Raw genomic sequence first — 57,671 nt, forward strand, 5'->3', positions numbered from 1 at the left:
GTCGAAGTAGCCAATTCAAAATGTTATGAAATTTCGTACAATGGTAAAGCTGCAGGGCACTTTTGTGTAAATTCACGTAAAATATTAGTACAGTTTTATGTTTCTAAAGAATACTACATGAATGTAGAAGAAATTTTTAAATATATTATTAAAAGTGAGATAGTAGAAAAAGCGGGGGTTTCTACAAAAGAACCAGAATTTATGGCGTTATGTCTTGACTATCAAAAAAATATAACTGTAGATTCATATCTTTTTACAGATAATGAAAAAGTACGATATGAATTAAATAGTTTTTCAAAGCTATCTTTTAGATTAGCTCAAAGGCAAGATATAGATGAAATAAAAAATAAATGTGATCCGGCGTTTGAGGGATATTATGAGGAGTTAATAGATAATGATCAGTTATTTGTATTATATGATAATGACAACTTACTTGGAATTGGAGAATTTAGAATAATTAAGACACATGGAGAAAAATATGGTGATATAGGTATGCATGTGGTTGAAAAATATCGTAGAAATGGAATAGGAACTTATATTATTGTTAAGTTAAAAGAACATTGCTATAGCAAAAATTTAATTCCAATGGTTTGTTGTGATGTAAAAAACATTATATCTAAAAAAACTTTAGAAAAATCAGGCTTTATAGCTGATCATAGAATTATATTTTGTGAATTCTAATTATTAAGAGTTAATAGGATTAGTATAAATACTGAAAATTTAACAAATGGTATAAAAATTAATTTATAAAATGAAAAAACTATAACAAGTGGAGAGATGATTAAGATTATTTTGATTTTACAGGAGAATTAAGCAATAGACTTATTAATATTTCAAATGGAGAAAACCAAGCGGAATTATGCTCAATTTTTATAAGCTTTTGTTCTTGCATCTCATCCAAATTGTTTTATGAAAATGAATTTTAAAAATAATATAAATTTTAGAATATTTGGTAATATGTATGAGCAAAAGCATTTGTGAAATTAAAATCTAAAAATGTTAAATTATATCTCGTATTATTTTGATTTAGCTACCAAAACTATTAAAGAAGTATTTAAAATTTTTTAAATTAATTAATTTTATACTTAAAAAGCTAAAATAGGAGGTAGTATAATGGCAAAAGCAGGTATGAGAAGACCAAGTCCACATGACAATAAAAATCATGGTACAGAAAATAATCAGTCTATGTATCATAAAAAAAATGCACAAACTCCAGTTCTAGAAATACAAGGCGCTGCGAAAACTGGTAATGCTAAGGCTGGTCCAGTAAATGCACCTAATTGGGCAAGGGATGATTATAAGACTGGAAAAAAATAGGTGTTCACAATGGTGGTAATGAAAAAAGCGAATAAGTGAAAATAAGAAAAAGGAATTTTTGCAAAACTTAAATTTTAGTTTGTATAAATTCCTTTTTTTAATGTTTTCTTTATCCATGCTACTTAATATATATAAATAAAATTTAATTCAACTATCATTTGGGATTATAACATTGAAAAAAGGAAGTAGTACAGGATACCACAAACATGATGGCGAATTCGAAGCTATGTATATATTAGAGGGTGAAGGAATACATAACGATAATGGTACAACCTATAGAGTATCAGCAGGAGATATGACGATAACAGAGGATGGAGAAAGTCATAGCCTTGAAAATGTTGGTGAAACAGATTTAAAATTCATAGCTTTGGTACTTAAGTCAAATAAGTAAATTATTCTTTAAAAGTAGCTACATTAGTGTTAAAATATATGCATTATCTAACAAAGAGAGGTATACATAATGTCAATTAAAATAGGTATTACATCACAGAATAAATATTCAGAAAACGGTCATATGTCTATGGTGCAAGGTGCGTATGTAGACGCAGTTATCAGAGCAGGGTTTATACCTGTTATAATTCCTTTAACATCAGATGAAGCTTTGATAAATAAGTACATAGAAATGGTTGATGGAGTTATATCATGCGGAGGACCTGATATTAATTCATTTTATTTTAATGAACAACCAATCAAACAACTTGGTTCTATCAGTGCAGAGAGAGATGAATTTGAGGAAAAAGTGATAAATTCTGCTATTAACAATAATAAGAAATTGCTTGGAATTTGTAGGGGTTGCCAATTTATAAATGCACTTATGGGAGGTACTTTGTATCAAGATATATATGCTCAGATTGAAAATATTTGCGGTCATAACCCTAATTATGAAGTTATTAGACGTGATTTGATATATCATTATGTTGATATAAAAGAGGGAAGTTTACTACATAATCTAACAGGTGCAAATAGACTTGGTATTAATTCATTTCACCATCAGGCAATAAAGGATGTTGCTAATGGATTTGAAGTAGTTGCAGTATCAGATGATGGTCTAATTGAAGCTATAGAATCTGAAGATAAATCTATTTTGTGTATACAATGGCATCCTGAAGAAATGACAAAAGTAAGTGACGAAGCTCTAAATATATTTAGAGGTTTTTTTGGAAAATAATTAGTAAACCATTTACAATGAATTTACAGTAAATGGTTATAACTTTAATATTAAGTAGGGTTGTTTATTCAATCTATGGAATAAAAAAACAGAAAAAATACTAGAAGCAGTGACTATTTGTTAGTAACACTGCTTTTTAGTTTAATTTGTAAAATTTAAAAATATTCTGTTAAAAATTGCATATAATATCCACATATTTATTGAATAAAACGTTTTGACTTGCATCAAAAATGCTGATATACTAATAAACAACTTTTATTATTTCTAGTTTTATGATTTTAATCTGCTAATAATTGGTTGCTCATGTTAATATCAATTAAGGAGATTATGTACAATGAATGAATTCAGTATAAATACGAAAGTATATTTTGGAAATGACTCATTACAAAAACTAAGTGAAATAAAGAATAAAAGGGTAATGATTGTATGTGATAAATTTATAGAAACTTCAGGTATGGCAGAAAAAATTGTGGGTAAACTATATAATTGTAATACTGTTATATTCAGTGATATAGTTCCTGATCCTCCTGTAGAAATAATAGCCCAAGGTATGCAAATATTAAAAAGTGTAAATGCGCAAATAATAATTGCTTTAGGCGGTGGCTCATCAATTGATGCAGCAAAAGCTATAAAAGAATATTCAAAAAAGTTAATGAATAATGAGATGCAAATTGAAGATTTTATAGCTATTCCAACTACAAGCGGAACTGGCTCTGAGGTAACAGAGTATGCCGTTATAACTAATAAGGCGGAAGGTTTAAAATATGCCTTAGCTGATAAATCCCTTTTACCAACAATAGCAATACTTGATCCATCACTTGTTACATCAGTTCCAAAAAGTATTACTGCTGATACAGGTATGGATGTACTAACACATGCATTAGAAGCTTATGTTGCAAACGGTGCAAATGATTTTACTGATGCACTTGCTGAAAAGGCTATCACACTTGTTTTCGAATATCTACCAATTTCTTATGAAAATGGGGATAACATTTTGGCTAGAGAAAAAGTACACAATGCATCTTGTATTGCTGGAATTGCTTTTAATGCAGCTGGACTAGGTATTACTCATAGTTTAGCTCATGCTATAGGTGGAAAGCTACATGTACCACATGGAAGAAGTAATGCAATTATATTACCTTTAGTTATTGAATATAACGCTGACATTAAGAAAGACACATTTAATAAGGAATACACTATAGCAGCTAAAAAATATCAAAAAATTGCAAAACTCCTTGACTTACCAGCTTCGAATGTTAATATTGGTGTTAATAGCTTGATTAAAGCTATAAGAGATTTGCAAAGAAAATTAAATATTCCTACGACCTTCAAAAGCAGCGTAGCTGAAAGGGATGTTAGTGAGAGCACAAAATCTGATATTTTAAATGCCGCTGTTAAAGATATATGTACCAAAGCAAATCCAAGAAAAACTGATATAGATGATTTATCTGCTATTTTTGATAAAGTAATAGGCTAGTATTTTCACCTAAGATTTTTAGTCCTAGGCATTTTCACATAGAAGAAAGGTTAATATGATGAAAAACAAAGAGATGTACTCAATCGGACAGGTTGAAAAAATATGCAAAGTAACTAAAAAAGCTTTGAGATATTATGACAAGATGAACATACTATCTCCAGATATGGTACGTGATGATAATGGATATAGGTATTACAGCAAGCAAAGCATGTTGTATGTTCCTATAATAAAATATTACAAGCAAACAGGATTTAAGCTTGAAGAGATGAAGGATCTTCTAGATGGAACTACTTATGATGTATGTGAAAAAACTTTTAGAAATAAGATTGATGATTTAAAAGAAATACAAAAGGAAGTTCAACTTAAGTTACAATCACTTTTAGACTGGTACCAACTTGTTATAGAAGCTCAATGTGTTTTAGAAAAAAATTATAATGAAGTATGTATGAAATATATAGAAAACGATCGTTTGTTATATCTCGACCAGGTTTTTGAATATGATTACATGGATTCAATTATAAATACAGAATTCACCAATTACGTACAGGATACAAAAAACGCAATTACAGGACCAGTTATTATCAAATATGACTCATTTGGACATAAAATAAATGGACAATGTAAAAAAGCCAGAATAATGCAAAAGAAACTATTACCTTGTGATGAAGAAAAATTAGTTGATTTCGGTGGGTGCATGATGGTTTCGTGTTATCATATAGGAGATCATGAAACAATAAATAATACGTATGATAAAATTTTGTGTTGGATAGAAAAACATGGTTATGAGTGTGATGAGTCATCTTATGAGAGGTATGTAGTCGATTATTGGACAATTAAAAATAAAGATAAGTATGTTACAGAAATATTGATAAAAATAAAAAACAGAAAATTAATTAAGTAATAATTATTTAAAAGTAAAAAAGAAAACAGAAAACATTAACCTTAGGGTAATGTTTTCTGTTTTTTTATTTAACTAAAAATTTAAAAAATCTATTTTGTTTCTGCCAAGGTAAATTTATTATATTCTTCTTATAAACAAAAAGAACACTGTATATTTAAGTAATAAAGCAAAGGTTTTCATACTTATATACGTTAATAAAAGTTATATATTGTGACATATAGTTACGCAAATATACAATATTTGCCTAAAAAATTTACAGAAAAAAACATTTGACTTTAACCATTAGGGAAAGGTTTATACTACTAATATAACATGAGCAATTTATTATTACATATTGATTTACATCTTATTGTTAAAAATGTAACTAGTCGATAATAAATTCAGCAGACAAATAATTGGCGATATTTGTCTATAGTGAAAACGATTATTCTATTTATTATGAAAGGTGGAAAACACATGAGTCAATCAACGGCGAACACAGCCGCGGTGCAAGCAAAAAACAAACTAAAATCTAACTTTGTAAGAAAGGGTGTTTTTGTAGGAATACTTTCTGGTATTCTGTATGGTTTATACTCAGCATTTTTAGCAGCGGGTATGAAAAAAGGTATATGGGCAGATTGGTATGGAGCCAACACTGCTGGTTTATCTGCATTAACAATTATCTATTTATTAAGCGCAATGGGTAGTGCTATAAATGATTTATGTAGTGCAGTATGGGCAATAGGCTTTGCTGGATTAAAAGGTAAACTTGGAGATTTAGTAAGATGTTTTAAAACAAAACCTGGACTTATAATGATTGTGGCAGCACTTATAGGAGGTCCAATAGCAAGTACTGCTTATGTAGTTGGTTTACAGATGGCTGGTCCAATAGCAATTCCGATATCTGCGTTATGTCCAGCTATAGCAGCAATATTAGGACGTATTTTATTCAAGCAAGAAATAAATAAACGTATGTGGTTAGGTATTGCAGTTTGCGTAGGAGCAAGTTTCTTAATAGGTAGTACAAGTATAACTGGAGAAGCACCTGATGGAATGATACTTGGATTAGGTATAGCATTAATAGCAGCATTAGGCTGGGGATTTGAAGGTTGCGTTGCAGGTTATGGTACTTCAATGATTGACCCGCAGATAGGTATAGCTATCCGTCAGGTAACTTCTGGTATATCAACTATAGCAATAGTTTTACCTTTAATGTCATTGATTTGCAAAAATGATTTAGGTTCTACATTTGCATTGTTCGGACAAGCTATAACAAGTGGTCCTGCAATGATTTGGTTTGCACTTAGTGGTTTATGTTCATTTGCAACATTTATGCTTTGGTATATAGGAAACAGTATGTGTGGTGCTGCTTTAGGTACAGCATGTAATGGAACATACTCATTCTTTGGACCGTTCTTCTGTTGGATTATTTTAGGAGTAATACTAGGAATACCTGGTAACACAATACCTTCAGTTGTATGGGTAGGTGCAGTATTGATGATGTTTGGTATATTAACAATTTCAATGAATCCTTTAGATTTATTAAGAAAAAGAGGAGGACAACAATAATGAGACCTTTAAACTATGCAATATTAAAACACTTTACTAAAGTTGAGGAAGCATGTGCTGAGGATGTTATAGTAGCTTTAAAAGGTGATTATGGTAATTTTAAAGCTTTAAATGTTAAGGATGTACTAGGTGCCTTAATGACAGCGGAAGCAAATGGATTATTAGAAGAAACAAAATTTGAATTAGATAGCAAAAATGTATTAAGAGTTTATTATCATGCTAATGAAGAAGGAAAAGCAACAATAAACAGATACATTAAATAAATAATAAAATCTGAATTAAGAAATTTTGGAGGTAAAGAAAATGCGTTATTATGGAGATGAAGCATTAGGGCTAATTGAAACACTTGGCTTAGTGCCTGCATTAGAAGCTGCCGATAAAATGCTAAAGGCGGCAAATGTAGAATTGATATCATATGAAAATATTGGATCAACACTTGTTACTATCATGATTAAAGGTGATGTTGCAGCAGTTAGATCTGCTGTTGAAGCTGGAAAAGAAGCTGCTGAAGCTGTAGGTACGGTTACTGCATACAATGTAATGCCAAGACCTATAAGTTCAGTAGGTGATATAGTTTCAGTACATGATATTGATTTATAGGATTTGAAAGGAGAAATAATATGGCTAGATATGAAGCGATAGGTTTAATAGAAACTTTTGGTTTAGTTTTCGCATTGGAGGCTGCAGATGTAATGTGCAAAGCTGCTGATGTTGATGTAATTGGATATGAAAATGTTGCCTCTGGATATATTTCTGTATTGGTTAGAGGTGATGTAGGAGCATGTAAAACAGCTGTTGATGCAGGCATTAATGCTGTTAATTCAATGGAAGGTGCTAATCTTTACAGTCACGTTGTTATAGCAAGACCACACGAGGATTTAGAGAAGATATTAAAAAGATATTCTTTAAAAGTACAATTAGGAGAAGAATAAAAATTTAGTAGAAGAGTTTTAGGTTTTTAAAGCTAATAAGCCTCGAAAGGAGGATCAACATGAATATTTTTGATAATGATTTGCTTTCTATTCAGGAAGCAAGAATACTTGTTGAAAATGCACATGAAGCACAGATAAGGTTATCATCATTTACGCAAGAAAAACTTGATAAAATAGTGAATGCAATGATAAATGCAGTTGAAAGTAATTTAAAAGAGCTTGCTGAAGTGTCATATCAAGAAACAGAATACGGAAAAGCTTCTGACAAAATAATTAAAGGAAAACTTATCTGTTGTCACTTAAAAGAAGAACTTAATAAGCTTAGATGTGTTGGGGTTATAAGTGAAGATAAAGTTAATAAAACAATGGACATAGGAGTACCAGTTGGTGTTATAACAGCATTTTGTCCATCAACTAGTCCTGTGACGACTACCTTGTATAAAGCAGCAATAGCAGTAAAGTCAGGAAATGCGATTATCTTTTCTCCACACATGAAAGCTAAAAAATCAATGAGCAAAACACTGGAATTAATTATAAGTGTGGCAGAAGAAGCAGGACTTCCAGAAGGAGCGATATCTTATCTTCATACTGTATCAAAAAGTGGTTCTATAGAGCTAATAAACCACAAGTATACAACAATGATAATGAATACTGGTGTTCCAGGAATGCTTGATGAGTGCTATAAATCTGGAAAGCCTGTGATTTACGGTGGAGCGGGTCATGGACCGGCATTTATTGAAAAAACAGCTGACATAAATAGAGCCGCTAAAGATATTATTGACAGTAAGTCGTTTGACTATGGAGTTATGGCAGGATCTGAACAGTGCGTTGTCGTTGACAGTAGCATAGCTAAAGAAGTGCAGTACGCGATGAAAAGCAATGGAGCTTACTTTATGAGTGAAGAAGAAAGCAATAAGTTAGGACAGCTGTTTTTCACAAAAGATGGTTCAATAGAAAGAAATCTTGTTGGTAAATCACCGCAGTTTCTAGCAAAACTTGCAGGTTTTGCTGTTGATAGCTCCGTAAAGGTGCTTGTTTCAAAACAAAAATATGTATCATACGATAATCCGTACTCAAAAGAAAAATTTTCACCTGTACTTGCATATTACATTGAAGCAGATTGGTTACATGCATGCGAAAAATGTATAGAATTGCTTCTTACAGAAAGACAAGGACATACACTTGTTATACATTCAAATGATGAACAAGTAATTAGATTGTTTGCACTTAAAAAGCCTGTTGGAAGAGTTTTAGTAAATACACCTGCTGCTTTTGGAAGCATGGGTGTTACAGCAAATCTATTTCCTGCAATGACTTTAGGTAGTGGTTCTGTTGGCAAAGGTATGACTTCTGATAATGTTTCGCCACTTAATCTGGTTTATGTTCGTAAGGTTGGTTACGGTGTAAGAGAAATAAATCTTGATTGTGGTTGCGAAAACAACTTGGAGTATCAGATTGAAAATTATGAAGCCAGTGAAAAAGGCAGCGCTTCAAGGACTAACATAGTCCAAGAAGAGCGAGAAGAGAAAACTATTGATATTGAATTTTTGAATCAAGTAGTAGAAAAATTATTAAGAGATAAATAACATTTAAGATAGCGAGGGATAAATTTGGATATTAATATTTTTATGAATAAATTTGCTGAAGCTACTAAAAACATGTCTGACGTTGAACGTAATGGACTATTAAAAATGTTTGAAAGTGTTTCAAGCCAAATTACAAAAGAAGATACAAAAGAAGAAAAAGTAGTATGTGAAAACAATTGTGAAGTTCCAAACGGAATAACAGAGCGTTTAGCAAAATTAAAAGAAACATACTTAAAGCATGTACCAACAATTACAACTTACAGAGCAAGAGCTATCACTAAAATAGCAAAAGAAAACCCAGGAATGCCTAAGATGGTATTAAGAGCAAAATGCTTCAAATACTGTTGTGAAACAGCTCCATTGGTAATCCAAGATAACGAGTTAATCGTTGGTGCTCCAAACGGTGCTCCTAGAGCAGGTGCTTTTTCTCCTGATATAGCTTGGAGATGGATGGGTGATGAAATTGATACTATCGGAACTAGAGCACAAGATCCATTTTATATTTCTGACGAAGACAAAAAAATCATGCGTGATGAATTATTCCCATTTTGGGAAGGAAAATCAGTTGATGAGTTCTGTGAAGATCAGTACAGAGAAGCTGGTGTTTGGGAATTATCAGGTGAGTCATTCGTTTCAGATTGTTCTTACCACGCAGTAAACGGTGGTGGAGATTCAAACCCTGGATATGATGTTATCCTTATGAAAAAAGGTATGCTAGACATCATAAAAGAAGCTGAAGAGAAATTAGCAGAGTTAAAATATGAAAATCCTGAAGATATAGATAAAATTTATTTCTATAAATCACTAATTGATACTGCAGAAGGCGTTATGATTTATGCTAAGCGTATGTCTGAATATGCAGCTGAATTAGCAGCAAAAGAAACAAATCCTAAGAGAAAAGCAGAGTTATTAAAAATATCAGAAGTAAATGCTAGAGTTCCAGCTCACAAGCCATCTACATTCTGGGAAGCAATACAGGCAGTATGGACAATAGAATCATTACTTGTTGTAGAAGAGAATCAGACTGGTATGTCAATAGGTCGTGTTGACCAGTATATGTATGATTTATACAAAAGTGACATAGAGAGTGGAAGAATGAACAACTTTGAAGCATTTGAGTTAGCAGGATGTATGTTAATAAAAATGTCAGAAGTTATGTGGATTACTTCAGAAGGTGGTTCAAAATTCTTCGCAGGTTACCAACCATTTGTTAACATGTGTTTAGGTGGTGTAACAAGAGAAGGAAGAGATGCTACAAATGACTTAACATATCTTTTAATGGATACAGTTAGACACGTTAAAATATATCAGCCATCATTAGCATGTCGTATTCATAAGAATTCACCAATTAAATATTTAAGAAAAATAGTTGATGTTATTAGATCAGGTATGGGATTCCCAGCTTGTCACTTTGACGATGTCCATATAAAAATGATGTTAGCTAAAGGTGTTTCTCTAGAAGATGCAAGAGATTACTGCTTAATGGGTTGTGTTGAGCCTCAGAAGGCAGGAAGACTATATCAGTGGACTTCAACTGGTTATACACAATGGCCAATTTGTATTGAATTAGCTCTTAACAATGGTGTGCCATTATGGTATGAAAAACAGGTAACTCCTGATATGGGTGATTTAAGCCAATATAAAACATATGAGCAATTTGATGCAGCAGTTAAGGAACAAATTAAGTACATCACAAAATGGACAAGTGTTGCAACTGTAATATCTCAAAGAGTTCATAAAGAACTTGCTCCAAAACCACTTATGTCAATGATGTACGAAGGTTGTATGGAAAAAGGAAAAGGAGTTGAAGCAGGTGGTGCTATGTACAACTTCGGACCAGGAGTTATATGGTCAGGTCTTGCAACATACACAGATTCAATGGCTGCAATTAAAAAATTAGTGTTTGAAGATAAGAAATATACATTAAAAGAGCTTAATGAAGCATTAAAAGCAGACTTTGTTGGTTATGAAACATTAAGAAAAGAATGTCTTGAAGCTCCTAAGTATGGAAATGATGATGATTATGCAGACTATATAGCTGCTGATCTTGTAAGCTTTACTGAGAAAGAGCACAGAAAATATAAGACACTATATTCAGTATTAAGCCATGGAACATTATCAATATCAAACAATACACCATTTGGCCAGTTAACAGGTGCAACTCCAAACGGACGTAGAGCATGGATGCCTTTATCTGACGGTATAAGCCCTACACAAGGCGCAGATTTTAAAGGCCCTACAGCTATTATCAAGTCAGTTTCTAAAATGTCATGTGAGGATATGAACATTGGTATGGTTCATAACTTCAAATTAATGGCAGGATTACTTGATACAAAAGAAGGAGAAGATGGTATCGTAACATTATTAAGAAGTGCTTGTGCTTTACAACTTGGTGAAGTTCAATTTAACTACTTAGATAATAAAACATTACTTGAAGCTCAGAAACATCCTGATCAATATCGTGACTTGATAGTACGTGTTGCCGGATACAGCGCATTCTTTGTAGAGTTATGCAAGGATGTTCAAGATGAAATCATTAGTAGAACAATGCTAACACATTTCTAAAAATGGTTTCTTAAATTAATGAGTTTTGTGCAGTCTATTAAAGTAAGTTTATCTAATAGACTGCATAGGCTCAAATTAACCGGAGTGTAATATCATGAGTAAAAATAATTTAGGAATACTAGAACGAAAAGCAAGAATATTCAATATTCAGAAATATAATATGTATGATGGTCCTGGCGTTAGAACTATTATATTCTTTCAGGGATGTCCTCTCAGATGTAAGTGGTGTGCAAATCCTGAAGGAATGATGAAAAAAAACAGAATAATGTTTAAAGCAGATGCATGTGTTAACTGTGGAGCTTGTATCAATGTTTGTCCTCAAGGGATCCATAGTATTTCCACTAAAACATTAAAGCATGAAATTGACCGTGATAAAGAGTGTTTAGGATGCCAAGAGTGTGTGAAAGCGTGTAATAAAAATGCTCTCAATATTGTTGGCGAATATAAAACAATATCTGAACTTATAAAAATAATAGAAGAAGATAGAACTTTTTATGAAATGTCAGGTGGTGGTGTAACTCTTGGTGGAGGAGAAGTGTTAATGCATCCCGAAGCAGCTACAAGTTTATTGGTGGCATGTAAGCAAGAGGGTTACAATACAGCTATTGAAACATGCGGTTATGCATCAAAAGAAGTAATTTTACAGGTCGCTGAATTTGTTGATTTATTTCTATTTGATATAAAACATATTGATTCTGAAAAGCACTTTGAATGGACAGGTGTAAGAAACGAAAGAATCATTGAGAACGTTCAAGAATTATTAAAAAGAAAATATAATGTGAAAATAAGAATGCCTTTGCTTAAGGGTGTGAATGACAGACAAGAGGACATTGAGAATGTCGCTAAGTTGCTTCTACCATATAAGGATTATAAGAATTTTAAAGGTGTTGACTTATTACCATATCACAAGATGGGCGTGAATAAATACAAGCAATTAGGTATTGAATATCCTATTAAAGGGGATCTAAGCTTAACGAGTGAAGAGTTAGATAATATAGAAAGCTGGATTAGAAAATATGATTTATCAGTTCAGGTAGTTCGTCACTAGTTATGGAGGTGGATTATGCAGGAATATTATAAAATAGAAACAGAGACCAATGATAAAAAAATACAGCGCATCATACAGGAGTCTGTTCCGGGAAAGCAAATTACTATTTCACATATCATAGCTTCTCCGATGAGAGATATTTATGAAAGACTTGGAATAGAAGAACATGGAGCAATAGGAATACTTACATTATCCCCTTATGAATCAGCTATTATTGCCGCAGATATTGCTACAAAAACATCTGATGTTGAAATAGGTTTTCTTGACCGTTTTACTGGTTCAGTTGTTATAAGCGGTGATGTGGAAAGTGTGGAAACAGCACTGCGGGCAGTAAATGATATTTTAAAAGATATGTTAGGATTTACTCCTTCAACTATAACTAGAACATGAGAAAAAAGAGAATAATGATTATTGGTCCTTCGCGTTGTGGGAAAACAACTCTTGCAAATTTTTTAAATGATAAAGAGGCCATAGCAAGACGTACTGCAGATATAATTTATGGCAAGAACACAATAGATGTTCCAGGAGCTTATATAGAAAATTCTTGGATGTATAAGCATATTATTGCAATTGCACAAGACGCATCGCATGTTTTGATATTGATAGATCAATCAGGAAATAGAGAAGTATATTCCCCGGGGTTCGCTAAACTATTTAATTGTCCTGTAATAGGAGTAATAATAAAAACTGATTTAATGCCAAAAAACAGAGAAAATTGTATAAAGCAGTTAAAACGTATAGGTGTATCAGAGCCATACTTTTTTATCAACAATATTAATCAAGAAGGCATTGAATCACTTAAAAGATATATACTTGTTGAATAAAGGAGACAGGGGAATGATTAAGTTTATAACAGAAGAATATTTAAGGGATATTTACAAAAAACAGCCTTTTGAAACATTTGCATTGAATAAAGGCCAGCGTTTAACTCCTGGTGCAAGTCAGTTCCTTTCAGACAGAAGAATAGCTATTGCAGAAGAAGCTAGAATTGTAAATGATGAAAAATGTAGCAAAAATACTGATACAGAAAAATTAGAATGCAGTTTTAATAAGACAGAAGCGGTTTTACAAAACTCAGTATGTTTAAGTCAATATCAAAAAATTAAGGTTATGTATAAATTAAAAACATTACAATCTAAATTTCTTGTAGTAGGCAATGAGATTTTATCAACTGATATAACTTTAGCTAAGGGAATTTTAAGTCTTGAAAGAAAACTATCAGTTATAGTAAATTCAATATGCAATAATGCTACATTTGATGATATAAATGTTGTTGAATGTTTGGTTATTAGTAAAGAAAATTTCTATAAAAATATGGATGATTGTTTTGAAATTACAGAAAAGCATTTAATTCTTGACAATGCAAATGAAATTTTGAAAATAAACCAGCTAAAATGTGAACTTAGAGAGCTTTTAATATCAATAGAAAAATTAAATGAATGTATAAGTTCAGAGCTGAAAATAAAAATAATTAGAAATATCAACTCAATAATTAATCTGTTATCACAGTTGATATGTTCTGCGATAGGAGGGTGCACATGTCAGAAAAACATATAACTTTTGAATTTTGTGATGAGCTTGTTCAGAGATTTGAGGAAGTAATAGAAAATCCAGTAAAAAGTCAATCAGAAGTATACTATACAGGAGTTGACCTTGGAACAGCGTATATTGTACTTGCTGTTTTAGATGAAAATTATAATCCTGTTGCAGGAGCTTATAGAAATGCTGATGTAGTAAAAGATGGCATGATAGTCGACTATATAGGTGCTGTAAAAATAGTAAAAGAGCTTAAGCAAGAGATTGAAGAAAAGCTTGGTACAGAGCTATTGTATGCAGCTGCGGCTATTCCTCCTGGAACAGATTCACTTGACGGGGGAGCAATTAAGAATGTCGTGCAAGCAGCAGAATTTGAATTAACGTCATTACTTGATGAACCAACTGCGGCAAATGAAGTCTTAAAAATTCAGAATGGAGCAGTTGTTGATATAGGTGGAGGAACGACAGGTATTTCAATATTAAAAAACGGAGAAGTTATTTATGTTGAGGATGAACCTACAGGTGGAACACATTTCTCGTTAGTTTTATCTGGTGCATATAACTTGCCCTTCAAAGAAGCAGATGCTTTCAAAAGGGAGACTAAAAATCATAAAGAGATTTTGCCAGTATTAAAGCCAGTTGTTGAAAAAGTAGCAAGTATAATTAATTTTCATATTAAGGGCTATGATGTAAATGAAATATCTCTTGTAGGAGGTACGTGTTGCTTAACTGGTATTGAGAAAATTATAGAAAAACAGACAGGTGTTTTTACTCACAAACCTAAAAACCCTATGTTTGTAACACCACTTGGTATAGCAATGAGTTGTACAAAAAATATTATTGAATAGAGAGTTTTATATATGGATTATAGAATAATTAAGTCACCATCAGCAGGTACAAGAGAAATTATTAAGAAACGTATAGGAAACAATTGTAGGACTGATATAGACTCAGTCGGTGCAATAGGTCTAGTACAAGGAAAAGTAATTGACATGCTATATGCATCAGATGTTGCTGAAAAGTCAGTAGGAGTTACCGTTGAAGACATAAAGGGAAATTGTCCTCAACATATAACTTTGATTGGTATTTTCGGAGATATAGCTTCAGTAGAGGTTGCGCTGAATGATATAAAAACTAAGTTAGAGGAAGGTAAATCATTATGATAACGGCAAAATTAATAGACAATATATGGGCAACAAGAAAATCAGATTTATTAAATGGTTATAAGTTTATGCTTGCTGAAATAATTGGTGGCATAACTGAAGGTGAGCGTTTAGTAGTGGTAGATATTATTGGTGCCGGAATTGGGGACAGGGTTATAGTAAGTACAGGCTCTTCAGCACGTAAAATGCTTAACAATGATAATACTCCCGTTGATGCTGTAGTTATTGGTATTATAGATGATGATTGCAATTTTATATAACCTTTTTAAATTATAAGATAAGAATGGAGTGAATAAATGAAACAGTTAATAAGCGCAAAAGAAATGCAGAATTTTTCAAAAGAAGGCAAAAAAGTATTTTATGCAGATAAAGATGTTATATTAACTCCTTCAGCTAAAGATATAGCTAAGAATAACGGAATTAAGATTGTGTGCGGACAACAGCCTGCAGAAATCTTAAAACATGAGTGTAAATCAGAGAATGCAAACGAATTTTTGTCAGAAGGATTTGATAAAGATATGCTAACTAAGCTTTTTAAAGCAATGCTAGATAAAGGATTTTTAGAAGAAATGCTTAAAACATTAAGCAACCAAAAAAATCTGCCATATGATTGTGAAACTGATTCTTCAGGACTTAAGGTAGTGAGAGGCAAGACTACTATAATGGATGTATTTGATACAGGAAATCCTGATGCAAAAGTGTACTTCCAAGAGTTAATATCAAAAGATGAATCAAAAATGAGTGCTGGTTTCTTAGTTATAGAAAATTCAAAGTTTGAATGGGAGTTAACTTACGAAGAGATAGATTATGTAATAGAAGGTACATTAACTATCGAAGTAAACGGAAAGACTTATACCGCAAAGGAAGGTGACGTACTATTTGTTCCATCTGGATCAAAAGTAGTATGGGGTTCACCTGACAAGGCAAGAGTATTTTATTCAACGTATCCGGCAAATTGGGCAGATTTATTATAATAATCTGAGGAGGTATGAAGAGTGCAAACACTTGGATTTATAGAAACTAGAGGACTTATAGCTACCATTGAGGCTGCTGATGTTATGACAAAATCTGCTGATATTAAATTGGTTGAAAAAAGTCATATAGGCGGAGGTTTTGTAACAGTTATCATAACAGGTGATGTAGGAGCTGTTAAAACGGCGGTTGATGCCGGTGTTGCAGCAGTAAACCGTTTAGGTGAGAGCCTTTTGATATCCTATCATGTTATACCTCGTCCTCATGATGATATAAAAAATATAATAAAAGAAAATAAAATTGTGATATCTGATGAAATGAAAATATCATTAAATACAGATATTGCAGAAATGTCAAAACAGACAGAAATAATTGAAAATAAAGAATTGACAGAAAATACAAGAATTGATGAAGCTGCAGAAGACGAAAATATAGATTTAGATAATAATGTTCAGAAAAATAAATTTGAAAATATAAGCAAGGATGAAATAGATAGGCTTGTAGAAGAAAAAGGCTTTGAATATGTTAGTGCGATACTGAATAACGTAAGTGTTGTAAAACTCAGAAAACTTGCAAGAGAGTATAAGGACTTTGAAATAACAGGAAGAGTTATTTCAAAAGCAAGCAAAAAAACGCTTATGACAAAATTTAGAACATATTATAAAAATAAATTAAAATGAGGAGTTTAATATATGCAAGCATATGATAAGGATCTTCATTCAGTACAGCAGGCAAGAAATTTAGCCAGACTTGGTAAAGAAGCAGCAAACAAAATTGCAAACTATACTGAAGAACAGATAGACAGAATTATATGCAACATGGTAAGAGTTGCAGAAGAAAATAGTGTTCTTTTAGCACAAATGGCTGTTGAAGAAACAGGATTTGGAAAGGTAGAAGACAAAACTTACAAAAATCACTTAGCATCAAGAACTTTATATGACTATATCAAGGATATGAAAACCATTGGTATTATAAATGAAGATGATGTTAACGGAGTAATTGAGATAGCTGAACCAATGGGATTAGTTATGGGAATCGTTCCATCTACAAACCCTACATCAACAGCTATATTCAAATCAATAATATCACTTAAAGCGAGAAATGCAATAATATTTTCACCACACCCTTCAGCTTCTAAGTGTACTATAAAAGCTGTTAAACTTATGCATGATGCAGCTGTTGAGGCAGGTGCACCAGAAAATATTATCAGTTCACTTGAAGTTTTAACTATGGAAGCTACAAATGAATTAATGAAATGTCCTGAAGTAGGAATAATCATAGCAACAGGTGGACCAGGAATGGTTAAGGCTGCATATAGTGCAGGTAAACCAGCTCTAGGAGTTGGAGCAGGAAACTCACCTGCATATATTGAAAGAACCGCAGATGTTAAAAAAGCTATAAGAAATATTATGGCAAGTAAAACATTTGATAATGGAACAATATGTGCTTCAGAGCAGTCAATCATCTGTGAAGAGTGTAACAGAGAAGAAGTAATAGATGAGTTAAAGAAAAATGGCGGTTACTTCATGAATGAAGAAGAAACTAACAAAGTATGCCAGCTTTTATTTAAAAATGGTCATACTATGAATGCAAAATTTGTAGGTAGAGCAGCACATGTTATAGCAACAGCTGCTGGAATAACTATCCCAGAAGGTACAAAAGTACTTGTAGGTGAGCAGAAGGGTGTAGGAAATGGTTACCCATTATCATTTGAAAAACTTACAACTGTTTTAGGATTCTACACAGTAAAAGATGCTCATGAAGCTTGTGAATTAAGTATACAACTTCTTCAGAATGGAATTGGACATACAATGAGTATTCACACTGAAGATAAAGAGATTGTAAGAAAATTTGCTGCAAAACCAGCTTCTCGTATTCTTGTTAATACAGGAGGAAGTATGGGTGGAACAGGTGCAAGTACAGGATTAGCTCCATCATTTACATTAGGTTGTGGAACTTGGGGAGGAAGCTCAGTATCAGAAAATGTTACTCCTATGCATCTTGTAAATCTTAAAAAAGTTGCTTACGGTCTAAAAGATTGTGCAACATTAGCAGTTAATGATCCAACTTTCAATAAAATTAAAACTGCACATAATTGTACAAATTCTGTAAATGCAGAAAAAATAGTATCTGCATTAGATATGAGCCCAGCACAAATAGCTGCTGCTGCTACTGTTATTGAAAAGTGCAAAGAAGAAATTACTGATAATTCAAATTGCTCTGAAAGCTCAAATGAAATTTTTGACTTAGTAAATAAAATTGTTGCAGCAATGAAGGAGCAGTAAAATGAGTAATTATGAAGATGTAATGAAACTTCTTCTTGAAATGGTTGGAGAGACAAAAAAAGATAATCTAAGTTTAGTTGTTCCGATAGGAATTTCAAACAGACATATACATTTATCAAAACAAGATATGGAAATTCTTTTTGGTAAAGGCTATGAATTGAATAGGCTAAAAGATTTATCACAACCAGGTCAATATGCTTGTAAAGAAACAGTAACAATTTGTGGACCAAAGGGCGCTATTGAAAAAGTAAGAATACTCGGACCTGAAAGAGATAAAACACAGGTTGAAATATTAGCTGGCGACTGCTTCAAGCTTGGGATAAAACCTTATGTGAGACAGTCAGGTCATTTGGACGATACAGCTTCTATAACAATTATAGGACCAAATGGTTCAGTTTGTATAAATGAAGGTGTTATAGTAGCTCAAAGACATATCCACATGAATGCAAAAGATGCAAAAATGTTTAGCTATAAAGATGGTCAAACAGTAACAATTAAAGTAAGTGGTATAAGAGGCGGTACTTTCGATAATGTGATAGTGAGGGTAAGTGAAAATTACTATACTGAATGTCATATTGATACAGAGGAAGCAAATGCTTTAGGTGTAAATTCGTCTACAAAAATAGAAGTTATTAAATAAAGTAATTTGTTTAAAACAAATAATACAAGCTGAAATGCTAAAAAATAAATAAACGATAATATTAAATTAAAATATATTATAAATTTAAATAATTTGGAGGATTTTAAAATGAAATATGATGCATTAGGAATGATTGAAACTAAAGGTTTAGTAGGAGCTGTTGAAGCAGCAGATGCAATGGTTAAGGCTGCAAATGTATATTTAATTGGAAAAGAATATGTAGGTGGTGGACTTGTAACTGTAATGGTTAGAGGAGATGTAGGAGCTGTTAAAGCTGCTACTGATGCTGGTGCTGCTGCTGCTCAGAGAGTTGGAGAATTACTTTCTGTTCACGTAATTCCAAGACCACACTCAGAAGTTGAAATTATACTTCCAGCTACAAAAGATGCACAAAAATAATAAAGTTTTGTATTAAACAATTAAAATTTAATTTAACAACAAAGGCTAAGTCAAAAAGTGACTTACCCTCAGCTTGTCGAAAAAGTCTGCTTCAAAAAGCAGACTTTTTTGTTTGCCATGCAGGTGGAGGAACTGAAAAATGTTTTAAGATGTTTAAGGAATCACTCCCCGATAATAATTTTGTCGGAGAAATAGACTTTATTAATCCATTAAAAAAAGATAAAAAACAAGAAGCATTCTAGTTTGCACTTCAACTTCTTCAAAATGGGACAATGAATGTAATTGAACTCTTTTCATATGTTTTGACTCCGTCGTTAAACCAAATGCAATGCTCTCTTCAGGATAAACAAAATGAATAAATAAAGAGAAAATATTTCAGAAAGAAGTACATAAAAACAAAGTTATAGAAATAATCAAATATATAAAAAAAGAAGAATTAGCAGCAAAACTTTTAGAATTAAATGCTATAACATATAGCGATATAGCAGGCCTATGTAATGAACGTTTGCTTCAATTGTTGCAAATTTAACTTCATTAACATCAAATATATCTTTAATTCTAAGTTGCTCTAAAAGCTCGCTAAAAGTAAATTAACTTTTTTTAGATTTTCTGCTAATACTTTTCCATTAAAATAAATGAATATTCAAGTAGTTATTTCAAATAATATAATTAAATATAGATAAACAACTTCAACTATAAATTTATACAAGTCCATAGCTCGCTAGTGCCAGAGATTTTGGAAATGAACAAATTAAGTTTTCGTAATGTATATCTATAATTGGAGGTATTATAATAATGAAAAACTTATATTCTAAAGATATTAAAAAAGATGAGAAAAGAAATATTTCATTAATGTTAATGAAAAAAGTTTTCAGAGAAAATGAAAAAACCATTGCTTACTTGGGTGATAAAACTGGTGAGGTTAAATCTGAGATTATAGATGAGAACGATGAATTGCTAGTGGGTGATGTACTAGAATTGGTAGGTATTTTGGATAGAATCTTTGTTGTTGAGAGTTATAAAAAAATATTGGAATATGATGTAGAAGATTACTTATCATGTATTGAAAGGCCTATAGAAGAAATTATGGATGAGATTAATCTTATTACCAATCGAGAAATTATTAGTAAAGAATGTAAAGCTCTTAATGATTATTTTTTTAATGATTCAGATTTTCTTAATAAATTCAAAAAAGGTATAGCCGGTGTGCGTCAACATCATAACTATAGGGGTGGTTTGGCTGAGCATACATTAAACGTAATGTATTTGTCTACGATCTTAGCTAAAAGATACGAATGTAACAATAGAGAGATTACAATACTCGGAGCTAAGCTTCATGACATAGGTAAAATTGAAGAACTCTTTGTTGATGGTCCTTTTTCTTATACTTTGCGTGGAGAAATTGAAGGACACATAGTCATTGGAGTTTCTATGCTTGAGGAAGCTTTTAAAGCTGAACCAGAATTGTATAATGAAGATTTCAAAGAAAGAATGAAAGGTTGTATCATCCAACATCATGGAAAAATGGAATATGGCTCACCAAGACAATTAAATATGGAAGAAGCCTACATTGTACATTATGCCGATTATATAGATGCAACTATGAACAAGATTTCACAAATAAAAAAAGATGTTGCTCCTGGAACTTGGTCTGAATATGATAGAAGGATAGGTACAAAACTCTATCTTTAATGTATGAATTCAGTCAAAATGCTGTTTTCATAAAAGGTAAAAGCGAGCCGAATAATTTATCGGCTCGCCTATTTAAAATTATACTCATTTACCCAAGCTTTTTGAATGCTACTGTTAGCATAAGCTTGATTCTATTAAGTTGATTTACTTGGCTTGCTCCTGGGTCATAATCTACCGCTAATATGTTTGAATTTGGAAACTCTTGTCTCAATGTCCTTATCATCCCCCTACCAGTGACGTGGTTAGGTAAACATGCAAATGGCTGCATACAAATAATATTTTCAACTCCACTTTCTAATAGTTCTACCATCTCAGCTGTCAAAAACCATCCTTCTCCAGCGTGATTTCCTAGTGAGAGAATTTTCTCTGCACCTGCTGCAAGCTGCTGAATAGTTTTTGGATTTTCAAATCTCCTACTTTTTTCTAGAGCATCTCTCGCATATTTTCTAAATGATTCTACATATTTAATTGCTAAATTACCTGCTAACGCTTTGAATTTACTTTTGCCTAGATATTTACTCTTAAAGTTTGAATTAAATACACTATATAAAAAGAAGTCTATAAGATCAGGCATTACAGCTTCTCCGCCCTCTTTTTCAATAATTTTTACAATCTGATTATTAGAATAAGGATTGAATTTAACAAATATTTCACCGATCAATCCTATTTTGGGCTTTCTACTATGTTTTAAAGGTAAATTATCAAAGTCTTTCACAATACCACTTATGATTTCTTTAGATTTAAATAACTTTCCAGTAGTTATATCTTCAATACAAGCCTGCTTCCATTTAGCATGTAATTCTTCTGCAGAACCTTTCACTATCTCATAAGGTCGAGTTCTATAAATTAATCTCATAAAAAGATCACCATATAATATTGACATAATCATTTTGTTTAGCATAGGAAGGGTAATTTTAAAGCCTGGATTTTTTTCTAATCCTACAGCATTTAGTGATATTACTGGAATATGCCCCATACCAGCATCCTGCAACGCTTTCCTGATAATTGCTATATAGTTTGTAGCTCTACATACACCACCGGTTTGAGAAATAATTACTGAGGTATTATTGGGATCATAGTCTCCATATTTCAAAGCAGTGATAATCTGTCCTACTACTATTATTGATGGGTAACAGGTATCATTATTAACATATTTTAAACCTTCTTCTATAACTCTATCATCTACTTTAGGAAGCACCTTGAAATTATATCCACAACTTTTAATTGCTTCCTCAAGTAATTCAAAATGGATAGGAGACAACTGAGGAGAGAGAATAGTATGCTTTTTCTTCATCTCATTCGTAAACAAAACTCTTTTCCAATGTTCATTCATAGGTTTAGGTTTAATGTGATTTTTTTCTCGTTCTTCAATAGCTGCTTTTAGTGATCGAAGCCTTATTCTAGCAGCACCCAGATTATTCACTTCATCAATTTTTATTAGTGTATATAATTTATTGTTGTTTTCTAAAATTTCGGCAACCATGTCTGTTGCAATTGCATCTAAACCACATCCAAATGAGTTTAGCTGAACTACCTCAAGATAATCAAGCTTACTTACAAAAGAGGCTGCTGCATAGGCCCTTGAATGATAAGTCCACTGGTCAACTACTCTTAATGGACTTTGAATATTTCCTAGATGAGCAACTGAATCTTCTGTGAGAACAGCCATGCCTAAATTATTAATAAGTTCAGGAATGCCATGATTTATTTCAGGATCGATATGATATGGTCTTCCACAGAGGACAATTCCTTTTTTGTTACTTCTTCTTAAATATTGAAGAGTTTCTTCTCCTTTTTTCCTTATATCTTCTTTAAACCTCTCATTTTCGTTCCATGCTAAGGAAAGGGCTTTGTCTATTTCATTTTTTCTAAAACCATGTTCCTTAAAAGTATCGTAAAGGACTTTTGCCAATGCATTTTTATTATCTAAAGTAACAAAAGGATTTATGAATTTAATGTTTTTCTCTTTTAAAACTTCCATATTGCTTCTTATTACTTCCGGGTATGATATTACTAATGCACAATTCAAACTATTATCACTGTGATTAAATTCTTTTTTTTCATAAAAAACACAAGGATAAAAAATCATATCTACTTTACTCTCAACAAGACTCATTATATGGCCGTGAACAAGTTTTGCTGGGTAGCAGGCTGATTCAGATGGTATAGTTTCCAGCCCTTTTTCATATATCTTCTTATTACTTCTTGGAGATATTTCGACTCTGTAACCAAGCTCCGTAAGGAAAGTGAACCACAGTGGATAATTTTGATATATATTCATTACTCTTGGAATACCTATAACTGCCTTAGATTTCTCTTTTGGTAATGGCAGATATTTGAACAATCTTTCATACTTATATGCGTACAGATTAGGAATATCCTTTACTTCTTCTAACTTTCCGCTTCCTCTCTCGCACCTATTACCACTTACAAAACTACTTCCATCATCAAACCTATTGATAGTAAGTAAGCAATTATTCACACATCCATTGCATCTTTTATGATGAACTTCACTTTGAAATTTATCTAACTTTTCTCTAGTTAAAAGACCGCTTTTTTCACCCTCCACAGACCTCTCTTTTGCAATTAAAGCACACCCATAAGCTCCCATCAAACCTGCAATGTTAGGTCTTACTACTTCTCTTCCAGATATGAGTTCAAAACTTCTCAGTACCGCATCATTAAGAAAAGTGCCTCCTTGAACAATAATTTTTTTACCCATCTTTTCTGGATTCTTAATTTTTATAACTTTTTGCAGAGCGTTATTTATAAGAGAATATGATAGTCCAGCAGATATATCCCCAACTGTGGCTCCTTCTTTCTGCGCCTGCTTAACTCTTGAGTTCATAAACACAGTGCATCTAGAACCAAGATCAACAGGTTCCTTTGCAAGAAGAGCCTTTCTACTAAACTCGTCAATTGTTAAATTCAATGATTCAGCAAATGTCTCAACAAATGATCCACAACCAGAAGAACAAGCTTCATTGAGCATTATATTCTCTATTACTCCATTTTTAACCTTCAGGCATTTCATATCCTGACCACCGATATCTAATATAAACTCCACACCAGGCAAAAATCTTTCAGCAGCCTTATAATGAGCAATAGTTTCAATCTCCCCAATATCAATTTTTAAAGCAGTTTTTATTAATCCTTCTCCATAACCGGTTACTACAGACTTAACTATTTCTGCTTCCTTTGGAAGATTATTATACAAATCACTAATTATGTATACAACTCTTTTAAGAGGGTTTCCTTCATTACTACCATAATATGTATACAATATTTCATGATTTTCTCCTATAAGAACAACTTTTGTGGTGGTTGAGCCCGCGTCGATGCCTAAAAAACACTTACCTTTATACTCTGACAGTTCAACTTTTCTTATTTTTTCCTTTGAATGTCTCTTTCTGAATTGGTTTAATTCTTCTTCATCAATAAACAATGGTCTTAATCTTTTTACTTCATTTTTATTACTCTTCCCTAGATTATCTAACCTATCGTATAGTTCTTTAAATGTTAAAGGGTTACTTTTTTCTGAAGAAATAGCTGCGCCTAATGCAACAAAGTAATGTGAATTTGAAGGAAATAGAACATTTTCATCTGTTAAATTCAAAGTTTCAATAAATCTCTTTCTTAATTCTGAAAGAAAGTATAGTGGGCCACCAAGAAATGCAACTTTACCTTTAATTGGCCGTCCACATGCAAGACCACTGATTGTTTGAGTCACTATACTTTGAAATACTGATGCTGCAATATCTTCCTTAGCAGCACCTTCGTTTAAAAGGGGTTGAATATCACTTTTAGCAAAAACTCCACATCTTGCTGCTATAGGGTAAATATTTCTATGGTTCTTTGCTAATTCATTTAAGCCACTTGGATCTGTTTTAAGCAAAGATGCCATCTGATCTATAAATGCTCCAGTGCCTCCTGCACAAGATCCATTCATTCTCTGTTCTACTCCATTTTTAAAATATGTAATTTTGGCATCTTCTCCACCTAGTTCTATGGCTACATCTGCACTATTAATAAACTTTTCAACTGCTAAACTACAGGCAATTACTTCTTGAATAAATGGTACATCTAGCCATTCAGAAACTGCTAAACCGCTAGATCCAGTTACCTTAAATGTTATACATTCTTGATTAAATATATTATAAACTTCCTCAATGAGTTCTTTTACACTATTTTTAATATCAGAAAAATGTCTCTTATATTTACTGTAAAGTGTCTTTTCATTTTTATCTAGCACTACAATTTTTATTGTTGTTGATCCAACATCAAAACCTACATGCAACATATCCTTCATATCTCTACCTCTTTCTAACTAATTTGATATAGTTTAAGCACCGATAGATATTCTTACCATTTTTTTGAATCTTATTACTAAATGTTGAAATAAAAAAAAGCGTTAGCATATGCATTTTGCAATCTGATAGCACCTATCTATATTATTAGCTTACTTATTAGTAAAAGATATTTTCCTAAATGCAGCCAAAATGCCTGCTAAAGTTGCTCCAAATATATTAAACATTAAATCTAAATTAGTATCTACTTGACCGTGTTGGTTTTTAGTTTTAAATATAATATCTAAAATAAATTCTAAATTTTCAAGAAAAACTCCAACAGTAATTCCAATAGATGTTATAAGAATAAAAATAAATATCTTAGATCGTGAAAAGAAACTAGCAGTTGAATCCATGATTGAATAACAGAAAAGCGAAAGTGAAAAAGTTCCAAATACATGTAAAGCTTTATCAAACCAATTTGTAGTTATGTAAAGGTTAAGGTATTGCCCAAATGAGTTATGTAATATTGCTGTTATAATAACTAATGCCTTAATATAATTTTTTACCTTAAATTTCTTTTTATTTTCAAAATAAATAAAAAGTAAATAACTAAGATATATTGGTATTAAATTATAAATAAAATGATGTTCCTTTTTCAGTATAAAGCCGATTGCAGTTAGAAACATAATTATTGAGAAGTAAATAGTCAAAAGTTTTGAAATGTTGTTTTTTTTCATGAAAAATACCTTTCATATTTTATTTTCTTTATTTTCTTTGAATATTGAAACAATAATAACAAAAAAGTTAATGATATGAAGTGAAATTTAAATCATCATTGTTATCACAAAAATATTAACAAAAAATTGTTTATATATATTATTCCCAAAATTTAATTTTAAATTATGAATAATTGATCAAATTAATAACATTATTAGTCAAGTTTATTGCCTCTGGAGTGTTCTTAAAATAAGTTTTAATAAAAATATTAAAAATAGGAAAATATATGGGTTGAAGATAAAACATGAAAGGATGAAACCTATGTATAAACCTGGATACTTAAAATTACTTGAAAGCGGTGAATTAGAGGAAAGAGTTAATCTTCTATATTTAAAGGAACGGTTCTTTTTGTTTGACGGGTAAACAAAAGGAATAAATAAAGAGAAAATATTTCAGAAAGAAGTACATAAAAATAAAGTAATAGAAATAATCAAATATACAAAAGAAGATAAGCAAGATAATATTGAAAATATAGTAAATAATACAATTGAAAATTTTGCAAATGAAAACCAAATTACAGATCAAGTTCAATTTTACAGATAAAAAAAGAAGAATTAGCAGCGAGACTTTTAGAAAAGTATTGTTTTAAATTGGATGGGAGATTAAGAGAACATTATTGGATTAATAAAAATAAATATGACCAGCTTATTTATTCTATTCTTAGAAATGAATGGATTAAGTAATGAGTATTTAAATTATTCAAAACATTCCTACATTATGAACTATAGAGTAAATTAAAAGGAGGACAAATGTATGAATAATATTGTTAATAGTGAATCCTTTGAAAAAGTTGAAGCGATCAATAAAGGTTGGTTAAATGATAAGAAATATTACGTAGAAACCTCAGAATATAAGAAACTACTTCTGCGAGTAGCGGAAAGAGTGTATATTCCCTTCTTTCATGGTGTATTGGTGAAGATGCTGAAGTTGTCCTACCGCGTCTTTCAGAAACCGAGCAATATGTGCTTGGAATAAAGTCTGGTGAAATGCTTAGAAAAATTCATTCTATCCCTGCATCCAAAGAACAGGAAGAATTTAACCGTATTGTATGGAGTGCAACGGTCAGTCCTCATTTTGCAACAGGGCAAATCAATGGTTATTTTGACGGTAGACCCCCTATTGAGTTTTTCAAGCTGTTAGCATTTTACATTTCGGGTAATACACTTTCGTCAATTTATTGGGCAATACAGTTTGGTGAAAAAGAAATTTCAACAATGAAAAATCAAGCAAAGAATGTACTGTCATGGTTTGACAATATGAACAATCCTGTGCCAACTTGGTATTTGCAGGAATTTTATATTCAGTACATAGACAATGTCCCGTATAAACTGAAAGCTGTTAGCAATGATCGAAGCCAACGGCAACAATCCATACGACAGTTTATAGTAGAATGGAATATAGCCAGAATGTAAAATATGAAATGTTTTACACAGCCTAACTCTGTATTTTTATCATACCACAAACAACAATTTTCTTATTTTACGTCGCAACAGTAAAATCATACGGTTTAAATGTAGTTAAGGAGAATGTCAATATGAGTGAAAAAATTCCATATATTTTAAAACCTTTGTTATATGAATATGAATCAAATTTAAAAAAGTATTTTGGAAATAAGATATTTGGCGTATACCTTTATAATTCTGTGACTTGGTGGACATTAAAATATAATGGAATACCTATAAATAGTCCGAATGTTAAGTGGGATAATATTGTAGAAACAATGAATTATAATTTAAATAGTTATTGGAAAAAGAAATTGTATGAAAAAGACATATTCTTATCAGATGAATGGATTGAGTTTGCTGTATTGACATTATGTAGGATATTATACACACTTGATAATAAAAGCATAACTACGAAAATTCAATCTGCATAATATACAGTAGAGATAATCCTAAAGAATATAAATTAATTGTTGAAGAGGCTATAAAAATTAGAAAAAACTCTTGTGATAAATCTTTATATGAGACAGAATTTGAAAGGGAAAATGAATTAAAATGTTTTATGAATTATTTAATAGATTATTGTAATAAAGAATATAATTTGGTAGCAGAGAATTTACTTTGAATATTTGAATGAAGTTGTTACTTTCAGGGAAAAAAACATTTAAGGTTCCAAAGTGGCTGAAGGATTTAATTAACGAGTAAAGGAAAAGGTGAAAGGGTTAAATTTTTAAGAGCAGGGGTAGAATTTCAGGATTAGGCTATATAACGTGTGTTTTATATAGAGATATTATTTTTTTGATATTTTAGTTTACCCCCCTGTTAGAATAAGTATAAACTTTTTGGCAAAAGTATAAACAAATCGGCGATACTAATACAATTTAGCGTAAGTAAGTCATTTAAATATTTGTGGTGCATCCAATATTACCATAGCTGAATTTGTTAACAGCCTCCTATTAAAAGAAGGCTGTGAAAGCTTTTATTCCATTATATTTTATTTCTCTACTAAATTATTTAATGATACTTCTTGTTTGTTATCTGGTTGGTTGATGAAGTGGACTTGTGCTGTATTATTATTTTCGTTAATAGTTTCAATATAAACTTGCATACCATTATAGCTTACGTTAATCATATTTGGACTAGAAATAATATCCTTTATACGTTGTTTATTCAATATAGATACCTCCTTATTAATGTGAACAATTATATTATTCGCATTCAAATCAAGATTTATTATTTATTAGAAAATGATAGTTTATGGAAAAAATCTTTTATAGGCTATGATTTCTGAATATTTGTTGTCATAGGTCCCTTTTCAGTTTCTTGAATATCAAAAGTAACACTTTCACCTTCATTCAAATCTTATTCAGGACCTTGTTCTTTAATTTGCAAATGATGAAAGAATACATCATTTCCTCCATTACAAGATATAAAGCTATATCCTTTTTCAGTATCAAACCATTTAACTGCACCAGTTACTTCAGCCATAAGTTATTTCCTCTCTATTTTAATTATTACTAGATAGTATTTATTAAATTCAAGATTTTAATACCTTGAAAAATAAGGAAATTATATTTTTTTTAGAGGATAATTTTAATTTGCGTATAACTGTATCTCGATTTTTTTATGTAGCTTATTTGAAAATTATGGTATAATTTGATATGAAGAAATAAATGGTATGATTTTATTAGTTAGATAAAGAAATGTAACAAATATATTTTCAATATCTTTAATAATTATAGCTAATGCAAAGAAAAATTTTTATGATTGCTAAGGTTTACCTATCAATTATATGTGCAAAGACGTTGTAATTAAAATAATATCAGTAAACAATTGAAGATAAAGTTCAATCTATGAATTCAAATTAACATGGAATTTTAGGGGACGGTTCTTTTTATTTGACAGATAAACAAGAGGAATAAATAAAGAGAAAATATTTCAGAAAGAAGTACATAAAAACAAAGTTATAGAGATAATCAAATATATAAAAGAAGAAATTAAATGTTAAATATGCAATGTATTATAATAAATATGAAGACAGAAATGGACGTATGTTTCAAGATAGATTTAAAAGTGAAGCAGTGGAGGACGATAATTATTTAATAGGTGTGTTGATATATATATATATAATAATACCATAAAATCAAAATATTTGAAACAAAGAAACAAAAATATGAATAAAGTCAAATTTCAGACAAAAAGAACCGTCCCTAAAAACAAATTGAGAATTTAATTGAGGCTGTAGTTCAACGTGTTTTTGCTATCTCGAACGAACTAATGACAAAGCAAACGGGACTATCAGCAATGGTTGCCAATGGTCATGTACCGTCTTGGCTCAATGAAAAGGACGTTGAAGAGTTACTTATGGAAATTGGTGAGGAGCTTTTGCTTGTCCATAAAATAAAACGGGGGGAGAACAAAAAATGAAAAAAATAGTTATAATTGGTGGAGGAATTGCTGGGTTGAGTGCTGGTATCTTTGCCCAGAAAAATGGCTTTAATAGTATTATAGTGGAAAAGCACCATACTTTAGGTGGGGAGTGTACGGGCTGGGAGCGTCAAGGCTACCATATAGATGGTTGTATTCACTGGCTAGTGGGAACGAAAGAGGGAACCCAAATTCATGATCTTTGGAGCACCGTGGGTGCTCTAGACGGGGTTGAGATATACCACCCTGAGAGCTTTATGGCTGTTGAACACGACGGCGTAACAGTTAATTTCTATCGTGATCTTGATCGGTTTAAGTCAAGCTGGCTAGAAATATCACCAGAAGACAAAGAAGAAATAGAAGAGTTTTACAGTGACATAAAGCGGCTACATTCATTTTCAATACCATCAGGAAAGCCTGTAGATATGATGAGTCTAATTGAAAAAATAAAGTACATTTTCTCCATGAAAGATATTGGCACACTTATGCAGAAGTACGGAAAGATCAGTGTGAAGGAATTGGCCAAGAAGTTCAAGCACCCGGCGTTGAGGGAAGCAATAGCTTCCTTTATGCCAGAAGGAGATTACAGTGCAATATCCGTTCTTTTTCCTCTCGGTACTTTTACTAGTGGGCAGTCGTCTATTCCCGACGGGGGTTCTAAGGCACTAGCTAATCGCATGGTAGAGCGATACCTATCTTTAGGCGGAACAGTGGAGGCTTCGTGTGAGGTGGTGGAAGCGGATATTGAAGGAGATACAGTAAAGGGTATTAAATGCAAAAACGGAAAATCGTTCGAAGCAGATTGCTTTATTGCCGCTTGTGACGCCAAGGTTTTATATGAAAAGCTACTAAAGGGACGTTACCCTGATCAAGAGTTTGAGAAAAGGTACAATAATCCAGATAGATATCCTTTGGCATCAAACATTTATATCGGAATAGGCTATGAAGATGAAATGAACGACATTCCCCGGACACTTAAGTTTCCTGTAGAATCGGTAGATATTAACCAAAATCAGAAACCAATAGAACATTTACAAATGACCCACTATGGCTACGAGCCTAACTTTGCTCCAAAGGGCATACTGTAATGACCTTTGCTATTAATCAATTTAAGCCAGAACTAGATGCGTGGGAAGATTTGGTAAAAGATAAGGAAGCTTACGCTAAGGAAAAGACTCGGATTGGCGAAGCAGTAATCGATGCAATGGAAACTCGCTTTCCACACATGAAAGGAAAGCTGAAACTGCTGGATGTGGCCACTCCGCAAACCTACGTACGGTACTGCAATGCTTATCGTGGAGCCTTTATGGGTTTTTGGCCGACTATTAGTGGAAGGTCTTTGGCTCATACAGACCAGCTAGTAAAAGTCAACAAGAAAAATAAAAAAGTTTAGTAATATTGTTTAGCTAAAAAAGTGTAACCTTAATAAACCCAAACAATGAATTGCTTGAAAAACAATTAAAACTTTATGTAAGGACTTAATAATTATGCAGCAAGTAGCTGTAATGATTGTTTGTAGTTACTAATATGAGTTTCTGGAGAACGGAGTTCAAAAGATTTTTCATCACGTAGCACTGCAAAAATGATATTACAGATTTTGTGCATAACAGCACCAATAGCAACCTTTTTAGGTTTAGATTCAGTTTTCTTTCGGTAATAAGCTTGTAAATAGGGATTAATAGCTTTACCATTACTTGTAGAACGTATATTAGACAAAGCGATAGCAAAAACAACACGTCTAGCGATACGTGAACCACGCTTAGACATATGCATTTCAGTAGCATTGAATTTGCCTGATTGGTTAACTTCAGGATCCATACCAAAATAAGCAAACAGCTGTTTAGGGTTCTTAAAAGCACTAAAATCACCAATTTCACACATTATGGTAACAGCAGATAAAAAACCAACACCAGAAATTGAATCTAGCAAATGAATTTGATTAATAAACTTTTCGGATTTATGCTTATCAACAAGCAAATTTATTTGATTTAAAATAGATTCAATAACAGTATCTAAATATTCGATTAAGTCAATAGTTAAAGAAATATTGAAATACACACTATCAATATTACAACCAAAGGTTTTGGCTGCATTTGCTGCGTTAGAAAGTTTTTCGTAGCATTGAGTAGCTTTTGAAATACCTTTTCTAGAAGATTTAGATATTTTTTCAATCAAAGATGATTTATGCGCTCTTAATATTTTATCAGGAGTACAATAATTCTTTAAAATCATGCGAGATGTAACACCACAAACATCTGAGAAAATATTAAGGTATTGAGGAAAAACAGTATGTAAATCCGCTTTTAGTTTATTAATATGAGCTGAGCGTTGATCCATAATGTCATAATGTTTACGAACTAAGCTACGAAGCTCTAAAACAAGCTTAACAGGCATAACAGAGGTTTTTAAATTGTTAGATAAACCAAGTCTAGCGATGCCAATAGAATCTAATTTATCATTTTTTACTTTCCTTATTCCTGAATTTTTGATAGAATGAGTGATGAGAGGGTTAATAATATGGGCCTCAAATCCTGATTCATTCAGGAAGCAGAAGAGCGGAAAGTGATAGATTCCGGTAGATTCCAGGAAAATGTGTGATTTCATGGAATGTGACTCTTCTGCTTTTTTTATTGCAGAAATAGCACGTTCAAGAGAATCTATACTGTTATGTAGTATTTTAAAAGGTTTCAAAATAATGTTTCCGTTGTTATCAACAATAGACATAAAACTAAAAGTTGAACCAACATCAATACCAACGGAGATATAGTTACGATTATTAAAATTAAACATAGAAAGCTCCTTTCGAATAGGTATCCATAAATAGCAATGAGTACACAACCTGGCACGTTATTCGGGTATAGCTTATCAGCTCCCAACCAGCTAAAATCATAAATCCTCATTGAATGGATTGATTGTCTGTAGTTACAGGTATTGCCTTATAAAAGGCTCCCAAGGACGTTAACATTTACCATCCTATTCAATAAATATAATACCTTATGACTTAGACAAAGTCGAGAGTTGAATTTCTATGCAATAACTTATGAGTTTATTCATGACTCAATGGTTGAATGATTGTATACAAGAATGATTTTCTTTATTCAGCCAGAACATGAATTAGCATAGCTTTTTGCTATGACTTTATTATACCAGGACGTATCAAAGGCATCGATAACATGTTATTAAGTGGTCAGTGGCTACAACCACCTGGGGGATTACCTGTAGCAGTGATTACTGGAAAAGACACAATTATGCGGATTTGCAAGAAAGAAAAACAGCAATTTGTAACTCTTTAAAGTCGATACCAGACAAGATTTGGATAGTAATTAGGGACGGTTATTTTTGATTGACAAAGTATAAAAATGAGAAAGTATAAAAATGATAATATAGAGATGGAACATGCCAAGACAAGCTCGAGTAAAAAGTGCTACAGGAATATACCATATAATGATTAGAGGAATAAATAAAGAAAAAATATTTATGAGTTCTATAGTCAAAATGACAATAACTTGTATATTGATACAAAAGAAGAAAAGTAAGATAATATTGAAAATATAGTAAATAATACAATTGAAAATTTTGCAAATGAAAATCAAATTACAGATCAAGTTTAATTTTCACAGATAAAAAGAGAAGAATTAGCAGCGAGACTTTTAGAATTAAATGCTATAACATACAGTGATATAGCAGGCTTATGTAATTTAAGTATATATAGGTATCTGAAATAAAGAAATAAAAATATGAACAAAGTCGAATTTCAAACAAAAAGAACCGTCCCTAAAAACATAAGTAAGCTACTGAAGAGATGTTTAGGATATGATGGAGAAAAAACATATAAGATTGTAGGGGTAATTATGAGCATTTATAAATCGCAAGTAGGAAAAACTGTATCATTAAAATTATATGATGAACAAATGATAAAAGTAGGATCTCCGTTTAAAGATATATACGTTGATACTAGCTTTGGTAAGACTCATTTGATAGAGAGCGGAAATTTGAATGGAAAAGCATTGTTAGTATTTCATGGCGGAAATAGTACAACAGCATATAACTTGTTAATGTGTAAATTCCTACTTAATGATTTTCATGTATATGCAGTAGATATTATAGGGCATCCGGGAAAAAGTGATGAGGTTAAGCTTTCTTCTAACAATTATGATTATGGGAAATGGGCTGATGAAGTTATAACAAAACTTGGATTTAGCAAAATAAAATGTTTTGGAGGGTCTTTTGGCGGGGGAGTGTTGGCAAAACTCATGTGCGTTGCTCCCGAAAAAGTTGACAGGGCGGTATTGATTGTACCAGCAGGAATTAATAATGCTTTTCCAATAAGTTCAGCTAAGATGATGTTGCCATTAATAAAGTATTGTATGACAAAGAAGGAGAAGTATTTAATAGAAACAGCTTTATTTATGGCAATAAAAGAAGATGTGTTGGATGCAGATACCTTGGCAATAATAAAGGATAGTTTTGATAATGTTAAAACAAAAGTAGGAATGCCATCTAATGTAAGTAAAAAATTAATGTTGAAATGTAAGGCTGCGACACTTGTTATGGCCAGCGAAATGGATTGCCTTTTTCCAGCCAGAAAGGTATTATCAAGAGCGAAAAAAATAATAATAAATTGCAAGGTACATAAGCTAGAGGGTTGTGGTCATATGCATATCATGCCAGAACGAGAGAGGAAAATGATTATTGATTTTCTGAATTCATAGAATTGAAAATATAACGATCGTAAATAAAAAAATCAAGAGGTTAAGTTTTAGGTCAACCAAACGACCATAGACCGAAAATGAGATATTGACACTGGAGGCATTGCAAGTGTAGTAGATTCTTATCTTGAGCCAGGAGAATCTGGAGTCTTAAGGTACGGTTCTTTTTGTTTGACAGATAAACAAAAGGAATAAATAAAGAGAAAATATTTCAGAAAGAAGTACATAAAAACAAAGTAATAGAAATAATCAAATATATAAAAGAAGAAAAGCAAGATAATATTGAAAATATAGTAAATAATACATTTGAAAATATAGTAAATGAAAATCAAATTACAGATCAAGCTCAATTCTCACAGATAAAAAGAAGAATTAGCAGCGAGACTTTTAGAATTAAATGCTATAACATACAGCAATATAGCAGGCTTATGTAATTTAAGTATATATAGGTATCTGAAATAAAGAAACAAAAATATGAACAAAATCGAATTTCAAACAAAAAGAACCGTCCCTAAAAGCATTCTATATTTTATCACTATCCTTTTAAAATATTTTAAGGAATTTCTCTAGTGTAACAACAAGAGAAAGCTCCTATTATATCAGTATTTTTTTCAATTAAAATTTTAAAATTAGTTTCTTTTTTGAAATTATCTCACTAAAAAGTGTTTTTTTCACATACATATATTATTTTTGTATAATAACTACGTATTAAGTTAAAATAAATACAGTACTAATGTACAGACAAAAAATTATATTAAACAAAAAAGGAACAATATAATTAAATCAAAAATTAGGAGGAATAAAAGTGGCGAGATTTACGATACCAAGGGATATCTATTTTGGAAAAGGAGCGATCGAAGAATTAAAGAATTTAAAGGGTAAAAGAGCCATGGTGGTAATTGGAGGTGGTTCAATCAAGAGAAGTGGAGCACTAGATAGAATAGAAGGATATTTAAAAGAAGCTGGGATGGAAACAAAACTTTTGGAGGGTGTAGAAATAGACCCAACAGTTGGTACAGTAATGAATGGTGCAAAAGTAATGCAGGAATTTCAACCAGATTGGATTATTGGAATAGGTGGAGGATCACCGATAGATGGAGCAAAGGCTATGTGGATATTTTATGAATACCCAGAGCTTACATTTGAAGAAGCTGCAAAACCATTTAACTTACCAGAGTTAAGAAAAAAAGCAAAATTTGTAGCAATATCCACAACCAGTGGAACAGGGACAGAAGTTACATCTTTCGCAGTTGTAACAGATGAAAAAACTGGAATTAAATATCCAATAGCTGACTTTAATGTCACTCCAGATATAGCAATAGTGGATAATGATTTAGTACAAACAATGCCAGCAAAATTAAAAGCATTCACAGGAATGGATGCATTAACCCATGCTGTTGAAGCATATGTTTCAACAGTAAGAAATGATTTTACTGATGCACAAGCAATGAAAGCTATTGAAATGGTGAAAGAAAACTTAATACAATCTTATAATGGAGAAGAAGAAGCTGGAAATAAACTGCATATAGCTCAATGTTTAGCAGGAATGGCATTCTCAAATGCAATCTTGGGTATTGTTCATAGTATGGCTCACAAAACAGGTAGAATATTCAATCTTGAAAATGGAATTCCTCATGGATGTGCAAATGCAATATATTTACCATATGTAATAGACTTCAACAAAAAAACTGCTCTTAAAACTTATGCTGATATAGCAAGAAGACTAGGGTTAGCAGGGAATAGTGAAGAGGAATTAACAAATTCATTTACAGAAATGGTAATAGACTTTAATAAGAAAATGAATATTCCACTTACATTAAAAGAATTTGGATTAAACGAACAAGAATTTAATGATAAGCTGGATGAAATTGCTGCAGCTGCAGTAGGAGATCCATGTACAGGTACAAATCCAAGAGAAATATCAGTAGAAGAAATGAAAAAACTATTTACTTGTGTTTATTATGGTAAAAAAGTAGACTTTTAATAATAGATTATGAAGAAAAGACTAAGAGCTCTGATCGGTTCTTAGTCTTTCTTAAGAAAATACTATATAATTTAATGAATCTATAATAATTTCCTTATCTTGAATATGTTTTAGAATAATAATTGTCCTTGGGAAAACAATTGTGGAAGCAATGAAACGAGAGGCTTAAATATAGAGCATTGCCTAAAGTCAAAACATAAAAGATAATGAAAGAGTTATTCAAAAAGACTTATTATGGAGTTAATATATAAATTATCCATACCCATACCATGAAAATGTTGTTAATTATAGAATCATTAGGCTATGTTCGAATAAGTGTTGATATTTTAGGTTATTCTATAAACATCGCATAATTTTTTAAAAAGAGAGTTTCTTTAACATTGTTGCGGATCTGATGAAACCTTGAAAAGGTAACTATCATATGAAGAGGTGATTATAAAGTGGATACGAAAAATTATTTAACACCTGCAGAAATTGCGGCTACAACTGTACAAACAGGAATCAAAAAGGTAAAATTATCATTTTCACAGCGACTAACTCTAGGGATTTTAGCAGGAGTTTTCGTTGCCTTTGCTTCAGAAGGATCTAATATGGCAGCTTTTAATTTATTTGTAAAACCTGAAACTTATGGGTTGGGAAAAGTTTTGGCAGGTTCAATTTTTAGTACAGCACTGATGCTGGTTCTGTTAGCAGGAGGAGAACTATTTACAGGAAATACACTCATCATTATAAGTGTTTTAGAAGGTAAAGTGAAAGTAAGTGAGATGCTGAAAAATTGGGGGACTGTATATATAGGAAATTTAATAGGATCTGTATTGATAGCTTTTATGATGGTACAGTCAGGGTTATTTAACAGCGGATCGAACGTCCTTGGGGCAGTAACCATTAAAATTGCTGTCTATAAAGTGAATCTACCTTTTATGTCCGCATTATATTTAGGCATTATGGCAAACTGGCTTGTTTGTTTGGCAGTATGGCTGGCTTATGGAGCTAAAAACATGGCTGGAAAAATACTTGGTATGTTCTTTCCAATATGGCTTTTTGTTACATCAGGATTTGAACACAGTATTGCGAATATGTATTACATTCCAGCAGGAATATGGGCAAAATCCAACGTTGATTGGGTTGCTGCATCCCATCTTTCGCCAGAAAAATTAGCAAATTTAAATTGGAATACGTTTATCATCAATAATCTAGTACCTGTGACACTTGGAAATATAATTGGTGGTGGGATATTTGTAGGATTTATTTACTGGTTTATTTATTTGAAAGAAGATAAAAACAGAAGGAACGTTGAAAAAGTAGAAAAATAGAAGTTACTTTTGCACGCGAAAAGGGTATGTTAATTATATGGAAATATTATACAAGAGAGGAATTGCTAAATGAAAAAATATGAATTCAAAAAATATATTGCTGAGTTTATAGGAACGTTTATATTAGTATTTAATGGTACAGGTGCAATAATAATTAATGATTTATCAAATGAAGCTGTTACTCATTTAGGAATATCATTAGCATTTGGATTTACAGTAGCATTTCTAATATATACATTTGGTAATGTTTCAGGTGCCCATTTTAATCCTGCAGTATCAATTGCACTTTGGAAAGGAAAAGAAATAAATACTAAACATTTGCTGTTTTATATAGTTTCTCAGTTAGGTGGAGCAATTACTGCAAGTTTAATTCTAATAGGTATTTTTGGTAATATTGCAAAATTAGGGACAACTCAACCATTACAAAGCTTAGGTAATAATGCTGTATTAATTTCACTTATAGTAGAAATAATATATACTTTTATTTTAATGATTGTAATTTTGGGATCAGCTGTAGATAAAAGAGCACATCAAAAATTTGCAGGAATAGCAATAGGCTTTACTATAGCTATAGGAGTCTTAATTATTGGACCTATTTCGGGTGGTTCATTTAATCCAGCAAGGTCTATAGGACCTGCAATTATTTCAGGAAATTTAAATTATTTATGGGTTTATATAGTTGGACCTATAATAGGAACGTTATTAGCAACATACACTTATAAGTTAATCAAGGAATAATATAATAATTAAAACTCAGGAATAAAATCTTGAGTTTTAAATATAAAATTCATAAATAAAACCTCTAAAAAAGGAAATACTAATATTGATTAAAAAAAGAGGAGGTTTTAATATTGAACGTTAGAGATATAATGACAAGAGATGTATCATATGTAACAGTAAAATCCAATATAACAGAAGCAGCAGATATTATGAAATCTTTAGATGTTGGAATAGTTCCTGTTTGTGATGAAAATAAAAATCCTGTTGGAGTAATAACAGACAGAGATATAGTTTTAAGAAGTGTTGCTGAGACTAATAATGCTACTCAGCATATAGGAAATATAATGAGTAAAAATATTGTAAGCACAAGTCCTGATACAAATGCTCATGAAGCAGCTACATTGATGGCGCAAAATCAGATAAGAAGGTTACCAGTAGTTGAAAATAACAAGATTGTTGGAATCCTTTCACTAGGGGATTTAGCAAATGTAAATATACATGTGAATGAAGCAGGTGAAGCTTTAAGTTCGATTTCAAAACCAGGCAATGAAATAAAATAAAAAAATGTGGAAATTAAAAAAGGGAGCATGAAAGTATTCCCTTAAAATGGACTTAGTAAGAAAGATGTTAATTTAATAATTAGCATCTTTTTTTGTATAATTATTTTAAGGAGGAATACTCATGTACATATTTTATTCACAGAAAGTGTAAGTGGCAAGAAAACACCATGGAAAAATCTTATATTCATTACAAAAGATTAAGAAAGAGCTGTCAAAAGCTGTTATTAGATGCAATAGAGAAGAAGGTGCCTAAGAGAAAGTTTAGAAACTTAAAGAATAAACTATATGCTAAATACCCAGAAGAATTTTATGTTTATGGAAAAGATGAAGTAAAGAATAAAAAATCAGCTGTGGGAAAATTAGGGGACGGTTCTTCTTGATTGACAAAGTATAAAAATGGTAGTACTATAGTAAAAATGGTAATATAGAGGTGGAACATGCCAAGACAAGCTCGAATAAAAAGCGCTACAGGAATATACCATATAATGATTAGAGGAATAAATAAAGAAAAAATATTTATGAGTTCTATACACAAAAATAAAATATTAGAAATAGTGAAAAAAATTAATGTAAAGTATGCTATGTATTATAATAAAGTTGAAAAAAGATATGGACATGTATTTCAAGATAGATTTAAAAGTGAAGCAGTGGAGGACGATAATTATTTAATAGGTGTGTTGAGATGTATACATAATAACCCTGTTAAAGCAGGCATAGTAAAAAATATAGAAGAATATAAGTGAAACAGTGTAAGTGAGTATATAAAAAAAGAATACAAATATAATAAATGAAAAATATTTAAATGAGATATAATTTCTTACAGAGATATAGCAGATATATGTAATTTATCTTATTATAAAGTTGCTGCCATAGGGAAAGGAATAAAAAGCGATTGTATCAATTAGAAAGAATCGTTCCTTAAGAAAAAGATAATTTTTATAAATATAAAAATAAGGTAGGTAATTATGTTGAAAGTATTTAATCCTTTTTATAATGATTTGCAAGATTTAGAAAATTGGTTAAATTCTTATGCTCAAAAAGGATATAGGATTGTGAATGTCCATCAGCTGAATATAGATACTATGTAGGACTGGTAAAGAGTAGTGAATTTGATAACCTAAAAGAAAAATATGAATCTGAGTTAATAAAAGCCTTTAAAACAAATTTATTTATTAAAAGTACAACTTCTAAGAAAAAAATTTCATTAGATTTTAGAGGTCAGCTATGGACGTCGCCTGAAGTACTAAATAATTGGGAAATTTTAATTTTAGAGACTAAAAACAATACGCAAATCAACAATGAAAATTTAATAAAAAATTTAAAAGAATATAAAAGTTTGGTAAGTAAAGCTATAATCAAATTTAAAATATTATTATCAATTATTTTATTTTCAAGTATTGTGTTATTTACGATTTGTTCGTTTATTTTACAACAAAAGATAATATTAATATTAATTGATATTATTATGATAATATTAACAATATATGTATTTGTTTATTGTAATAGGATTAAAGCAAATGTAGAACTTTAGGGGACGGTTTTTTTATTTGACAGATAAACAAAAGTAATAAATAAAGAGAAAATATTTCAGAAAGAAGTACATAAAAACAAAGTAATAGAAATAAGCAAATATATAAAAGACAGAAATGGACATGTGTTTCAAGACAGATGTAGAAGCGAAATAGTAGAAAATGATACTTATATGTCGGTGTATTGAGATATATACATAATAATCCCGTTAAAGCAAAAAGTGAAATATTGTATTTATTTAAAAATAAAAAAATTTATAAAATTTTATAATAATAGTGACGAATATATATATATTGATATAAAAGAAGAATTAGCAACAAGACTTTTATAATTAAATGCTATAACATACAGCGATATAGCAGGCTTATGTAATTTAAGTATATATAGAGTATCTAAAATAAAGAAACAAAAATATGAATAAAGTCGAATTTTAGACAAAAAGAACCGTCTCGAAAAACAGAGGATATAGATGTATGTGAATATAAAGTATCAAAATCACCTGTATCAGATATTGAGAATAAAATTAATAATAAAAGTATTGAAGAAATAATAAATGAAGTAATTAAAGAAGAAAAAATTACAGCACAAGAGTTAATTTCAAAAGCAAGAGCAAGACAAATATCAAGAGCAAGGAAAAAATAATAATTAAAGCAGAAAAGGAATGTGATATAAGAAATATATATTTAGCAGAAAGGTCAAAAAAAGGTCCCCAAAATTCATTATCATTTTGTATACTATAAGAAAAGAAAAAGAATTAAGATTTTAAACATATTGATTAATTTGGCAGTTTAAATAATATTAAGTTAATAGGAGGTAGAAAGAATGAAATTAAGAAAAACAATATCTATTGTTTTAGTAATAGCTATTTTAGCTCTTACAGGAGCACCAGAGGTATACGCAATGCCAGAGAGAGGAAATGGACAAGATAAAGGAGGAATAGCACCAGGATTATTGAAAAATATGATATTAAATTCAGATTTATCAGAGGAAGAAGCAGTAGAACTAATTATAGAAAATGCAGGAAGTTTGTCACCAGGAGTTTTAAAAGAAATAATTCTAGGACTAGACTTATCAAGTGATTCATTAGAAAAATTAGAAGAAGAAGGAATATTAGATGGTCTACCAGGAGGAATATTAAAAGAAATATTATCAGGTGACGATGAAGATGACGAAGAAGAAGAAATTGAAGTAAAAGGAAATATAACAGATATAGACGTAGAAGATAAAATCATAGAAATAGATGGTAAAGAATATGAATTACCAGAAGAAGTAGAAATTGAAATAGATGGAGAAAAAGCTGATTTAGGGGATTTAGAAGTTGGAATGGAAGTAGAACTTGAAATTGAAGATGAAGAAGCTAAAATAAAAGCTGAAAGTGTAGAAGGAATAGCAACAATAGAAGGGAATATAGAAGGTTTAGACTTAATAGGAACTTACCATATAACAATAGATAAAGAAGAATATAAAATAGCAGAAGAAGTAGAAGTTATTTTAGATGCAGAAGAGGCAACATTAGAAGATTTAGAAGTTGGAATGGAAGCTAAAATTGAAATAATTGATGAAGAAGTAGCTCGAATTTATGCTCAAAGCATAGGATATGAAGAAGTAGAAGGGAATATAGAAGATTTAGATTTAATAGGAACTTACCATATAACAATAGATGAAGTAGAATATAAAATAGCAGAAGAAGTAGAAGTTATTTTAGATGCAGAAGAGGCAACATTAGAAGATTTAGAAGTTGGAATGGAAGCTAAAATTGAAATAATTGATGAAGAAGTAACTCGAATTTATGCTCAAAGCATAGGATATGAAACAATAGAAGGGAATATAGAAGATTTAGATTTAATAGGAACTTACCATATAACAATAGATGAAGTAGAATATAAAATAGCAGAAGAAGTAGAAGTTATTTTAGATGCAGAAGAGGCAACATTAGAAGATTTAGAAGTTGGAATGGAAGCTAAAATTGAAATAATTGATGAAGAAGTAACTCGAATTTATGCTCAAAGCATAGGATATGAAACAATAGAAGGGAATATAGAAGATTTAGATTTAATAGGAACTTACCATATAACAATAGATGAAGAAGAATATAAATTATCTAGAGATGCACAAGTTGTTATCAATGGCTTTGCGAGTGCTTTAGAAGATTTAGAAACAGGTATGAGTGTTGTTGTAAAATTACAGGAAGAGATAGTTGTTAAAGTAAATGTAGAATTTGAGATTGAAGAAATAGAAGGAAATATAACAGGTATAGATCTTGAAGATAGATATATAACAATAGATGAAGTAGAATATAAGTTAGCTAATGAAGTGGAAATAAGATTAAACAACAAAGAAGCAATATTAGAAGACTTAGAATTAGAAATGGAAATTAATGCTGTAGAATTATATGGCGAAATAGTAGAAATAAATGCATTTAAAGAAGAAATTTTAGAGGCACAAGGAATGATATCAGCTATAAACTTGGAATACGGGTATGTTGAAATTGGGGGAATAGAATACCAGTTAGCAACAGAGACAATAGTAAAAGTTGACGGAGAAGTAGCAACATTAGAAGACTTAATAGTTGGTATGTCAGTAGAAGTGGAGTTATGTAACGGAGAAATAGTTAAAATATATGCAGAAATAATAGAAACAAGCAAGATTGAAGGAAAAATAACAGATTTAGATTTAATAGGTATATATCATTTATCTGTTGATGATCAAGAGTATAATCTTTTAAGTAAAGCTATTGTAACTTTAAATGAGGAAGAAGCACAATTAGAAGATTTACAGTTAGGAATGTCAGCGATAATTTATTTAGTAGATAACAATATAATTAAGATAGAAGCTACAATGATTAATAGCGAAAGAGTATTAGGAGAAATAAAAGATATTGACCTAATAGGAGTTTATCATGTAAGAGTAGGGGCTAAAGAATATGTATTATCAAAAGAAGCACAAGTTACAATAGATGAAAAAGAAGCAACTTTAGAAGATTTAGAGATAGGTATGGAAGCTAATGTACTTGTTGAAGATGAGTTAGTAACAAAAATAGATGCAAAGACTTCAGAAGTTGTAAAGGTTCAAGGATTATTAACAAGTATAAACATAGAAGAAAGAAATATAGAAGTGAATGAAGCAGTATATAACTTATCTGATGAAGTAGAAGTATTCATCGATGAAGCGGGAGCAGTATTAACAGATTTAGAAGTTGAGATGGACGTTGAAATAGAGATAGATAATGGATTAGTAGAAATAATAAATGCTAATAGCATAGAACAAAGTGAAGTATTAGAAGCCCAAGGAATATTAATGGGAATAGACCTTGAAGAAAGAACTATAACAATAGACGAAGAACAATATGATCTAGCTGACAATATGGAAACAATAACAGTAAATGGAGTAAATTCTTTTTTAGAAGATATAGTTGTAAATATGAATGTAGAGGTTGAGATACAAAATAATGTAGTTACAAAAATTGCTGCAGAAGACAATGTAGAGCAAATTACTGGTGAAATCATTGAGGTATCATTCACAACTGAAGGAATGAAATTAACAATAGATATTGTAGATGGTGAAACAGCACAACATCTAGTAAGTAAAGATTTAGAAAATAATAATTCAGAAATATTAAGCTTAGGGTACTATGCTCAGTTTAAAGTAGTGAACAGTATTATTGTAGAAGTTATTGAAGTTGTTGTTGAAAACTAAAACATTAAACATCCCGTAAGAACTAAGTCCTTACGAGATGTTTTTTTATTACAAAGAAATTTTATATTTAAATTTAGAATGTTTTTATAAAATAGTATTTCAATAAATATGTTTCCTATTTAACATACACTAATAAAACTCATCAAATTATTATACCATTGGTTAAATAAGAGAATTGTCTATATAATTATTTATGTTTTATGTGTATAATTAGAGTATGAAATAGATGGTAGTCATTAAATATTTTAGAAAATAAGTTTTTATTTCAATCCTAAAAATGAAAGAGGAAAAGAACTTTCAACTCAATTTGTTGTAAAGGTGTAAGGGACTCAAAGGATGAATAAAGAGCTGATTTCATAAATATGGGGTTTAAAGATTCTAGTTATGAAAGATTTTGCCATCAAAAAAGGTACCCAAAATTCATTATCATTTTGTATATTATATGAAAGAAAATAGGTGATGAGGTTCAAGGTTTTGTGATACAAGTAAAAAAAGAACTATATCATCGTGTTCTTTGATGATAATGGGTAGAAGAGCATGTATATAGACAATATTATTTGGACAAGAGTTACTGTAGATGTTAACTCGAGTAAAGTATTTGTTAATAGGAGCTAGTGAATATGAAGAATGAAATAGATTCCATTATATCTAATTTGGATTTGAAAAAAGATAAAGCAAAAATTAATCAATTGATACAAGATTATCAGCCCTTTATATTGAATACTATATCGAATTTAAAAAATGAATATATTCAAGTTGAGAATGATGAAGAGTTTTCAATTGGACTTTTAGCATTTACTGAAGCAATCCAACGTTTTGATGAAAATAAAGGAAGCTTTCTTCATTATGCCAAATTGGTTATCACTAGTAGAGTCAAGACTTTTTGGCAGAAGGAACAAAAACATGAACATAATTCTATTGATGCAATGGTGAATAATGAGCAAAATAACAGTTATAGTTATCAAGACAGCGATTTAAGACAAGAAGTTCTGCTATTTGAAGAGGAATTGAAGAGATTTGGTATTGATTTTGATGATTTAATAGATGCATCGCCAAAGCACAAAGATACAAGAGAAAAAGCAGTAGATATTGCTGTAAAAACTAGTGGTGAAGAAGACTTAGTAAATCATATTTATGAAAAAAAAAGATTACCTATTACAAAAATTTCTGAACGCTTTCTAGTGAGTCTTAAAATAATTAAGAAAAGTAAACTATTTATTACAGCAATTATTATTGTTATAGTCAATAACTATTCGAGTATTCTTACTTGGATAAAAGATTCAAAAAAAGGTACTAAAAGTGATTGTCATTATGTTTAGTTGTCAAAAGAAAAAGAGGTGATTTAGCATGTGCTACAAAGGCATTGTCGTGAAAATAAAAAAGAACTATGCTATCGTATTGTCAGAAGACAATGAGTACAAGAGAATAAGGTTAAAAAATAATCTTGTTGTTGGACAGAAAATTATGTACACAAACGACGATATTGTGCATAATCAACAAAAATTGAGGATGATGACGATAATTAACAAAAAGTCAATTGCTGTTGCAGCGGTTTTATTACTAATTGTAAGTGGGAGTTTAATTGGTATCAATAATTTCATGAGTCAAAGAGCGTTTAAAAATGTTATAGCGTTAATTACTGTAGATATTAACCCGAGTGTTAAAGTATCTGTTAATGAAGATGATAAAGTTGTAAAAGTAGAAAGTTTGAATGATGATGGAGAAACTCTGAACCTATCTGGTGTTATTGGAATTGATGTGGATGAAGTTATTGAGACAATTGTTAGTAAAGCTAGAGTTGCTGGATTTATTAATAATGAAGACTTAGAGGATGATTATGTTCTTATCACTATGATACCTGTAGAAGAAGAGGAAAAGGAAAAAGTAGAAGAAATTGAAGATTTAATCAAAGAAAAGATAGTTGAAAGTGATGAGCTACAAAACGTTAATGTGGCGATGATTAAAGCAACGATGAATCAGTTATCAGAGGCGCAAGATAAGAGTATACCTGCAGGATTGTTGGCTGCTAACGGAGGAGCCAGTGATGATGAATTAATGTCTGTTAAAGACTTCTTTGCAAGTGAAGAGAGAATTGCTGTGTTTGAAAATACTGGTGAAATAATAGAAAAAGATTTAGAAAAAGAAATCGAATTAATAGGAAAATATCTGAATGAATTAGAGGTAGAAGATGTAAATATTAAAAATTTGCAGGCTACATTTGATCTTTCAAAAGAAGACTTTTTTGAAGCAAAGAAACTTTATGAATTAGCAAAAAAAGAATATAAGCATGCACTTGCATCTGGCGATGAGGAGAAAATCGCATCCGCAAAGCTCTTGATGGAAGAGGCTGAGAAATATAAAGATTCAATGGAGCAAAATAAAGATGATGTTGAATTGATAAAAGAACAAATAAAGCGTCAATTGGAAGCTTTAGAAACTGACGTGGATACAGAAGAACAGAAACAAGAAGAAAAAAAACATGAGGAAGAAGAAAATCGTTTAGAAGAGAAACAGAAACGAGAAGAAGAAAAACATGAGGAAGAAGAAAATCGTTTAGAAGAGAAACAGAAACGAGAAGAAGAAAAACATGAGGAAGAAGAAAATCGTTTAGAAGAGAAAGAAAAACGAGAAGAAGAGCAACACGAGAAAGAAGAAAAGCGTTTAGAAGAGAAAGAGAAACGAGATGAAGAAGAACGTGAAAAAGAAGAAAAGCGCTTAGAAGAGAAAGAGAAACGAAAGGAAGAACAACACGAGAAAGAAGAAAAGCGTTTAGAAGAGAAAGAGAAACGAGAAGAAGAACAACAAAGGAAGAAGAAAAGCGCTAATATAGTAATAAAATGGAACCTATAAGATAGACACTAAAAAAGCCTTTCTTAATAGGTTCCTTTTTTGTACAATATGTAATCAGTGTAATAAGGGACGGTTATTTTTGATTGACAGATAAGCAAAAGGAATAAATAAAGAGAAATACTTCAGAAAGAAGCACATAAAAACAAAGTTATAGAAATAATCAAATATATAAAAGAATTAATGGACATGTGTTTCAAGACAGATATAGAAGCGAAGCAGTAGAAGATGATACTTATATGTTAGGTGTGCCGAGATATATACATAATAATTCCGTATTCCGTCAAAGCAAAAAGTGAAATATTGGATTTATTTAAAAATAAAAAAGATTTTTAAAAATTTCATAATAATAGTGACGATAATATATATATTGATACAAAAGAAGAAAAGCAAGATAATATTGAAAATATAGTAAATAATACAATTGAAAATTTTGCAAATTAAAATTAAATTACAGATCAAATTCAATTTTCACAGATAAAAAAAGAAGAATTAGCAGCAAGACTTTTAAAATTAAATGCTATAACATACAGTGATATAGCAGGTTTATGTAATTTAAGTCTATATAGAGTATCTGAAATAAAGAAACAAAAAGATGAAGAAAGTCAAATTACAGACAAAAAGAACCGTCCCTAAAAACATATCGGAAAGGCGAGCCTAGAGTTTGCAAGAGATTATCCAGTTCTTTTTCGCGAACTAACGATGCAACCAAATCAATACATGGCATCTTATGAAACAGTGGAGAAAACAATGCTTGAAGCCATGGCTGAGGACGAAGAAATGCGTGACTGGACAATGGATGAACGAAAAAGGCTATTTTTTAAAATGAGAGTCTTTCAAACGGGACTATCAGCAATGGTTGCCAATGGTCATGTACCGTCTTGGCTCAATGAAAAGGACGTTGAAGAGCTACTTATGGAAATTGGTGAGTAGCTTTTGCTTGTCCATAAAATAAAACGGGGGGAGAACAAAAAATGAAAAAAATAGTTATAATTGGTGGAGGAATTGCTGGGTTGAGTGCTGGTATCTTTGCCCAGAAAAATGGCTTTGATAGTATTATAATGGAAAAGCACCATGCTTTAGGTGGGGAGTGTACGGGCTGGGAGCGTCAAGGCTACCATATAGATGGTTGTATTCACTGGCTAGTGGGAACGAAAGAGGGAACCCAAATTCATGATCTTTGGAGCACCGTGGGTGCTCTAGACGGGGTTGAGATATATCACCCTGAGAGCTTTATGGCTGTTGAACATGACGGCGTAACAGTTAATTTCTATCGTGATCTTGATCGGTTTAAGTCAAGCTGGCTAGAAATATCACCAGAAGACAAAGAAGAAATAGAAGAGTTTTACAGTGACATAAAGCGGCTACATTCATTTTCAATACCATCAGGAAAACCTGTAGATATGATGAGTCTAATTGAAAAAATAAAGTACATTTTCTCCATGAAAGATATTGGCCCACTTATGCAGAAATACGGAAAGATCAGTGTGAAGGAATTGGCCAAGAAGTTCAAGCACCCGGCGTTGAGGGAAGCAATAGCTTCCTTTATGCCAGAAGGAGATTACAGTGCAATATCCGTTCTTTTTCCTCTCGGTACTTTTACTAGTGGGCAGTCGTCTATTCCCAACGGGGGCTCTAAGGCACTAGCTAATCGCATGGTAGAGCGATACCTATCTTTAGGCGGAACAGTGGAGGCTTCGTGTGAGGTGGTGGAAGCGGATATTGAAGGAGATACAGTAAAGGGTATTAAATGCAAAAACGGAAAATCGTTCGAAGCAGATTACTTTATTGCCGCTTGTGACGCCAAGGTTTTATATGAAAAGCTACTAAAGGGACGTTACCCTGATCAAGAGTTTGAGGAAAGGTACAATAATCCAGATAGATATCCTTTGGCATCAAACATTTATATTGGAATAGGCTATGAAGATGAAATGAACGACATTCCCCGGACACTTAAGTTTCCTGTAGAATCGGTAGATATTAACCAAAATCAGAAACTAATAGAGCATTTACAAATGACCCACTATGGCTACGAGCCTAACTTTGCTCCAAAGGGGCATACTGTAATGACCTTTGCTATTAATCAATTTAAGCCAGAACTAGATGCGTGGGAAGATTTGGTAAAAGATAAGGAAGCTTACGCTAAGGAAAAGACTCGGATTGGCGAAGCAGTAATCGATGCAATGGAAACTCGCTTTCCACACATGAAAGGAAAGCTGAAACTGCTGGATGTGGCCACTCCGCAAACCTACGTACGGTACTGCAATGCTTATCGTGGAGCCTTTATGGGTTTTTGGCCGACTATTAGTGGAAGGTCTTTGGCTCATACAGACCAGCTAGTAAAAGTCAACAAGAAAAATAAAAAAGTTTAGTAATATTGTTTAGCTAAAAAAGTGTAACCTTAATAAACCCAAACAATGAATTGCTTGAAAAACAATTAAAACTTTATGTAAGGACTTAATAATTATGCAGCAAGTAGCTGTAATGATTGTTTGTAGTTACTAATATGAGTTTCTGGAGAACGGAGTTCAAAAGATTTTTCATCACGTAGCACTGCAAAAATGATATTACAGATTTTGTGCATAACAGCACCAATAGCAACCTTTTTAGGTTTAGATTCAGTTTTCTTTCGGTAATAAGCTTGTAAATAGGGATTAATAGCTTTACCATTACTTGTAGAACGTATATTAGACAAAGCGATAGCAAAAACAACACGTCTAGCGATACGTGAACCACGCTTAGACATATGCATTTCAGTAGCATTGAATTTGCCTGATTGGTTAACTTCAGGATCCATACCAAAATAAGCAAACAGCTGTTTAGGGTTCTTAAAAGCACTAAAATCACCAATTTCACACATTATGGTAACAGCAGATAAAAAACCAACACCAGAAATTGAATCTAGCAAATGAATTTGATTAATAAACTTTTCGGATTTATGCTTATCAACAAGCAAATTTATTTGATTTAAAATAGATTCAATAACAGTATCTAAATATTCGATTAAGTCAATAGTTAAAGAAATATTGAAATACACACTATCAATATTACAACCAAAGGTTTTGGCTGCATTTGCTGCGTTAGAAAGTTTTTCGTAGCATTGAGTAGCTTTTGAAATACCTTTTCTAGAAGATTTAGATATTTTTTCAATCAAAGATGATTTATGCGCTCTTAATATTTTATCAGGAGTACAATAATTCTTTAAAATCATGCGAGATGTAACACCACAAACATCTGAGAAAATATTAAGGTATTGAGGAAAAACAGTATGTAAATCCGCTTTTAGTTTATTAATATGAGCTGAGCGTTGATCCATAATGTCATAATGTTTACGAACTAAGCTACGAAGCTCTAAAACAAGCTTAACAGGCATAACAGAGGTTTTTAAATTGTTAGATAAACCAAGTCTAGCGATGCCAATAGAATCTAATTTATCATTTTTTACTTTCCTTATTCCTGAATTTTTGATAGAATGAGTGATGAGAGGGTTAATAATATGGGCCTCAAATCCTGATTCATTCAGGAAGCAGAAGAGCGGAAAGTGATAGATTCCGGTAGATTCCAGGAAAATGTGTGATTTCATGGAATGTGACTCTTCTGCTTTTTTTATTGCAGAAATAGCACGTTCAAGAGAATCTATACTGTTATGTAGTATTTTAAAAGGTTTCAAAATAATGTTTCCGTTGTTATCAACAATAGACATAAAACTAAAAGTTGAACCAACATCAATACCAACGGAGATATAGTTACGATTATTAAAATTAAACATAGAAAGCTCCTTTCGAATAGGTATCCATAAATAGCAATGAGTACACAACCTGGCACGTTATTCGGGTATAGCTTATCAGCTCCCAACCAGCTAAAATCATAAATCCTCATTGAATGGATTGATTGTCTGTAGTTACAGGTATTGCCTTATAAAAGGCTCCCAAGGACGTTAACATCTACCATCCTATTCAATAAATATAATACCTTATGACTTAGACAAAGTCGAGAGTTGAATTTCTATACAATAACTTATGAGTTTATTCATGACTCAATGGTTGAATGATTGTATACAAGAATGATTTTCTTTATTCAGCTAGAACATGAATTAGATATGAATTAGCATAGCTTTTTGCTATGACTTTATTATACCAGGACGTATCAAAGGCCTCGATAACATGTTATTAAGTGGTCAGTGGCTACAACCACCTGGGGGATTACCTGTAGCAGTGATTACTGGAAAAGACACAATTATGCGGATTTGCAAGAAAGAAAAACAGCAATTTGTAACTCTTTGAAGTCGATATCAGACAAGATTTGTATTTATCCTAATGCAATGGGAAATGAGGGGGAATTCCCTATTGAAACTTTGAGTGATGGTTAACTAGAAAACACTAAAAAGGGGATAACTTTGAGTTCTTTAGTCTGCAATTTAGAAAACAGTTGTAGATATAAATGGTTATATTATGGGACAGACATTATGATATAATTGTTCGAGGGGTGGTGGTCTAAATGCAAACAGTAAGAGCTACAGCAATATAGTAAACAGGGACGGTTTGGAGTGACCCCTTAAAGGCGTACAATTTAGGTACACATAATATAGAGGTGGAACATGCCAATACAAGCTCGAATAAAAAGTGCTACTGACAATAACTTGTATATAGATACAAAAGAAGAGGAATTGGAACATATTCAAAATGTAATAAAGCAAACGATCGAAAATTTTGCAAATGAAAACCAAATTACAGATCAAGCTCAATTTTCACACAAAAATAACCGTCCCTAAAAACATATACTAGGCACATCCATATAGTTCATGGGAAACAAATGAAAACATCAATAAAATGATAAGACGTTTTATTTCAAAAGGTACAGGCATAGGGAAATACTCAGTTAAAGAAATAAAAAGGATTGAAACGTGGATAAATAATTATTCACGCAAGATATTAGGGTATTATTTTGCAAATAAAATTTATGAAAATAGGTTTGATTAATTAAATTTAAATATGTGGGTATTACATATTGCAATTTTCACAGCTGTTATTCTTGAGACCTTAGTGTAAAATTACTGTAGGAAAAAATCAGCAATGAATATTATGGAATTTTAAAAAAGGGATTAAAAGAAAATTTAAACATTTAAGATTTAATAAAAGAGATAAAAGAAACATTAGATGATGTGGGAATAATGCTTGTAAAAGAAATGTTAGAATAACATAAACAGCTGTTATAAATTTCGGCAAAAAATCATATGAATTTGAGCAAATGAAAGCTGTCAGGGGGTTATAATAGCTAAGTTTGTTATTATAAAAATATTAGATTATTATTAATTTTTAACAATGTGCAATTTAATGTTAATAAATCAATGTGTTGGAATTTTAATTTGGAAAAAATACTTTTTATTTTCCGAAAGTAACTTGACACTATCTATCTATGCTATAAACTCGAAAAATAATGAAAAAAATAGTATAATTACCAAAATAACTATATTAATTTTTGTGCTAAATTATATGAATATTTTAAAATTTTTATTATTACTTGTGAAAGGACGATTTATTTATGAAAAATGAAAATATAACTTGTTATATTTATGATGTTAGCCAATTAAACAATGAAATGGTATATGAAATGATATATAAAAAACTTAGTGATATAGAACAATGGAAAGATAGAATTGATATGATAAAGAGATATAAATTTGACGAAGATAAAAAACGTAGTATGGCTGCTGGAATTCTTATTTTAAGTTTAATGAAACAGTATGGAATAACTAACTATGAACTCGTAAGAAATGATTATGGTAAGCCTTATTTCAAAGAATCTAACGGATTATTTTTTAATATATCACATAGCGGAAATTATGCAGTTTGTTCAGTAGGAACAGAAGAAAATGGAGCAGATATAGAGAAAATATCTTCATATGATTTAGATATTGCAAAAAAGTTTTTTCATAACAATGAATACAAATCAATAATTAATTCAGTAAATTACCCTAATGAAATGTTTACAAGGATTTGGACTTTGAAGGAAAGTTATATAAAGGCAAAGGGAAAAGGATTAGCAATTCCATTAAATTCTTTTGAGATTGTGCCAGGAGATATAGTATCAAGAAAAGAAAATAGTTTTGAGGCAATGCAATTACTAAATTCAACATATATTATTGAAAAATTATCTAATGAGAAATTATTTTTTAAAGAATATTATCTGAGTGGTTATTATATATCAGTTTGTAGCACACAGCCTATACATAACAAATTAAATATTATTAATGAAACCATAGAATTTTAAAATTTCGTTGAATGAAAAAGTAAATTCCGCCTTTGCAGGAATGTGTATTTTGCACAACTAAATTCCGCTTTTTCACTTCACAAATGATAAAGACAAGCGTATAATCATAGATAACACATGGTAACAATATACTTTTTTGCATAGCAAACAAGCACCTGGATAATTTAGTGCACGACTAAATTCCACCTGCTGTAATGTTTTTTATGCATGGTTATTTAGCCTGTGCTATGTATTTTATTTTAGTAATGTAGGCTTTAAGACTACATTATCAGGAGCAATTTCCTGAAGTGATAATTTTTTATGTAAGGAATTATCAAGTAGCATTTGGGACAGTTGAAATGGAGTGCTTCCATTTAGACTGTCCCTTGCTGTACTATTGATATTATTAATCATTAGAGTAATATCATTCTTATTATACATGTCAAATGATCTACCTTTTGGTACAATAAAACGAATATACTCATGATTTTTTTCTATCATTCCTTTTTGCCATGAACAGTTGGAATCACAATAAAATACATTAGTTAGTTTATCTTTATTCTGTCCGTATTCTATAGATTTTGGATCTTGAAACTCACTTCCGTTATCAGTTAATATCACAGGAAAAAGCCTTTTGAAGACCTTGACTCCAAGTCTTTGAACTAACATACTAAACACATTATTAACGCACTGCTGCGTTTTATTATCCATTAAAAAGGCAAGCATAAATGTTGATTTCCTAAAGAGTAAGGTAAGAAGTACCTTGCCACCTTTTTGACCTTCTACAGTATCCATTTCAACAACAGAAATCTCAGGACTATTTTCTAAAAATTTATTGAAATCATCATACGTTCTACCAATTCTGTAGTTTCTGCTAATATTTCTTGAATTTGTACCTGATTTTCGTGGTTTGTATTTAACTTTCCTTGGAAGATCAATATTTTTAGCAGAAAATAGCTGCCTATCAATATATTTATATAATGTTCTTCTTGAACAGCATATATCTGTTTTATGATTAGCGTAAATATGCGAAAGAGACTGTCCCTTCTTAATTAAAGGAGATATTAAGGTATCAAGCTTTTGTATATCTTCAGGCATTTGATTAATACCTTCCCTTGAAGAACTAAGCAACTCATGATAGCAGTCATCAGAATATTTAGCTACATAAATCCATCTTTCATATGTGCAGCTACCTAAGCTTTTGCAGTTGTTGCAGACATAAGGAGCTTTATTAAGCTTTCCACATGTCTTTGGTTTGTAATCTTTACAAATCATCCTACAATTAATATATTTACTACAGTTTTTACATAAATCATTACAATTAGCTTTGCTACATAAATGTTTAATGTTACACTCCTTAGAATTATCACACTTTATGATTCTTGAAGTGTCTTTTCTTAACTTAATTGTTCTATGTTTTCTTACTTCTTTTGAGATAGTTGTTGGGTCTTTATGTAGCTGATTTGCAATAGATTTTAAGGATTTACCTTCGTTTAATGATTGTTCAATAATTATACGTTCACTTAAAGTTAGATGTTTTTGATTGTTTTTCATGATTAACCTCTTTATTTGCACAGGTAAACAACCAATTACATTATACTTCTATTTTTCTTTGTGCACTACTAAATTCCACTTATATTTTTGGGTGGAATTTAGTAGTGCATTGTGGAATTTACTATTTCATTTTACTAATTTTAAAATTGTGGTAATTATTAACAAAAATGAATTTAGTATTTAGTATATTATTCATCAAATAAATACTTTTATAGTATAATTTAACATATTAAATAATAACAATTGACAATAACGTTAAATAATGGTATTATTATAAAAAATTAATTTTTACATTTTATAAAAAATAGGTATATTTTTAAAAATGCAGTACTGGTATTTCAGTCATGAAAAGTGTTGGTTGTAATCAACTGATTTATAGTGAATTATATAAGTTTAAATAGGAGGAAGTTTATGAATTTAGAAATAACCAAGGAACAAAAGGATTTGCGTAAGGAAGTAATTAATATGGCAAGACACAATCTTAATAATGACGAATACCTTGAAAAATACTCCTCAGAAATGTTTGATAAAATAGCTGAATTCGGACTTTTAGGAATTACTATTGGTGAAGAATATGGGGGACTAAATGAAAGCTATTTGACAGCGGCAATTGTATTTGAAGCTTTGGGATATGCTTGTAAGAATAATGGATTAATCTTTGTAGTTAATAATCACATATGGGTTTCGCAGAATTTAATTTATTTATATGGAAGTAAAGAATTAAAGGATAAATACTTGCTTGAAATGGTTGAGGGTAAAAAAATAGGTGCGATTGCAATTACAGAAGCAGAATCAGGAACAGATGCTTTAAGTATGAGAACTGTTGCTAAATATGAGGGCGACTATTATGTTCTCAATGGAAGTAAAATGTTTATTTCTAATGGACCAATTGCTGATGTATTTGTGGTATATGCAGTTACAGAGGATGGGCCAAAGAAGAAATATACAGCCTTTATTGTAGAGAAAAGTTTTGAGGGATTCAAGGCTGGTCCAGATATTGAAAAAATGGGACTTGGGGCATGTCCAACCTGTGAAATTATATTTAATAATTGTAAAGTGCCAAAGGAAAACGTTTTGGGAAGTTATAATAAGGCAGGATTAATTATGACACAAGCTTTAGAGTGGGAAAGATGTTATGAGTTTGTGCCGCATATTGGGGTGATGCAGAGAATAATGGAGCAGTGCATTGAGCATGCAAATACAAGAAAACAATTTGGGAAAAATATAGGAGAGTATCAGTCTATATCTCATAGAATTGCTGAAATGAAAACAGCGATAGAAATGTCAAGGCTAATGATGTATAAAATTGCATGCATAAAAGATGCAAAGAAGAGTGCATATTTAGAAACATCAATATTCAAATTGTTTGTCAGTGAGAATTATATAAAAACATGTAGAGATGCGATGCAGATATTTGGTGGATATGGTTATTCAAAGGAATATGACTTTGAAAGAGAATTAAGAGATGCACTTGCGTGTAGTATTTATTCTGGAACTAATGAAATGCAAAAGAATACTATTTATTCTATTGCTTCAATGTCTGTTTTTTAAAGTAGTTTAATGTTGGAGGATGTTATGAATATAGCGGTTTGTGTTAAATCAGTTAAGTCAAGCATGGTATATCAAAATGAAAGTATGGATGAAACACTAACAATTAATCCTTATGATACATTTGCTATAAATGACATCTTAAGGATAAAAAAGGAAATTATGGAATCTGGACAAGAATGTAATGTTTCATGTTTAAGCATGGGAGTTCAAAGCGTTAAAGAAATCCTTGTTAGATGTATTGCTATGGGAGCAGATAAAGGGGTGTTATTGTCAGATATAAAATTTAGTGGGGCAGATACTGTTGCAACAACATATACATTGACTGAGGGAATCAAAAAATTAGATAATCCTTCAATAATTGTTTGTGGAAACAAATCAATAGATGGAGAAACTGGTCAAGTTGTTTATGGAATTGCACGGCGTTTAAACATTCACTGCGTAGCTGGTGTGAACAAAATTATTGAGATTGATGATGAGTTTGTTGTGTTGGAAACCGTATTTGAGGATAGCATTAATATTCTAAAAGTAAAGCTTCCAGTTGTAATATCGTACAATGATTTTACAACTACACATGAAAATATCAGTTTAATTAAGTTGAAAAAAGCACGCAGAAAAAATATTGATGTTTTTAATGCTGAGGATATTGGCGTGTCTTGTGACAAATGCGGTATCACAGGTTCAAAAACCAAGGTAGTGAATGTTGCTTCGAATTTAACGAGGAAAGTTGAAAAGAAGATTATTGAGAGTAATCCTCAAGATATGGCAAAAACAATATTACAGCTTATAGAAAATAA

General features: G+C 31.1%; 54 protein-coding genes and 3 pseudogenes (2 of these 57 only partly in view). 49 read left to right on the plus strand and 8 right to left on the minus strand.

The genetic code is table 11. The features are described 5' to 3' along the window. The 24 genes from JYG23_RS13165 to eutM all read left to right on the plus strand — a co-directional run. Positions 1–681, plus strand: the 3' portion of a protein-coding gene (locus tag JYG23_RS13165; protein ID WP_207236143.1) for a GNAT family N-acetyltransferase. 102 nt of this gene lie to the left of the window's left edge; the window shows 681 of its 783 coding nt (coding positions 103–783); its start codon lies off the left edge, out of view; its stop codon occupies positions 679–681. Positions 682–1,113: 432 nt separating this feature from the next. Beyond that, positions 1,114–1,317, plus strand: a complete 204-nt coding sequence (locus JYG23_RS13170; protein WP_207236144.1) for a hypothetical protein — start codon at positions 1,114–1,116, stop codon at positions 1,315–1,317. A gap of 172 nt (positions 1,318–1,489) precedes the next feature. Beyond that, positions 1,490–1,708, plus strand: coding sequence for a cupin domain-containing protein (locus JYG23_RS13175; RefSeq protein ID WP_242631583.1), 219 nt, complete (start codon positions 1,490–1,492; stop codon positions 1,706–1,708). Between the two features lie 69 nt (positions 1,709–1,777). Beyond that, the gene (locus tag JYG23_RS13180) at positions 1,778–2,485 is read left to right on the plus strand and encodes a gamma-glutamyl-gamma-aminobutyrate hydrolase family protein (RefSeq protein ID WP_207236145.1); all 708 of its coding nucleotides are present in this window, start codon (positions 1,778–1,780) and stop codon (positions 2,483–2,485) included. A gap of 334 nt (positions 2,486–2,819) precedes the next feature. Beyond that, a complete protein-coding gene (locus tag JYG23_RS13185) occupies positions 2,820–3,962 on the plus strand; it encodes a 1-propanol dehydrogenase PduQ (RefSeq protein ID WP_207236146.1) in 1,143 nt (380 codons plus the stop codon). A gap of 58 nt (positions 3,963–4,020) precedes the next feature. After that, complete coding sequence (locus JYG23_RS13190; RefSeq protein WP_207238035.1) at positions 4,021–4,863, plus strand: MerR family transcriptional regulator; 843 nt, start codon at positions 4,021–4,023, stop codon at positions 4,861–4,863. 456 nt (positions 4,864–5,319) lie between these two features. Further along, complete coding sequence (locus tag JYG23_RS13195; RefSeq protein ID WP_207236147.1) at positions 5,320–6,411, plus strand: hypothetical protein; 1,092 nt, start codon at positions 5,320–5,322, stop codon at positions 6,409–6,411. Next, positions 6,411–6,674, plus strand: a complete 264-nt coding sequence (locus JYG23_RS13200) for a hypothetical protein (protein WP_207236148.1) — start codon at positions 6,411–6,413, stop codon at positions 6,672–6,674. The genes JYG23_RS13195 and JYG23_RS13200 overlap by 1 nt, the downstream gene beginning before the upstream one ends. A 40-nt stretch (positions 6,675–6,714) precedes the next feature. After that, the gene (locus JYG23_RS13205) at positions 6,715–7,011 is read left to right on the plus strand and encodes a BMC domain-containing protein (protein ID WP_207236149.1); all 297 of its coding nucleotides are present in this window, start codon (positions 6,715–6,717) and stop codon (positions 7,009–7,011) included. Positions 7,012–7,031: 20 nt separating this feature from the next. After that, the gene (locus tag JYG23_RS13210) at positions 7,032–7,343 is read left to right on the plus strand and encodes a BMC domain-containing protein (protein ID WP_207236150.1); all 312 of its coding nucleotides are present in this window, start codon (positions 7,032–7,034) and stop codon (positions 7,341–7,343) included. 59 nt (positions 7,344–7,402) lie between these two features. Next, the gene (locus JYG23_RS13215) at positions 7,403–8,929 is read left to right on the plus strand and encodes an aldehyde dehydrogenase family protein (protein WP_207236151.1); all 1,527 of its coding nucleotides are present in this window, start codon (positions 7,403–7,405) and stop codon (positions 8,927–8,929) included. A 24-nt stretch (positions 8,930–8,953) separates the two neighbouring features. After that, on the plus strand, positions 8,954–11,494 hold the full coding sequence (gene cutC, locus JYG23_RS13220) for a choline trimethylamine-lyase (RefSeq protein ID WP_207236152.1): 2,541 nt from the start codon (positions 8,954–8,956) through the stop codon (positions 11,492–11,494). A gap of 94 nt (positions 11,495–11,588) precedes the next feature. Next, on the plus strand, positions 11,589–12,542 hold the full coding sequence (gene cutD, locus JYG23_RS13225; RefSeq protein ID WP_207236153.1) for a choline TMA-lyase-activating enzyme: 954 nt from the start codon (positions 11,589–11,591) through the stop codon (positions 12,540–12,542). A 15-nt stretch (positions 12,543–12,557) separates the two neighbouring features. Further along, positions 12,558–12,932 (plus strand): BMC domain-containing protein, encoded by a 375-nt coding sequence (locus tag JYG23_RS13230; RefSeq protein WP_207236154.1) that lies wholly within the window; start codon positions 12,558–12,560, stop codon positions 12,930–12,932. After that, positions 12,929–13,366: a EutP/PduV family microcompartment system protein gene (locus tag JYG23_RS13235; protein WP_207236155.1), complete on the plus strand. Its 438-nt coding sequence runs from the start codon at positions 12,929–12,931 to the stop codon at positions 13,364–13,366. The genes JYG23_RS13230 and JYG23_RS13235 overlap by 4 nt, the downstream gene beginning before the upstream one ends. A gap of 13 nt (positions 13,367–13,379) precedes the next feature. After that, the gene (locus JYG23_RS13240) at positions 13,380–14,099 is read left to right on the plus strand and encodes a cobalamin adenosyltransferase (protein WP_207236156.1); all 720 of its coding nucleotides are present in this window, start codon (positions 13,380–13,382) and stop codon (positions 14,097–14,099) included. Continuing rightward, positions 14,081–14,926, plus strand: coding sequence for an ethanolamine utilization protein EutJ (eutJ, locus tag JYG23_RS13245; protein WP_207236157.1), 846 nt, complete (start codon positions 14,081–14,083; stop codon positions 14,924–14,926). Before JYG23_RS13240 ends, eutJ begins: the two co-directional genes overlap by 19 nt. A 12-nt stretch (positions 14,927–14,938) precedes the next feature. Beyond that, positions 14,939–15,241 carry a BMC domain protein gene (locus JYG23_RS13250; protein ID WP_207236158.1) on the plus strand — a complete coding sequence of 101 codons (303 nt, stop codon included), beginning with the start codon at positions 14,939–14,941 and terminating at the stop codon, positions 15,239–15,241. Further along, positions 15,238–15,501: a EutN/CcmL family microcompartment protein gene (locus tag JYG23_RS13255; protein ID WP_207236159.1), complete on the plus strand. Its 264-nt coding sequence runs from the start codon at positions 15,238–15,240 to the stop codon at positions 15,499–15,501. The genes JYG23_RS13250 and JYG23_RS13255 overlap by 4 nt, the downstream gene beginning before the upstream one ends. Before the next feature lie 36 nt (positions 15,502–15,537). Further along, positions 15,538–16,215, plus strand: coding sequence for a cupin domain-containing protein (locus JYG23_RS13260; protein WP_207236160.1), 678 nt, complete (start codon positions 15,538–15,540; stop codon positions 16,213–16,215). A 21-nt stretch (positions 16,216–16,236) separates the two neighbouring features. Next, the gene (locus tag JYG23_RS13265; protein ID WP_207236161.1) at positions 16,237–16,893 is read left to right on the plus strand and encodes a BMC domain-containing protein; all 657 of its coding nucleotides are present in this window, start codon (positions 16,237–16,239) and stop codon (positions 16,891–16,893) included. A 12-nt stretch (positions 16,894–16,905) separates the two neighbouring features. Further along, complete coding sequence (locus JYG23_RS13270) at positions 16,906–18,498, plus strand: acetaldehyde dehydrogenase (acetylating) (RefSeq protein WP_207236162.1); 1,593 nt, start codon at positions 16,906–16,908, stop codon at positions 18,496–18,498. 1 nt (position 18,499) lies between these two features. Continuing rightward, complete coding sequence (locus JYG23_RS13275; protein ID WP_207236163.1) at positions 18,500–19,138, plus strand: phosphate propanoyltransferase; 639 nt, start codon at positions 18,500–18,502, stop codon at positions 19,136–19,138. Positions 19,139–19,246: 108 nt separating this feature from the next. Further along, positions 19,247–19,537 carry an ethanolamine utilization microcompartment protein EutM gene (gene eutM / locus JYG23_RS13280; RefSeq protein ID WP_207236164.1) on the plus strand — a complete coding sequence of 97 codons (291 nt, stop codon included), beginning with the start codon at positions 19,247–19,249 and terminating at the stop codon, positions 19,535–19,537. Between the two features lie 464 nt (positions 19,538–20,001). On the opposite strand, the gene JYG23_RS14935 is transcribed toward eutM, so the two are convergent. Beyond that, complete coding sequence (locus JYG23_RS14935) at positions 20,002–20,094, minus strand: hypothetical protein (RefSeq protein ID WP_371818646.1); 93 nt, start codon at positions 20,092–20,094, stop codon at positions 20,002–20,004. A 238-nt stretch (positions 20,095–20,332) separates the two neighbouring features. Between JYG23_RS14935 and JYG23_RS13285 the strand changes: the two genes are divergently transcribed. Then, entirely contained in the window at positions 20,333–21,229 is an 897-nt protein-coding gene (locus JYG23_RS13285) for an HD domain-containing protein (protein ID WP_207236165.1), read from the plus strand. Between the two features lie 88 nt (positions 21,230–21,317). Here the strand turns inward: JYG23_RS13285 and JYG23_RS13290 are convergent, their stop codons facing one another. Beyond that, positions 21,318–25,538 (minus strand): 2-hydroxyacyl-CoA dehydratase, encoded by a 4,221-nt coding sequence (locus tag JYG23_RS13290; protein WP_207236166.1) that lies wholly within the window; start codon positions 25,536–25,538, stop codon positions 21,318–21,320. Between the two features lie 150 nt (positions 25,539–25,688). After that, a complete protein-coding gene (locus tag JYG23_RS13295) occupies positions 25,689–26,255 on the minus strand; it encodes a hypothetical protein (RefSeq protein ID WP_207236167.1) in 567 nt (188 codons plus the stop codon). A 793-nt stretch (positions 26,256–27,048) separates the two neighbouring features. Here JYG23_RS13295 and JYG23_RS13300 point away from each other — a divergent pair. Further along, positions 27,049–27,587, plus strand: a pseudogene (locus JYG23_RS13300) (hypothetical protein); the annotation flags it as partial. Positions 27,588–27,829: 242 nt separating this feature from the next. Next, positions 27,830–28,171 (plus strand): hypothetical protein, encoded by a 342-nt coding sequence (locus tag JYG23_RS13305; RefSeq protein WP_207236168.1) that lies wholly within the window; start codon positions 27,830–27,832, stop codon positions 28,169–28,171. A gap of 560 nt (positions 28,172–28,731) precedes the next feature. On the opposite strand, the gene JYG23_RS13310 is transcribed toward JYG23_RS13305, so the two are convergent. Then, positions 28,732–28,911, minus strand: a complete 180-nt coding sequence (locus tag JYG23_RS13310; protein ID WP_207236169.1) for an H-type small acid-soluble spore protein — start codon at positions 28,909–28,911, stop codon at positions 28,732–28,734. A gap of 104 nt (positions 28,912–29,015) precedes the next feature. Continuing rightward, positions 29,016–29,225, minus strand: a pseudogene (locus JYG23_RS14940) (cold-shock protein). A 527-nt stretch (positions 29,226–29,752) separates the two neighbouring features. Here JYG23_RS14940 and JYG23_RS15065 point away from each other — a divergent pair. The 3 genes from JYG23_RS15065 to JYG23_RS14945 all read left to right on the plus strand — a co-directional run bounded on the left by JYG23_RS15065 (position 29,753) and on the right by JYG23_RS14945 (position 31,557). Continuing rightward, the gene (locus JYG23_RS15065; protein WP_256440263.1) at positions 29,753–29,878 is read left to right on the plus strand and encodes a hypothetical protein; all 126 of its coding nucleotides are present in this window, start codon (positions 29,753–29,755) and stop codon (positions 29,876–29,878) included. A 282-nt stretch (positions 29,879–30,160) separates the two neighbouring features. After that, positions 30,161–31,252: an NAD(P)/FAD-dependent oxidoreductase gene (locus JYG23_RS13325; protein ID WP_242631584.1), complete on the plus strand. Its 1,092-nt coding sequence runs from the start codon at positions 30,161–30,163 to the stop codon at positions 31,250–31,252. Beyond that, positions 31,252–31,557, plus strand: coding sequence for a hypothetical protein (locus JYG23_RS14945; RefSeq protein WP_242631585.1), 306 nt, complete (start codon positions 31,252–31,254; stop codon positions 31,555–31,557). The genes JYG23_RS13325 and JYG23_RS14945 overlap by 1 nt, the downstream gene beginning before the upstream one ends. Before the next feature lie 92 nt (positions 31,558–31,649). On the opposite strand, the gene JYG23_RS13330 is transcribed toward JYG23_RS14945, so the two are convergent. Next, the gene (locus JYG23_RS13330) at positions 31,650–32,954 is read right to left on the minus strand and encodes an IS110 family transposase (RefSeq protein ID WP_207236171.1); all 1,305 of its coding nucleotides are present in this window, start codon (positions 32,952–32,954) and stop codon (positions 31,650–31,652) included. Positions 32,955–33,560: 606 nt separating this feature from the next. On the opposite strand from JYG23_RS13330, the gene JYG23_RS13335 reads away from it, so the two are divergent. From JYG23_RS13335 to JYG23_RS13395, 13 genes are all read left to right on the plus strand, one after another. Beyond that, complete coding sequence (locus tag JYG23_RS13335; RefSeq protein ID WP_207238047.1) at positions 33,561–33,719, plus strand: hypothetical protein; 159 nt, start codon at positions 33,561–33,563, stop codon at positions 33,717–33,719. Positions 33,720–33,901: 182 nt separating this feature from the next. Beyond that, positions 33,902–34,876, plus strand: coding sequence for an alpha/beta fold hydrolase (locus JYG23_RS13340; RefSeq protein ID WP_242631586.1), 975 nt, complete (start codon positions 33,902–33,904; stop codon positions 34,874–34,876). 802 nt (positions 34,877–35,678) lie between these two features. Beyond that, positions 35,679–36,857 (plus strand): iron-containing alcohol dehydrogenase, encoded by a 1,179-nt coding sequence (locus JYG23_RS13345; protein ID WP_207236172.1) that lies wholly within the window; start codon positions 35,679–35,681, stop codon positions 36,855–36,857. A gap of 440 nt (positions 36,858–37,297) precedes the next feature. Beyond that, a complete protein-coding gene (locus JYG23_RS13350) occupies positions 37,298–38,170 on the plus strand; it encodes a formate/nitrite transporter family protein (protein ID WP_207236173.1) in 873 nt (290 codons plus the stop codon). A 69-nt stretch (positions 38,171–38,239) separates the two neighbouring features. Then, positions 38,240–38,908, plus strand: coding sequence for an MIP/aquaporin family protein (locus JYG23_RS13355; RefSeq protein WP_207236174.1), 669 nt, complete (start codon positions 38,240–38,242; stop codon positions 38,906–38,908). A gap of 113 nt (positions 38,909–39,021) precedes the next feature. After that, entirely contained in the window at positions 39,022–39,450 is a 429-nt protein-coding gene (locus JYG23_RS13360) for a CBS domain-containing protein (RefSeq protein ID WP_207236175.1), read from the plus strand. 167 nt (positions 39,451–39,617) lie between these two features. Next, positions 39,618–39,830 (plus strand): hypothetical protein, encoded by a 213-nt coding sequence (locus tag JYG23_RS13365; RefSeq protein WP_207236176.1) that lies wholly within the window; start codon positions 39,618–39,620, stop codon positions 39,828–39,830. A 57-nt stretch (positions 39,831–39,887) separates the two neighbouring features. Beyond that, entirely contained in the window at positions 39,888–40,193 is a 306-nt protein-coding gene (locus tag JYG23_RS13370; RefSeq protein WP_207236177.1) for a hypothetical protein, read from the plus strand. Between the two features lie 1,609 nt (positions 40,194–41,802). Continuing rightward, positions 41,803–44,676, plus strand: coding sequence for a hypothetical protein (locus tag JYG23_RS13375; protein WP_207236178.1), 2,874 nt, complete (start codon positions 41,803–41,805; stop codon positions 44,674–44,676). A 620-nt stretch (positions 44,677–45,296) separates the two neighbouring features. After that, a complete protein-coding gene (locus tag JYG23_RS13380; RefSeq protein WP_207236179.1) occupies positions 45,297–45,995 on the plus strand; it encodes a sigma factor in 699 nt (232 codons plus the stop codon). Positions 45,996–46,023: 28 nt separating this feature from the next. Next, positions 46,024–47,526 (plus strand): anti-sigma factor domain-containing protein, encoded by a 1,503-nt coding sequence (locus JYG23_RS13385; RefSeq protein ID WP_207236180.1) that lies wholly within the window; start codon positions 46,024–46,026, stop codon positions 47,524–47,526. Between the two features lie 699 nt (positions 47,527–48,225). Further along, a complete protein-coding gene (locus JYG23_RS13390) occupies positions 48,226–48,456 on the plus strand; it encodes a hypothetical protein (RefSeq protein WP_207236181.1) in 231 nt (76 codons plus the stop codon). A 41-nt stretch (positions 48,457–48,497) separates the two neighbouring features. Then, positions 48,498–49,895, plus strand: a complete 1,398-nt coding sequence (locus JYG23_RS13395) for an NAD(P)/FAD-dependent oxidoreductase (protein ID WP_207236182.1) — start codon at positions 48,498–48,500, stop codon at positions 49,893–49,895. A 92-nt stretch (positions 49,896–49,987) separates the two neighbouring features. On the opposite strand, the gene JYG23_RS13400 is transcribed toward JYG23_RS13395, so the two are convergent. After that, a complete protein-coding gene (locus JYG23_RS13400; protein ID WP_207236171.1) occupies positions 49,988–51,292 on the minus strand; it encodes an IS110 family transposase in 1,305 nt (434 codons plus the stop codon). Positions 51,293–51,769: 477 nt separating this feature from the next. Here JYG23_RS13400 and JYG23_RS15070 point away from each other — a divergent pair, with 477 nt between their 5' ends. From JYG23_RS15070 to JYG23_RS13415, 4 genes and pseudogenes are all read left to right on the plus strand, one after another. Further along, positions 51,770–51,892: a hypothetical protein gene (locus JYG23_RS15070; RefSeq protein WP_256440266.1), complete on the plus strand. Its 123-nt coding sequence runs from the start codon at positions 51,770–51,772 to the stop codon at positions 51,890–51,892. Between the two features lie 228 nt (positions 51,893–52,120). Then, the gene (locus tag JYG23_RS13405) at positions 52,121–52,294 is read left to right on the plus strand and encodes a hypothetical protein (RefSeq protein WP_207238048.1); all 174 of its coding nucleotides are present in this window, start codon (positions 52,121–52,123) and stop codon (positions 52,292–52,294) included. A 13-nt stretch (positions 52,295–52,307) separates the two neighbouring features. Beyond that, positions 52,308–52,502: pseudogene (locus JYG23_RS13410) on the plus strand (IS30 family transposase); the annotation flags it as partial. Positions 52,503–53,064: 562 nt separating this feature from the next. Next, positions 53,065–53,793 carry a 4'-phosphopantetheinyl transferase superfamily protein gene (locus JYG23_RS13415; protein WP_207236183.1) on the plus strand — a complete coding sequence of 243 codons (729 nt, stop codon included), beginning with the start codon at positions 53,065–53,067 and terminating at the stop codon, positions 53,791–53,793. Between the two features lie 234 nt (positions 53,794–54,027). On the opposite strand, the gene JYG23_RS13420 is transcribed toward JYG23_RS13415, so the two are convergent. Further along, positions 54,028–55,326 (minus strand): IS30 family transposase, encoded by a 1,299-nt coding sequence (locus JYG23_RS13420; RefSeq protein WP_207236184.1) that lies wholly within the window; start codon positions 55,324–55,326, stop codon positions 54,028–54,030. Positions 55,327–55,737: 411 nt separating this feature from the next. Here JYG23_RS13420 and JYG23_RS13425 point away from each other — a divergent pair, with 411 nt between their 5' ends. Further along, positions 55,738–56,877, plus strand: a complete 1,140-nt coding sequence (locus JYG23_RS13425; RefSeq protein ID WP_207236185.1) for an acyl-CoA dehydrogenase family protein — start codon at positions 55,738–55,740, stop codon at positions 56,875–56,877. Between the two features lie 24 nt (positions 56,878–56,901). Then, on the plus strand, positions 56,902–57,671 hold the 5' portion of the coding sequence (locus JYG23_RS13430) for an electron transfer flavoprotein subunit beta/FixA family protein (protein WP_207236186.1). It continues 16 nt past the right edge of the window; the window shows 770 of its 786 coding nt (coding positions 1–770); it begins with the start codon at positions 56,902–56,904; its stop codon lies beyond the right edge, outside the window.

The sequence above is a fragment of the Sedimentibacter sp. zth1 genome (genome assembly GCF_017352195.1).
Classification (GTDB): Bacteria; Bacillota; Clostridia; order Tissierellales; family Sedimentibacteraceae; genus UBA1535.

Excerpts from the sequence above, each read along its gene's own strand:
- JYG23_RS13270 (WP_207236162.1), top strand. The coding sequence starts at position 16,906 with ATGCAAGCATATGATAAGGATCTTCATTCAGTACAGCAGGCAAGAAAT.
- JYG23_RS13380 (WP_207236179.1), top strand. The coding sequence starts at position 45,297 with ATGAAGAATGAAATAGATTCCATTATATCTAATTTGGATTTGAAAAAA.
- JYG23_RS13200 (WP_207236148.1), top strand. The coding sequence starts at position 6,411 with ATGAGACCTTTAAACTATGCAATATTAAAACACTTTACTAAAGTTGAG.
- JYG23_RS13180 (WP_207236145.1), top strand. The coding sequence starts at position 1,778 with ATGTCAATTAAAATAGGTATTACATCACAGAATAAATATTCAGAAAAC.
- JYG23_RS13400 (WP_207236171.1), bottom strand. The coding sequence starts at position 51,292 with ATGTTTAATTTTAATAATCGTAACTATATCTCCGTTGGTATTGATGTT.
- eutM (WP_207236164.1), top strand. The coding sequence starts at position 19,247 with ATGAAATATGATGCATTAGGAATGATTGAAACTAAAGGTTTAGTAGGA.
- JYG23_RS13240 (WP_207236156.1), top strand. The coding sequence starts at position 13,380 with ATGATTAAGTTTATAACAGAAGAATATTTAAGGGATATTTACAAAAAA.
- JYG23_RS13290 (WP_207236166.1), bottom strand. The coding sequence starts at position 25,538 with ATGAAGGATATGTTGCATGTAGGTTTTGATGTTGGATCAACAACAATA.
- JYG23_RS14945 (WP_242631585.1), top strand. The coding sequence starts at position 31,252 with ATGACCTTTGCTATTAATCAATTTAAGCCAGAACTAGATGCGTGGGAA.
- JYG23_RS13250 (WP_207236158.1), top strand. The coding sequence starts at position 14,939 with ATGGATTATAGAATAATTAAGTCACCATCAGCAGGTACAAGAGAAATT.
- JYG23_RS13325 (WP_242631584.1), top strand. The coding sequence starts at position 30,161 with ATGAAAAAAATAGTTATAATTGGTGGAGGAATTGCTGGGTTGAGTGCT.
- JYG23_RS13370 (WP_207236177.1), top strand. The coding sequence starts at position 39,888 with ATGCCAAGACAAGCTCGAATAAAAAGCGCTACAGGAATATACCATATA.
- JYG23_RS13295 (WP_207236167.1), bottom strand. The coding sequence starts at position 26,255 with ATGAAAAAAAACAACATTTCAAAACTTTTGACTATTTACTTCTCAATA.
- JYG23_RS13425 (WP_207236185.1), top strand. The coding sequence starts at position 55,738 with ATGAATTTAGAAATAACCAAGGAACAAAAGGATTTGCGTAAGGAAGTA.
- JYG23_RS13365 (WP_207236176.1), top strand. The coding sequence starts at position 39,618 with ATGGAAAAATCTTATATTCATTACAAAAGATTAAGAAAGAGCTGTCAA.
- JYG23_RS13255 (WP_207236159.1), top strand. The coding sequence starts at position 15,238 with ATGATAACGGCAAAATTAATAGACAATATATGGGCAACAAGAAAATCA.
- JYG23_RS13395 (WP_207236182.1), top strand. The coding sequence starts at position 48,498 with ATGAAAAAAATAGTTATAATTGGTGGAGGAATTGCTGGGTTGAGTGCT.
- JYG23_RS13330 (WP_207236171.1), bottom strand. The coding sequence starts at position 32,954 with ATGTTTAATTTTAATAATCGTAACTATATCTCCGTTGGTATTGATGTT.
- JYG23_RS13205 (WP_207236149.1), top strand. The coding sequence starts at position 6,715 with ATGCGTTATTATGGAGATGAAGCATTAGGGCTAATTGAAACACTTGGC.
- JYG23_RS13185 (WP_207236146.1), top strand. The coding sequence starts at position 2,820 with ATGAATGAATTCAGTATAAATACGAAAGTATATTTTGGAAATGACTCA.
- JYG23_RS13260 (WP_207236160.1), top strand. The coding sequence starts at position 15,538 with ATGAAACAGTTAATAAGCGCAAAAGAAATGCAGAATTTTTCAAAAGAA.
- JYG23_RS13375 (WP_207236178.1), top strand. The coding sequence starts at position 41,803 with ATGAAATTAAGAAAAACAATATCTATTGTTTTAGTAATAGCTATTTTA.
- JYG23_RS13405 (WP_207238048.1), top strand. The coding sequence starts at position 52,121 with ATGCCAATACAAGCTCGAATAAAAAGTGCTACTGACAATAACTTGTAT.
- JYG23_RS13340 (WP_242631586.1), top strand. The coding sequence starts at position 33,902 with ATGAACAAAGTCGAATTTCAAACAAAAAGAACCGTCCCTAAAAACATA.
- JYG23_RS13305 (WP_207236168.1), top strand. The coding sequence starts at position 27,830 with ATGAGTGAAAAAATTCCATATATTTTAAAACCTTTGTTATATGAATAT.
- JYG23_RS13230 (WP_207236154.1), top strand. The coding sequence starts at position 12,558 with ATGCAGGAATATTATAAAATAGAAACAGAGACCAATGATAAAAAAATA.
- JYG23_RS13190 (WP_207238035.1), top strand. The coding sequence starts at position 4,021 with ATGAAAAACAAAGAGATGTACTCAATCGGACAGGTTGAAAAAATATGC.
- cutD (WP_207236153.1), top strand. The coding sequence starts at position 11,589 with ATGAGTAAAAATAATTTAGGAATACTAGAACGAAAAGCAAGAATATTC.
- JYG23_RS13275 (WP_207236163.1), top strand. The coding sequence starts at position 18,500 with ATGAGTAATTATGAAGATGTAATGAAACTTCTTCTTGAAATGGTTGGA.
- JYG23_RS15065 (WP_256440263.1), top strand. The coding sequence starts at position 29,753 with ATGTATTATAATAAATATGAAGACAGAAATGGACGTATGTTTCAAGAT.
- JYG23_RS13335 (WP_207238047.1), top strand. The coding sequence starts at position 33,561 with ATGCCAAGACAAGCTCGAGTAAAAAGTGCTACAGGAATATACCATATA.
- JYG23_RS13195 (WP_207236147.1), top strand. The coding sequence starts at position 5,320 with ATGAGTCAATCAACGGCGAACACAGCCGCGGTGCAAGCAAAAAACAAA.
- JYG23_RS13170 (WP_207236144.1), top strand. The coding sequence starts at position 1,114 with ATGGCAAAAGCAGGTATGAGAAGACCAAGTCCACATGACAATAAAAAT.
- eutJ (WP_207236157.1), top strand. The coding sequence starts at position 14,081 with ATGTCAGAAAAACATATAACTTTTGAATTTTGTGATGAGCTTGTTCAG.
- JYG23_RS13390 (WP_207236181.1), top strand. The coding sequence starts at position 48,226 with ATGCAACCAAATCAATACATGGCATCTTATGAAACAGTGGAGAAAACA.
- JYG23_RS13420 (WP_207236184.1), bottom strand. The coding sequence starts at position 55,326 with ATGAAAAACAATCAAAAACATCTAACTTTAAGTGAACGTATAATTATT.
- JYG23_RS13355 (WP_207236174.1), top strand. The coding sequence starts at position 38,240 with ATGAAAAAATATGAATTCAAAAAATATATTGCTGAGTTTATAGGAACG.
- JYG23_RS13210 (WP_207236150.1), top strand. The coding sequence starts at position 7,032 with ATGGCTAGATATGAAGCGATAGGTTTAATAGAAACTTTTGGTTTAGTT.
- JYG23_RS13415 (WP_207236183.1), top strand. The coding sequence starts at position 53,065 with ATGAAAAATGAAAATATAACTTGTTATATTTATGATGTTAGCCAATTA.
- JYG23_RS13385 (WP_207236180.1), top strand. The coding sequence starts at position 46,024 with ATGTGCTACAAAGGCATTGTCGTGAAAATAAAAAAGAACTATGCTATC.
- JYG23_RS13285 (WP_207236165.1), top strand. The coding sequence starts at position 20,333 with ATGAAAAACTTATATTCTAAAGATATTAAAAAAGATGAGAAAAGAAAT.
- JYG23_RS13235 (WP_207236155.1), top strand. The coding sequence starts at position 12,929 with ATGAGAAAAAAGAGAATAATGATTATTGGTCCTTCGCGTTGTGGGAAA.
- JYG23_RS13215 (WP_207236151.1), top strand. The coding sequence starts at position 7,403 with ATGAATATTTTTGATAATGATTTGCTTTCTATTCAGGAAGCAAGAATA.